Here is a 57,671-nt window from a genome sequence, read left to right on the forward strand (position 1 = left end):
CTAGCGCTGGCGGCTGTGCCGAGGTGCTGACGAAAGTGCCGAACCGAAAGGAACCGTATGGCTTCGCTTCAGTCCCTGAGCATCACCTTCGACTGCCTCGACGTCGAAACCCAGTCGCTGTTCTGGGCCGAACTCCTCGGGGCGGAACTCGACGAGGGTGCGAACGAGTTCGTCGCGAGCATCGGCGGAGTCCACTCGGGGGAGTCGCCGACTCCGGGCATGCTCTTCCTCAAGGTCGATGACCACGTCGAGACGAAGAACCCGCTCCACATCGATCTCGACGACCCGAACTACCCGGCCGACGTCGACCGGGCGATCGCACTCGGGGCCACGAAGGTCGGATCCTTCGACGAGTACGGCATCGAATGGACGACGCTCAAAGACCCCGAAGGCTATGTCTTCGACATAGGACGCCGCAAGCAGAACTGAGACGCCGACGGAATTGATCTGTCGTCGGAGCAATGCACGAGAGAGTCGGAACCAATGACGAGATTGCCGACGCAACATGAGAGAACAGAGGAGTTCCGATGAGCCTGCCGCTCGATGATCCGCGCCCGAGACCGAACGAACGCGAGGGTCTCGTCGACTTCCTCGAGTACCAACGGCAGGTGCTGCGCCGCAAGGTCGACGGTATGAGCGCCGAGGACCTCGGGCGCACGACTGCGGCGTCGAGCCTCACGCTCGGCGGGCTCATCAGACATCTCACCTTCGTGGAGAACTTCTGGTTCCTCGACCGCGTCGCCGGGGAGGCGATGCCTGCCCCGTGGACGGACGTCGACTGGAAGGCTGATCCCGATTGGGATTTCACCAGTGCCGCAGACGTTGAGCCCGCCGACCTCATCGCTGGATTCGAGGCGGCCTGTGCGACATCGCGCGCGGTGCTCGAGAACATCGACGACCTCGACGCTCCGCTGAGCCGCAAACATCATGGTCAGCGACTCAACGTCCGGTGGGTGCTCATCCACATGATCGAGGAGTACGCCCGCCACGCCGGACACGCCGACCTCCTCCGGGAGAGCATCGACGGCAGCGTCGGCGACTGATCCGAGCCCGTGCGTCGGCTCACATCGCCTGCCGTGGGGGTGGGACCTGTGAGACCCTAGAGGGGACACTTCACGCCCTGTTCCCGGACGAGAAAGCGATCCTTGACCTCTCCTGCCCCGCATGAAACCAGCACGACCGACGAGCCGACCCCGCGCTCGAAGGCGTGGATCCCCCTCGACCTCGTTCGCGGATTCCTCATCGGCTCGGCCGAACTCGTCCCCGGCGTCTCCGGCGGCACGGTGGCGCTCGTCACCGGCGTCTACGACGAACTCATCGACTCCGCCGCCCACGTCGTCAAGGCCGCGAAGACCCTCGTCACAGGTCCCGACCGGATCGCCGGCGCACTCACCGAGCTGCGCCGTACCGACTGGTTCCTCATCATCCCCGTCCTCCTCGGCATGGCCACCGCGGTGTTCAGCATCGCCGGCGTCATGGCTGCGTTCGTCACGAACAACCCGGAACTCGCCCGTGGGCTCTTCTTCGGCCTCGTCGCCGCGAGCATCATGGTGCCCCTGCGCATGCTTCCCGCACGCACTCCGCGTCAGCCCATACTGCTCGGCATACTCGCGTTCCTCGCCGCGGCAGCCCTTGCCTTCTGGATGACGGGCCTCGCCGGGGGAGCCGACGTCGAGAACCCGCCGCTCATCGCCGTCTTCCTCGTCGCCTCGATCGCGATCTGCGCTCTCGTCGTCCCCGGCGTCTCCGGATCGTTCTTCCTCCTCGCCGTGGGCATGTACACGACGACTCTGCGCGCCGTAGATGAGCGAGACCTCGTCTACATCGCCGTCTTCGGCCTCGGCGCCGTCGTCGGACTCGCGGTGTTCGTCAACATCCTCCGCTACTTCCTCCACAACCACCGCTGGTGGACGCTGCTCATCATGGCCGGACTCATGCTCGGTTCACTGCGTGCGCTGTGGCCGTGGCAGTCCGCCGCCGAGGTGGGAGCCGACGGCGAACCGCACGGTGCAGGTGGGCTGCTGGCCCCCTACGACCCGGTCCTCGCGCCGATCCTGCTCGCTCTCGCCGGTGCCGTCGTCGTCCTCATCCTCGTCATCATCGAGTCCCGCTTCGCCGGCAAGCGGACTCACGAGTGAGCACGCGGACGCACGGGTGGGGCCGCGCCGATTGACGTAGAGTGAGTGTCGACCGCATCACCCTCAGATGAAGGAATGATCGAAGCATGGCGACCACAGCACTCGAAGGCACCCCCGTCCACACCGTCGGAGATCTCCCGGCCATCGGCGACCAGGCTCCGGCCTACACGCTCGTCGGCAATGACCTCGGCGAAGTGAACTCCTCGGAGTTCGCCGACAGCCGTGTGGTGCTCAACATCTTCCCGAGCGTCGACACCGGAGTGTGCGCCGCCTCGGTGCGCCGGTTCAACGAACTCGCCTCCGGGCTCGAGAACACCACCGTCGTGTGCGTCTCGAACGACCTGCCCTTCGCACAGGCCCGCTTCTGCGGTGCCGAGGGCATCGAGAACGTCGTCACCGCGTCTGGCTTCCGCAGCGCCTTCGGCAAGGAATACGGAGTGACGATGGTCGACGGACCGCTGGCGGGTCTGCTCGCCCGCGCCGTGGTCGTCCTCGACGCCAACGGCACCGTCGTCTACGAAGAGCTCGTCAAGGAGATCACGACCGAACCCGACTACGACGCAGCGGTGGCCGCCCTCGGCGAGTGAGGACTGAGGTCCTTGGCGAGTGAGGACTACCGTTCCCGCCGAGTGAGGACTGAACTTCCGGGCGAGTGAGGAGTGCCGTCCTCAGCAGATCGGGGAATGGCGCTCAGAAGCGATGAGCCCCGCCTCGGCGGTCTCGATTGTGCGGAGGCCTCGGCAGGTCGGCACGAACATGACCGCCACAGACTTGCCCGCCACATATACGAAGGACCCAGGGGTCACCCGGCCGCTGGGTCCTTCGTCGACTCTCGGCCGTCACGGCAGCCGACGGCGTGAGCTCGCGCGAGTTCACATGTCGATGACTTCGATGGGCAGCGCGTAGGCGACCCCTGCTTCCCTGCCCGTGGTCGAGCAGATGTCGGTGATCATCTCGTTCGGGTCGGGATGGTCGGGCAGAGCCTCGAGGTAGACCGTGTGCGCTTTGAGCGATTCGACGCCCTTGGCGACGTCGTCAGCGCTGAGTTCGATCGCACTCGTCGGCTGGGCACCGGTGACGAGGAGCTTCTCGGCCTTCCATGCCGCGAGACCCGCGTTGCCGAGGTCGGTGAACAGCCACGGATTGTCGGCGTCCCTGATCGCATCGATCGCTGCGACCCCGGCGGCCCGGTGATCGACGTGATTGAGCCCCCACGGGACTTCGAGGCGCCAGTTCGTCATCATCACCGCATCGGGCCGGAACTCCCGGATCCGCTTGGCGATCGCATGCCGCACCGCCTGGTCGGGTTCGAGCAGGCCGTCGGGGAAGTCGAGGATCTCGAGGTCGGAGACGCCGACGATCCGGCACGCTGAGGCCTGCTCTTCGGCCCGCAGCGGTCCGACCTCGACCGGGGGAAGGTTCCTGATCCCGGCCTCGCCGTGGGTGAGGAGCAGGTAGGCGACGGTCTTGCCCTCACCCGTCCATTTGGCCACTGCGGCAGATGCCCCGTATTCCATGTCGTCAGGATGGGCGACGATGCAGAGGATGCGGGAGAGGTCGGAATCGTCGAAGAGCGGGAGATCAGCCATGGTCTGAGCCTATGCCTCGCCTCGGTCGCGCGCCACACCCTGAATCGGCCAGAACGTGATCCCGCCGAGGTGGCACTTAAGTTCCAGCCCTCGCGCGGAGCCATCCTTCGCGTCCGGCAATCCCTCCTGCGGAGTCGTCCCTCGCCGAGGCGGGAGCGCGGTTTCGGCCCTCGCGGCGTGCCGTACGATGAACGTGTCCCTCCGACCCGATGCGAAGGCAGGCCCATGTCCCGTCGACTGCTGCTTTCCGGGCTGCTGCTCACGAGTCTCCTGACCGCAGGATGCTCGGCGTTCACGGTGAGTACGAGTGAGGGCGACTCGGCACCGGTCAAGGTCGGTGTCGGCAGCAAGCAGGGGCAGACCCCCAGCGCAGCGACTCCCACGGTTCCACCGGGGATGGACGAGGTCGCCGTCGACATCGGCCCGACGTGTCCGACCTCGATCAGCGTGGCCATCGACGACGAGTGGAACCAGCCCATCGGCTACGACGGCTACCGCCTCTACGAACGCACGAACGGTGCGCTCATGACCGTCAACTGCTACGAGAACGACGACGTCACGCCGAGTGACATCGTCGATGAGGGCACAGGGACGATCTTCGCCTCTTCGGGTTCGACGCTGCGGTCGAGTTCCTCGGGGACCCTGCCGGGCGGCGAGTACATGACGTTCACCGGCACGATCGGCGCCGATGATGTTCGCGCGATCGAGTCCACCGAGTCGTCGATCTTCGGAGCCGTGGCAGGCGTCCAGGTCGAGGGCAGGCTGTTCAAGATCACCATGGAGATGGTCGTGAAAAGCGATGATCAGGCGACGGCTGATGTCTTCGCGCAGATGCTGCCGACCCTGCAGATCGGCGGAGCTGCGCTCACTCCACCGCCGACGCTGAGCTGAGAGGCGCCGAGGCGGGACCGGGGGTCGCCCCGACAGGACTCGCGTCCGCAGCGCCGTCCTCTCCCGCCCCTGGCTGTGGTGCCGCTCCGTCCTGTGCTGCGGCTTCGTCCCGTGGTGCTGCCGCCGTCTGCGACCCCGTGCCGTCCTGTGTTGCCGCGTCGTCACGTGCTGCCGCGTCGTCACGTGGTGCTGCCGTCTCGTCGCTGCCCGGTGACCGCGTCGCCTCGAGTCGTTTGAGGAGTTCGCGCGCGGCGAGGCGACCGGCGCGGGTGGCCCCGACCGTCGAACTCGCCGAACCGTAGCCGACGAGGAAGATGCGGTGGTCGTTCGTCACCGCCACCTCGGTGTCCATGGCGATTCCGCCTGCACGGCTGCGCAGATGCAGGGGAGCGAGGTGGTTGAGTGCGGCCCGGAAACCGGTGTTCCAGAAGATGACGTCGACCTCCTCGACGCGATCCTCGGGGTAGGGCTGCCAGGACTGCGGCAGGGCGAGGTGGTCGCTCTGGGACGGTCCGAGTCCTTCGGAGGAGGCGGCCGCCTCGGCGGGACGTGCGGGGAAGTGCACACCGTGGGGGAGGATCTCATCGAACATGCCGTGGGAGACGAGGACGCCGGATTCGACGCCGTCGAGGAATTCGCGGCGCAGCGGCAGTCCGGTCGTGCGCACGACGCTGGCCGGCGGCAGGCCGGCCAGGGTGCGGGAGCGCACGGCGCGTTCGACTTCGAGACCCCAGTTGCCGTCGAATTCGCGGGAGGTGAAGTTCGGGGGTCGGCGGGTGGCCCACAGGGTGTCGGTCACCTCGGCGATCTGGAGGAGGAACTGGGTTGCGGAGATGCCGCCGCCGACGACGAGGGTGCGCAGTCCGCGGAAGTCCTCGACCTCGCGGAACTGGGCGGTGTGCAGCTGCAGGCCCTCGAATTCGGCGATGCCGGGGACGAATGGGACGTACGGGTGGGTCCACGTGCCGGTCGCGTTGATGATGAAGTCGCTGGTCAGGTGGACTCGTTCGCCGTCGAGTCGGACGGTGATCTGCAGCGGTCCGGTGCCGGGCTCGGCCGAGGTCACGGTGGCCACCTCGGCGGGACGGACGACGCAGAGTTCGAGTTCTCTCTCGAACCGGGAGTAGTAGTCGGTGACGACTGCGGAGGCGGGAACGGACGGGTCGGGGGTGCCCAAAGGGAAGCCGGGGAGGTCGGCGATGTGGTTCGTCGATCCCAGGGTCAGTGATTCCCATCGCTGCCGCCATGCGCCTCCGGGACCGTCTCCGGCGTCGAGGACGATGAAGTCCCGACCGGGCTTGAGTCCATCGCGCCACAGGTAGTGGGCCGCTGAAAGGCCGGCCTGACCTGCGCCGATGATGACGACCGGCCAGTGGGAATCGACGAGCAGCTCGGTGAGTCGGCAAACCATGGCGACAGTCTCTCAGGGACCCTTGGGGTTTTCCTGTGTGAGTTGACGGGGAGCGTGCGTGCGTCGACAGGGCGTGCGTGTAAGTTGACGGCGAGTCGGGTGAGGTCGAGGATGAGGCGGTGAACTCTCCCTCTCAGACCACGGCGAACCCGTGGCGTGCGCTGTGGGCGCTGTGCGTCGGCTTCTTCATGATCCTCGTCGATTCGACGATCGTCTCCGTTGCGATGCCCGACATCATGGAATCGTTGGATGCCGACATCAACGCGGTCGTGTGGGTGACCTCAGCGTATCTGCTCGCCTACGTCGTGCCGCTGCTCATCACCGGCCGCCTCGGCGACAAATTCGGTCCGAAGCGGGTCTACATGGTCGGGCTCGTCGTCTTCACGCTGAGTTCGCTGTGGTGCGGGCTGACGACGAGCGTCGGGGCGCTCATTCTCGCTCGTGTCGTCCAGGGGCTGGGGGCGGCGGCGATGACGCCGCAGACGATGGCGGTGATCACTCGGGTCTTCCCGCCCGATCGCAGGGGTCCGGCGATGGGGCTGTGGGGTGCGGTGGCGGGCATCGCGACGCTCGTCGGCCCGATCCTCGGCGGGCTTCTCGTCGACGGGTTCGGCTGGGAGTGGATCTTCTTCGTCAACGTCCCCGTCGGCCTCATCGCGCTCGTGCTTGCGTGGCGGCTCGTGCCGAAGCTGGAGACGCATGCGCACAGCTTCGACTGGGTCGGCGTGGTGCTCTCGGCGTGCGGGATGTTCCTCCTCGTCTATGGGATTCAGCAGGCGCACGGGGTGGAGTGGGGTCCGCTCATCGGGCCGATCACCGTGCCGTTCGTCATCGGCGGGGGAGTGGCGTTCCTCGTGGCGTTCGTGCTGTGGCAGAGGCTCACCACCGCCGAGGTGCTCGTCCCCCTCTCGCTGTTCCGTGACCGGAACTTCACGCTCGCGTGCATCGCGATGACGACGGTCGGGTTCGGGGTGACGTCGATGGCGTTCCCGATCATGCTGTGGGCGCAGAGTGTGCTCGGGTATTCGCCGACGCAGGCGGCGCTGCTGCTGGCGCCGATGGCGATCCTCTCCGGGGTGCTCGCGCCGTTCGTCGGCCGGATGGTCGATACAGGGAATCCGCGGGTGCTCGCGGGCATCGGGCTGGCATCGTTCTCTGTGGCGCTGTTCTGGTTGGGGGCGTTGCTCGGGCCGGACACCTCGCCGTGGGCGATCATGCCGCCGGTGCTGCTGCTCGGTGTGGCCAATGGGTTCATGTGGGCGCCGATCAGTTCGACGGCGACGCGGAATCTGCCGATGCGCTTCGCCGGGGCGGGGTCAGGAGTCTACAACACGGTGCGTCAGGTCGGCGCGGTGCTCGGCAGCGCGGCGATCGCCGTGGCGATGGAGTCGCGCTTGGAGGCGAACATCGGCGATGCCAGCGGAATGGCCGGCGGTATGGGCGGCGGCGAAGCGGGCGCGGGAATGGGTGCCAGTTCAGGAGTCGCTGAGGGAAGCGCCGAGATGGGTTCCAGCATGCCGCCGGCGATCGCCGAGGGGTTCGCCCACGCGATGGGGCAGTCACTGTGGGTGCCGGCGACTCTCATCCTCGTCGGGTTCGTTGCGGTGCTCTTCTTCGAGCGGCCGAAGGCGCGTGCTGGGGCGTGATTGCGGCGCGTGCTGTCGCGATGGTGGGGCAGTTGCGGTCGGGTCGCAGGGTTGGGTCGTCAGGGTCGTAACGGGCTGAGTCGGGGCGGTCAACGGAGTCTCGGGTTGAGTCGGGGCGGTCGCAATGGTGGGGCGATGAGTCAGTTGCAGTCGGGGCCGCGGGGGTTGGTTCGGCAGTCTTCGTCGACGAGGTACCGGTGGTAGCGGTAGACGTCGATCGTGAGTTCGTTGCTCGCCACGTAGGCGTAGCCGTCGATGGGGATCCAGGGGCCACCGTCGACGGAGAACTCTCCCGAGAACGTCGTCGTCATGACGACCGTCGTCGGGCCGACTTTCTGGAAGTCGTGGCCGATGGCGGGTTTCTCGCCGGGACGAGGCTTCGAGCCTTTGACCGTGGTTGTATCGCCGGTGCCGTCGCCGAAGTCCCAGTTGTACTTCTCCGGGGTGACTTTGACCGTGACGGCGTAGGTGAGCAGGGTCATGTCGATATAGCTGACATCGGCGTCGGTCCAGAAAGCCGCGGGTTTGCCGATGACCGCCCAGTCCTTGGGCCATGCATTGATCTTCGGAGCGGGGATGTCGAATGTCTGGAACTGTGATTCCGGGATCTCAGAAGGCGGTTCGGGGCGCACTGGCGCTCCGCCTCCACCGCCGGGTCCGGGACCAGGTCCGGGCAGGTCGGCGCAGATGTAGCCGAGCTCCTCATACACACAGTCCGGCGGCCCACTGCCTCCTCCGCCGCCACCGGATCCCCCGCCCCCGCCGGAGCCCCCGGAGCCGCCGCCACCGCCCGAGCCGCCACCTCCGCCGGAGCCACCGCCGTCACCTCCGCCTCCGCCGCCGGGTCCAGGCGGTTTCGGGGGTGCAGGTGGTTGCACCACGCTGCAATTCCGTTCATTCAACGCGTCGCATCCGGGGCCCGATGCAAACGCAAGTTTTGGAATCGCAATGACAGCGACACCGATCACTAAGGCGAAGCAGAGGACACGCTGACTCAGGCGCACGTCTTGCTCCAGAGCTCTTGGTTAGCAATCTTCCACGCGCCGTCTTTCTTCTTCGCGGTATGTTTCAGTGTCAAGCTCTGCGGGCTCTGGGAAGGAAGCGGCTCGCCCACATCCACAACGGCTCGATCTGAATCGTTGGAACAAAACAGGATCACCACCGAGTTCGGCTCGGCCCCCGCCGGATCGCTTTCCACGGAACGTATCTGGACCTTGTAGTAGTTGTACTCACCCGCCATGTACTGCTGATTGTCTTTCAGATCTTTCGCACTCTTGTTCAACGCTTCTAATGAACTTCCAGTTGCATACTCATCTGCGCCCTTGAGGTCCGTTCCACCCGAGGAAAAGACTCGATTCATCGTCCCGATGTAACCCTCGAACGCCAACAGCGCGCCGTCGACGGCCTTCTTCTCTTCGTCGTTGAGGTCGAGGTCCGTCGTGTATTCGGGAACCGTCGGCGCAGCCTCGGTGGGCGAAGGTTGCTGTGCTGGAAGAGTAGATGTCGGCACGGATACGGGAGAATTGTCCCCGCACGCGGTCGACGCCGCGCTCACCGCGATTGCCACGACGATCGCCGTGCATGCTCGCACGAGATGCATGGGTCGACGAGCAGGTGTTTCGACTCCGGTTCTCATTCCACGCCTCTGTGGTCCGTGATGCCGGCACCGTCACAGTCACAGTGCCCGGAAGCTCCACATTATGCGAGTTCCCGAGGATTGAGAACAGATGAAGTTGAATCTGTGGATAACCTGCCCACGAGTCGGGCGTCCAGCCACACATGCTGGAGGAGTAATCTTGTCCGAGGACAGACCCCGACCGTGACCGCCGCAGATGTGCGCGCGCCCCTGCAAGATTGGTGCCGACTGAGCAATGACCGGCCTGACGTGGATCCCGACCGAAGCCCCATCGCTGAGTGCATTCCTCGGCTTCGACCTCCAACCCATCCCCGTCATCCCCGTCATCGCGGGAATCGTCGCCGCCGGTTACATCGCAGGCTGGATTCGCCTCACCGTCCTCGGACGCCCGTGGCCCGTCTGGCGCGGCATCCTCTTCCTCCTCGGCTGCGTCCTGCTCGCCGCAACCATGGGACTGGCCATCGAAGGCTACGGCCAGGTGATGTTCTCGGTATTCATGTTCCAGCAAATGACCCTGATGATGGCCGTACCACCGCTGCTCCTCCTCGGCGCTCCGGGAACCCTGCTTCTGCGCTCGACTCCGCGCAATCTCCCGGGACGAATGCTGCTCAAGACTGCGATCTTCGGTCTGCGCTCATGGCCGGGCAAGGTGATGGTCCACCCTCTCTTCTCGCTGCCGCTCTTCCTCGTCCTCTTCTACGGCCTCTACCTCTCCAACGCAGCCAGCTGGGTCTTCAATCAGGGCGTCGGCGTCCACATCGCCCTCGAACTCGTCCTGCTGTTCACGGGTATCGTCTTCAACGCCACTCTCATCCCCGCCGACCCGCTCCCGGTTCCCGAATCCCACGTCGTCCGCATTTTCCACTCGTTCATGGAAGCTGGACTGCACGCGTTCTTCGGCGTCATCGTCATGATGGCCGCACTGCCGCTGGTCGACAAATTCGCCCAGCTCCCGTCGGGCTGGGGGATCGATCCGATGGAAGACCAGAAGCTCGCCGGCGGCATCGCGTGGGCCTACGGCGAAGGACCCGCCGTCCTCATCCTGCTGATCATCCTCATCACGTGGTTCCGCCAGGAGTCGAAGAACAACACGATCCGCGACCGCGAAGTGGCTCTGCACGGGGACAAGGAACTCGACGCCTACAACGAGTACCTCAAACGTCTCGCCAACGGCGAAGAGAAGGTCTGAGCGACCCTGCGATCCGGGCTGTCGGCCGAACTACGGCCTGACTGCGCCGGGAGGTGATGCATAGTCACTGATCAGAGCGTCAGCGTCGGCGGTGCTCGATCGAAATAATGGCAAGTAGGCTTGATCTGGAATTCGAACAGGATCGAAACTGTGTTCATGGGTAGAACAAAAAACAAAAATAATCCTTGACGCATTCGAAATGGGTGTATAATAGGGGGATCAACACAGACGTTGATGGATGGACCTGGAGGCCATGACTCTCAACCCGGATCGCGAACCCGAGAAGGCGAATGACCACGCTTCGACTCCTCTCGAGAACGTGCCCGGCTGTGATTGGGAGTCGAACGAGCTTTTCCCTGCCGGCCGTGGTGACGACGTCGGTGGGCACGATGACAACAACAACCGAGAAGATGGCACAATCGCCGACGTCATCTCGTTGCGCGACCAGCTCGCAGCGGCCGGATTCGACCTGACCGGGCATCCTCTTGCCGACGAGTTCGGCGCCAGGTATGCCGTCGACGTGAGCGAGCCGGCTTCACCCGACGGGCCCGAAATCGACTACTTCTCCACTGTCGGCGATCCCACCGGCGTCGACGATGCTCCGCGCGCCGCGGATTGTTCCGGCGCCGAGGACTTCGCACGCGTCGAGGATCGCGCTGGCGTCGGGGAGGTCGACCCCGTTGACTACGCAAACCGCAGCGAGGAAGCAGACCGGACTGAGAACGCAGACCGCACTGTAGAAACTGGTGACCAGAATGTCGCGAGCGGTAACGGTCAGCGTCTTGGCACGGAAGAGCCCCGATTCGCTGCTGCACAACAGGCGGGGGAGCAGGGAAGTTCGGTCTCTGGCATGAGCCGTCGAACGGCGGCTGATGATGAATCTCCGCCGTGGGTGACTCGGCACCCGCTTCTCACCGATGAGGCATGGGCCGATCTGACTGCATTCGCGCCCGAGGTCACCGGCAGCATCAGCGCTCTCATGGACTTCGACTCGGAGCTGCGATCGTTCGACCGCCCCATGGGTCCGAGTGAGGCTCTGCTCCTCGTCGACGGAGCCGAGGCGCTCTCACGTATCGGCGAAGCACTCTCGACCCTCGCACTCTCCGTCTACGAGCGAGTCGGAACTCCGACCGAGACCGGGGCGAAGAACACGAAAGCTCTCATTCAGAACCGCCTCAACCTCACCCCGTCCGAAGCGCATCGGCGCACCGAACTGGCGAAGAACCTCGGCGGTCGAGTCGACACTACCGGACAGGCACTCGAACCGCTGTGCCCGGAGGTGGCAGAAGGACTGCACACCGGCAAACTCTCGGCGGGACAGGCGAAGGCCATCGACGACTGCATGAACGACCTGCCGGACTGGGTGACCGCGGAGCAGCGAGCCGATGTGGAGAAACAGCTGGTCGACTATGCCCCGACAGTGCGAGTCAAGGATCTGCGGGGAATCTTCGACCACATGCTCGCCTACATCGACCCGGACGGGGAAGAACCCCGCGAGGAGACGCCTCGAACGGACTATTCGATCACGATCCGTCCGAAGAAGAACGGCGACTGGGTGCTCGGCGGACTGCTCGACCCCGTCTCCGGAGCCACCCTCAACGGGCTGCTCACCTCGCGTATCTGCTCGGCGAGCACAGACGGCGAAGCCACTGCGCCATCGCCATCGTCGGTACCTGAACCGACTTCTGGAGAGATCGGGTCGGCTTCTGGAGAGAGCACCGCTGATCACCTCGCTGTCACGGAGCAGCAATCGCTCTTCGACGTGGTCGATCCGGTGCTTCGCGGCGATGTCTTCGACGCTCCGCTGCCGGCGATGTCTGCTCCTCCCGATTGGGCCCTCCAGGCCGCGCCTGACGCAGTTGACGGCGTTGATGAGCGATCAGGCGCAGATGGCGGCAAGCATGTTGCAGGGGAGTTCCCTGTCGGAGTGGGACTACGCGAGGACGGCTCTCCGGTCGACCTCACCGCTGAACGGCCCTCGGCCAAGGCTTGGATCTACGAGCGCTTCGTGACTCTGCTGGGACGGATCAGCATGGAACAGGCCGGAACCGGCTCACCGTATGCCCTCGTCGTCACGGCAAAGGCCGAAGACCTCGCGAATGGCACTGGAGAGGGCACCACGGGTGCCGAAACACCCATCCCGATGCACGAACTCATCGCCAATGGACTCAACGGGTCGGTGTTCTTCCATCTCATGAGCGAAAGAGCGCGAACCGTGCAGGTGCTGACAGAGAAGCGGTTTGCGAACAAGCATCAGGTCGCAGTCATCACTGCTCGGGACAAAGGATGCACATTCCCAGGGTGCGACGCCCCACCCGGATGGTGCGAAGCGAACCATGTCGTCCCGTGGGCTCGCGGCGGGAAGACGGAGATCAACAACCTCGCCCTGGCGTGCAGCGCCCACCATCATCTGTTGGATCGGTCCGACTGGGAGATGCGCATGCTCATCGACGGCAGGCCGGCATGGATACCACCGGCAACGGTGGACCCTGCCCAAAGGCCGATCCTGCATCCCAGATTCATCACCGAGGAGATCATCGAATCCCTCTTCGATGGCCGCACCGACGGGCCTTAGGGCTGTCCTACTGCTTCGCGGCCTTCGCTGCTGCCTTCGCCTGTTTCTTGAAAGCCCGGACCTCTTGCAGGGTGTCTTCGTCGACGACGTCAGCGATCGACCGGCGGCTGCCCTCGGTTCCGTAGTCGCCAGCAGCTTCGCGCCACCCGGGGGCGTCCAGCCCGAACTGCTTGCCGAGGAGAGCGAGGAAGATCTTCGCCTTCTGCTCGCCGAAACCGGGCAGCTTCTTCAGACGCTTGAGCACCTCGGCACCGGTCGGTGCGTCCCGGGTCCAAATTGCCGCGGTGTCGCCGTCGTAGTCGTCGACGATCACCTCGGCAAGCTTCTGCACGCGCCCGGCCATGGACTTCGGGAAGCGGTGCACGGCAGGCTTCTCCGCGAACTTCTCAAGGAAGTCGTCCGGGTTCATCTCGGCGATCTCGTGCACATCGAGCTTGCCCAGACGGTCGGCGAGCTTCGCAGGTCCCGCGAAGGCGACCTCCATCGGCACCTGCTGGTCGAGCAGCATCCCCGTCAGCAGAGCGAAGGGATCATCGGCCAGCAGCTCGTCGGACTTGGGATCGCCGGAGAGGAACACGGTAGTCATCCGTCCATCCTCGCACGCTCGAACACGAGGCGCCATGCTCAAGCACGGTACGCGATGCCCGTTCGCAAAGCGGCATCGATGCCTGAACGCGACGCGCCATGCCCGACGCCGTGGCGCCATGTTCGTACGCGAGGAGTCGTGCCCGAACACGAGGCGCCATGAAGGCCCCGCTCGCGGAGCGGGTCGATCGTCGAGCCATGAGACCAGTCTGCTGCGTCCACCAGCCTATGAAACATCCCGAATGGAGAACATCGTTATCGGCGGATGCGAACAGGCATAAGCTGGAGTCAGCCATCAGCGATGCCAGAAAGGGCGGCGTGACATGAGTGCAGCAGTCGACTACTTCGAGACTCCCCAGCAGGACAACCGTGTGAGCACCGGCGAATACCGGCTGAGGCTCGAAGTCCGGGAGGACGAAGACTTCGCCAAGGACGGCATGCTTGCCATGACCGAGAACGGCACCGAACTCACACCCCGCGAATTCGTCGCCCACTACGCCACCCGCGACGACGTCGACGCGGCCTACGGTCGCGTCACGGACCTCCTCGCCGAGGGCGAGATCGTCCACCTCGAAGAGCGCAACGGCACCGGACAGTTCACCGAATGGATCCAGCTCGCGCCCGAGGAGATGCACGTCGAACCCGGCTCGACGAGCTGACATTGATCTGCCCGTGCTCCGGGATGCCTCCCGGCACCGACTTTGACGACTGCTGCCGCCCAGCTCTCGACGGGGAGATGTGGCCGACGACCGCCGAGGCGCTCATGCGATCGCGCTACACCGCCTTCGCCCGGAAGCACGCCGATCACCTCTTCCGCACCTGGCACCCACGCACGCGTCCGAGCGACCTCGGCGTCGACGAACACGTCACCTGGACGGGCCTCGAGATCCTCGACACCACGGCTGGATCGGCAGCCGACGACACGGGGACCGTGCACTTCCGGGCACACTATCGCGACGACCTCGGCGATCATGTGCTCGAAGAGAACTCTGCGTTCGCCCGGAGGGCCGGTCGGTGGCTGTACCTCGCTACCGCCGAGGACTGAGCACGCTATACTGTCCGTGGCGAATCCGACGCCCAGCCGCGGTCTGACACCCCAGCTAGCAGACCACTCGGCGAAGGGGAGAGAATCCTCGGACCGCCCTGTCAGTGGAGAACTCCTGACCGGGCGTCGAGCTGGGGCGATGCGCGGTCGAGCAAGGACATCCACCGTGACCAAGAACAGCGACTTCAAGACCCTCATCCGTGCGCGCATGGCAACGACGGGGGAGAACTACACCTCTGCCCGAGCCGCGCTGCTGGCCGAAAACTCTGAGCGAACCGAAAATGCCGTGCAGAGCGGAAACACTGGCCCGAGGGACGATGCAGACCTCGAGCGGCTCAAAGCCAAGGTCCGGCGCACCTTCGTCAGCGACGGGACGCTCACAGCGATCCCGAGCAAACGCCGAGCGCTCGTCGTCCTCCTCCTCGACATCCGCGAGACACTCGACCCGCAGCGGATCTATACGGAGAAGGAACTCAACGACCACCTCGGCGGATTCCACCCGGACTTCGCCCGGCTACGACGCGAACTCATCGACTATGGCTACCTCGAACGCAACGCCCACACCGGTGAGTACTGGATGGCCGTGACACTGCCGAAGCGAGAGGGCAACCTCTACCAGGAGGCCGGGGTGTTCGAGTCCGCACTGCGCTGAGGTCGCTGGGCGAGGTCGCGCTGCGCTGAGGGTGCGGGCCCAGACCTGGTCGCGGCGACGTAGACACTCCCGCAGCGAATGCGGCCGGGACTGACTCAAGAACAGACGACAAATGTTTCGGCACCGCGGTGACGACCGCGTATCCTTGGAATCTCGACGGACAAGGACCGCAGAAGGAGCATCCATGGGCCAGGCATACCACGCCGATTCGACCGATCTCACCGACAAAGAGATCCTCACCTGGGACACCTTCGGCCAGTCGGCCAGGGACCTCGCCCAGATCATCGCCGACTCCGACTACGACCCGGAGATCGTCATCGCGATCGCCCGCGGCGGCCTCCTGCCCGCAGGCGCCCTCGCCTACGCGCTCGGCCTCAAGCTCTCCGACGCCATCAACGTCGAGTTCTACACCGACGTCGAAGAGACCCTGCCCGACCCGATCCTGCTCGCCCCGATGCTCGACATCGACGCGATCAAAGGCAAGAAGCTCCTCGTCGTCGACGACGTCGCCGACTCCGGCCGCACCCTGGCCCTCGTCCTCGAACTGCTCAAGAAGAACGGCGCCGAAGCACAGTCCGCCGTCATCTACGCCAAATCCGCATCGATCGTCGACCCCGACTTCGTGTGGAAGCGCACCGATCAGTGGATCGTCTTCCCATGGTCAGCAGAGCCCCCGGTCGAACCGTCGAAGTAGACCGCCGAGGGTTGGACGACTCGACGACGGAGATCCCCGCACCCTGCGGCCGGGTGCGTGGGATCATCGACGGCGCCGTCATCCGCGCCCGCGGCATCCGCTACGCCCGTGCCGAGCGGTTCGCCCACCCCGTCGACGAACCGCCCGTCGACCTCATCGACGCCACCCGCCCCGGGCCGGCGAGTCCCCAACATCGGGTCGACCCCAACGCTGACATCAGCTTCGACCAGATCGGCGGCCTGACCACGAGCGAAGACTGCCTGCGGCTGAGCGTGACCATGCCCCGCGACGCCGAGACCCCGCTGCCGGTTCTCGTCTGGATCCACGGCGGCGCCTACGTCACCGGGGCCGGAGACGCTGAGATCTACGACCCGCACACCCTGGTGAGCGAACAGCGCATCATCGTCGTCTCGCTCACCTACCGCCTCGGCGTGCTCGGCTACCTCGGGCGGGGCCGACCCGAGCACTCGAACCTCGGGCTCCTCGACCAGATCTCCGCCCTGCGCTGGGTGCAGCGCAACATCGCCGCCTTCGGAGGCGACCCGAACGCCGTGACCATCGCTGGGCAGAGCGCCGGCGCCGACGCCTGTGCCCACCTCATGATCGCCGAGGCGACCGACGGCCTGTTCTCGCGCGTGATCATGGCATCCGCCCCCTTGGGACTCTCCGGCGGCACCGACTCGATGAACTGGGCGATGGCGAAGGTCGCCGCCCGCATCCCCGACGGCGCGACGATCTCAGAGATCCTTGCCGCCCAGGATGAAGTGCACAAAGCCGCGCTCGTCGGCGGCCTCCACGCCGGAATGTGCTTCGGCGTCCACTACGGTGCCTACCCGCTGCCGTCCCGCGCAGACGCCGCCGCTGCCTGGGCGAGAGTCGCACCGAAGTACGACGTCCTCATGACCCGCACGGAACGCGAGATCGCCTTCTTCGCCGGCTTCGTCCCCGCCTTCCATCGCCTCCACGACCGCCGACTGACCTCGCCGATGCTCGAATCCCTCATCTCCGGGATCACCTCAGCCGTCTACACCCGCGCGGCGAAGGCCTTCTACGACCGCCACCGGATGTCCGGGGGCCAAGGCGCCCGCCTCCTCATCGTCTCCCGCGGCGACGGCAGCTTCTTCGACGCCGCCCACTCCGGTGACCTGCCGCTGCTCTTCCCCGGCCCGGTATGGGACCAGAGCTTCCTCGACTACGGCTCCACCGCCGAGGTGGCGGGCCCCGAACTGCGCAGGATCTGGGGCCGCTTCACCACCTCCGGGGCGCTGCCCCGAGTGCGGATACCAGGACTCATCGACATCCTCGGCTGAGATTCTCGGGTACTCTGGGCACTCACGGTCGAGGAGCCCTGCTGTCGGAATCCTGCCTGAGGGCGATGGTCGGGCACCGTCTGTGAACGGATGCCGACGCCCGGATGGGACTCCGACGCGAATCCCAACACTTTCCTAACACCTGACCTAGCCGTTCGGCTAGGGTCTTCCGTCTTCCCGATTTCTAAACTCGAAGAGTTGTCAGAAGCTGTTCGAGGAGATCTGTGAGACACCAGCAAGGATTCGCGCCCAGGCTCGCGCGCGTCGGCGTCGCCGTCGCCACAGCACTGGTCATGATGGTCTCCACCGTCCCCGCCGCACACGCTGACGACAGCGCTCCCACCCAGAGCGCGGCAGCCCCCTCCGAGACCCCCATCCCCGCCGAGGCTCCGGCCTCGGCCCCCGACGAAACGCCGAAGGGCTCGTCGCCTGAGGGCGATGCTCCCGCAAAGGCGCCGAAGAGCGTCGCTCCGCAGGACGATGCCTCCGCGAAGGCACCGAAGAGCGTCGCCCCGCAATCGGTGCCCCGTGCCAGCGGCGACAACGCCGTCATCACCGTCAAGGTCGGCGGCGACCGGACGAGCGAGACGAACGTCAAGGGCCTCGCAGGCGTCAAGCTGCGCCTGTACACGGGTGGTTCCGGTGGACCGGATAAGCCAGTGGGCAACAGCTGGGCTTCGTGCACATCCGATGCCGACGGTGATTGCTCTTTCACAGTTCCCGAGACCAATACCAAACGCGTGTGCACAGGGATCTGGCCACTGGAGTGGTGCCGTAACGAGAACCAGGCCAACCGCGACAAGCGCTTCTGGATCGTCCAGGAATCCGCTCCCGAAGGCTGGTCGGCCAACGACAGGTTCGTCGTCGGCACCGCCGCTGACAACTCCACCGAGCGCTACGTTTTCCGCACCGGCACTCAGCTGCGCTCCGGAAACACCTACCGCTCCGGCAAGGACTTCATGGCCGTCGGTGATCGCGGGTCCGACCTGACGAACTCGACGGGCACGTGGCAGAACACGCGCAGCAACCCCAGCCTGCAGGTCTCCTGCTCGGCCGGACTCCGTGTCGCCCTCGTCCTCGACCTCTCCGGCTCGGTGTCGAACTCCAATGCCCTCGGCACCCTCAAGGACGCCTCGAAGGGCATGGTCGACGCCCTCAAGGGCACCAACTCGTCGATGGCCCTCTACACGTTCTCCGACAACTCGCCGCGCAACGACACCGACGACGGACGCAACTGGCCCTCGATGTCGATCGACCCCGGCAACAACGCCGACACCATCAAGAAGCGCATCGACGCCTACAACACCGGCGGCGGCACGAACTGGGACAGCGCGATGTGGCAGGCCGCCAACGTCGCCGACCCCTACGACCTCGTGGTCGTCGTCACCGACGGTATGCCCACCTACTCGATGGGCAACACGAGCAACAACGGCGGCAACGGCTCGAAGACGAACTTCGACGAGATCGAATCCGCGGTATTCTCCGCCAACGCCGTCAAGGCCAAAGGCAGCCGCCTCATGGCCGTCGGCGTCGGCGACGGAGTCGCCAACGGTGCCCCCAATCTCGCAGCGATCTCCGGCAGCACCAAGCACACAACCGGCGGCTCGATCAACGACGCCGACTACTTCCAAGCCGGCTGGGAAGAGCTCGCCGACCTCATGGCCGGCGTCGCCAAGGGTGCGACCTGCCGGGCGGACATCGAGATCGACAAGAAGACGCTCGCCTACGGTGCAAGCGCACCGGCACCCGGCGGTGCGGGATGGACGTTCGGGGTGACCGCCTCGGCGCCGGGAACGCTGGGCCCCATCTCGAAGCAGACGACCGGAGAGACCTCCAAGGTCGCCTACCAGGTGAAGTTCCAGACCCCCAAGCCCGCGAGCACCTCGAAGGTGAGCATCGAAGAACTGCTCACGCAGGCCCAGACCGCCGACGGATGGGCACTCGACGCCGTCGAATGCCGCATCAACGGCCAGAAGGTCTCCGTGACCAAGGACGCGATCAACCTCAACGTCACCGTCGGCGACGCCGTCAAGTGCACGGTGACGAACAAGCAGAGCCTCGTGCCCGGTATCGACATCGAGAAGAAGGCGTGGGACACCCCGACCGCCGCCGGCCTCGACGGGGCCAAGGAGATCAAGGCCGGTGAGACCGTCACCGACGGGCGCACCGTGACCTGGACCTACCTCGTGAAGAACACCGGCAAGACCACCCTCGACGGCATCACGGTCGTCGACGACAAACTTCCCGCTTCCTCAGTGAAGTGCCCGAAGACCCGCCTGAACCCGGGCGAAACCATGACCTGCTCCGCCTCTGGCGCAGTGAAGTAGAACCGAAACACGACAACAGGAGAGAATCGTGAAGAAGCAGACCCTCGGAATCATCGCCGGAGCAGCCGGAGCAGCCCTGCTCCTCGGTGGCGGAACCTTCGCCCTCTGGACCGACAGCGCGACCGCCGACGGCGGACAGATCACCGCCGGTAACCTCGACGTCGCCGTCACCGAATCCGGTTGGCAGGACATCTCGGCCGACCGTGCCGACAGCCCGCACGCCATCGACCTCAAGACCTTCAAGATCATCCCGGGCGACACCGTCCAGGGCAAGTACGGCGTCGACGTCGGCCTCGAGGGCGACAACATGGTCGCCAAGCTCAAGCTCGCCGGCGGCGGAGCGCTCGAAGGCGCCCTCTCCCAGGGCCTCTCGCTCAAGTACTCCGTCCAGGACGCCTCGGGCAAGGAGATCGCCACCGGTGACAACGCCGGCGTCGAGCTCTCCCTCGTCTCCTCGGACAACACCAACCCCGGCAGCACCCAGGTCGCCGCCGGCAAGGCCGTCGACGGCACCGCCGACTTCAACGTCGTCGTCACCGCCGAGTTCGACAAGAGCACCCCGAACCAGGACCTCGTCAAGACCCAGGCCGCACTCGCCGGCTCGAACATCCAGCTCCAGCAGGACCGCTGAGGCTGACCCGCAGCCCGAGGAATCAGGCCGCAGCCTGAGGAATCAGGCGACCGACACACGAGGATGACAACGATGGCACGACACTCCCGGACCTCGGGATTCGCACGCGGACTGCGGTCCGGGGTGTTCGCCATCGTCCTCATCGGGTTCCTCGGCCTCACCGTCGCGATCGGCGTCGTGCCCCGGGTGATGAACGGTGCGGCACTGACCGTGCTCACCGGGTCGATGGAGCCGACCTATGAACCCGGCGACATCGTCGTCTCGGTTCCCCAGGACAGCTACAACATCGGGGATCCGGTGACGTTCCAACCGCGTTCGGGCGACCCCATGCTCATCACGCACCGGGTCGTCGCTGTCACCGACACTCCGGACGGCCGGACCTACGTCACTCGCGGCGACGCGAACGGCAACGACGACGAACCCATCGTCGACGCCCAGGTGATGGGCAAGGTCATCTACTCGATCCCGAAGCTCGGCTACGTCCAGCAGGCCGTCGGCGGGAACAAGGGACTGCTCGTGGCCGGCATCGGCTTCGTGCTCATTGCCTACGCCCTCTACGCGCTCGTCTCCGCAGGCATCGAGAAACGCCGCACGAAGAAGCACGGAGCCCACGAGGCGACCGATACCGCACCACAGACTCGCGAGATGGAGAACAGGACATGACGACGAGGAAGAACTGGCGCATGCCGATCCTCACCGCCGCAGTCCTCATCGCCGGCACTGCCGCAGGAGGCGGGACCATGGCGCTGTGGAAGACCGCAGGTCAGGCCGCCCCCGCGACGATCATCGCCGGAGACCTCGACGTCACCGCTGGTGAGACCACGTGGACCGAGACCTCGCCCGATGTGAAGAACACCGGACGCACCATCGACCCCGAGACCTTCCTCGTCCGCCAGGGCGACACCGTCGAGATGAGCCAGGACTTCACGACCCGCATCGCCGGCGACAACATGACCGCGCAGATCAACGTCGCCTGGGTCGACCCCGCCCAGCTTCCCGACGGTGTGAGCGCGAACTACGAGGTCCGCGATGCCGCCGGCAAGCGCCTCGGCGAGCCCGCCCCACTGGGCACGGCGATCACCCTCGACGAGGACCGGCTGAGCACCGACGATGCAGGACGTGAGGACGAGTTCTCCGTCGCCGTCTCCCTCGACTTCGCAGGCCTCGACGACCGATTCGGTGCCGAGAGCCCCGTCCAGGTCGCCGACCTCGGCCGCTTCTCCCTCAGCCTCGACCAGGTCCGTGACGCGGGAGGCCGACCATGAACCGGAAGCTGCGCAACACCGTGATCCTCAGCGTCGCAGCGGCACTCGGCATCCTCCTCGGCGTCGGAGGGGGAACGCTGGCCCTGTGGAGCGACACCGCCCACGGCAACGGTGAGATCTCCAGCGGTTACGAATACTTCGCCGCCGGCCGGGTCGACGACACCCAGGCCGCGAAGGACGGTTCCGTGAAGGTGGGCATCGGCCCCGCCGAGGCGGAGGTTCTGCTCAAGAACGGCGAAGTCGCCGTGCCCCTCCAGACCGATTCCCTCAGCCAGGGCAACAAAGGCCTGCGCTACGAAGTCACCCCGCCGACCTGGTCCGACGGCATCTTCGGCGCCTCAGACGTCTCGATCTTCCGGGTGAGCGCACCGAGCGAATGCACGGTGCCCAACACGCCGAGCACGCCCCAGGAACTGCGTTCGACGCCCGTGAGCGCGGACTATTCGGACACCACCGATCCGACCACCGAATACTGGTGCGTCACGGCGAAGCTGAAGAACGACGGCGTGGTCGGCGAGTACGAGAACACCGCCACCGTCACCGCGAAGGATCCCGCCGGAACCGAAGTCGAGGCGAAGGACTCGTGGAACGCGAAGGTTCGGCTCGGGCTCGACCCGAAGAAGGAACCCACGCGTGAGATCGCCTTCGACTACGAGACCTTCCGACCGGGAGGTGCCACCCCGTGAGGCTCCCACGCACACTGGCGACCCTGACGATCGCCGGCCTCCTCGCATTCGGCACCGCCACCGCCGCCGAGGCGGCCCCGACCGACACAGCCATCCAGATGTCCTGGGACGGCAGCTCCTACAGCGATACGACGACGGAGACCTTCGTCGGATTCCCCGTCACCGTCCCCGGCGACTCGACGAGCCGCACCCTCACGGTGCGCAACGACGGTCCCACCGATGGAACCCTCACAGTGAGCATCGTCGACGTCGACCTCCTCACAGCCGACATCCCCGACGAGTTCTATGACGACCTGCGCATCGACTGGAAGCGCGGCTCCTCGTCGATCAAGGACCTCGCGGCGGCCGGGACGACCCGGATCATGGAGATTCCCCTCGCCAAGGGGGAGACCACCCCGGTGACCATCGGCTACGACTTCCCGGTCGAAGCGACCTCGGGCAACAAGTCGAACGTCGGTGCACGCCAGGGCAGCTTCGACGTCCTCCTCGAACTCGGCGGCGACGCGACCGACCCCGACAGCGGCTCGGGCAGTGACGGGTCGGGCAAAGATTCCGGCAAAGACTCGGGAAGCGACGGGTCGGGCAGCGACTCCTCGTCGCAGAGTGATGCATCCTCGAACGCAGGATCGAACTCCGCATCGAACGCAGGATCGAATGCGGACGGCACCACCGCCGACGGCGGCTACCTGCCGCGCACCGGTGGTGCGATGTGGTGGATGGCGATTCTCGGCGCTGTGCTCGCCGGTGCCGGTGCCGCCATGGTCCGAGCCGTCCGCCGCCGCAGCTGAGATGACTACCGCGCCACAGTCTCACCGGCGTCGAGGAAGACCTTCGCGACCTCACTGCGCCGCTTGAGCTGCAGCTTCCGCAGAACGTTCGACACGTGATAGCGGACCGTCGCCGGGCTGACGAAGAGCTCCGCAGCGATCTCCTGATTGCTCCGGCCTCGGGCGAGCAGACGCCCGATCTCGAGCTCGCGAGCCGTCAGCGTCCCCACGAGATTCTCACCCATCTTCGCCACCGTGCCCAATGCCTCGACGATGCCCGGGGCGTAGGCTTCGGCACCGATCCTGCGCACGATCGCCAACGCGTGGTCGAGTGCCGACCGGGCTCTGTCCCGGTCGCCGAGCCCGATGAGGAAGATCCCGTAGTCGCGTAGGGTGAGCGCCCGGGGGAGCGGGAACCGATCGTCGCCGAGGGCCGCATCGAAGTGCCGTTCCGCCTCGGCGACGGCCTTCCCCTTGTCCGCCCTGCCACCTGCGGACTCGGAATCCCGGCCCCCTGCGGACACGGAATCGCGACCGATGGCACCGTCGACCTCGAACCTCGCGGCCGCGCATTCTGCGGCGACAAGCCTGGCCCGAAGCCAGTCGACCGACCCCCAGTACGGCTGCCAGCCCTGCCCCTGAGCGGCATCGATCGCCTCGATGAGCTCCCTGGCCTCGTCGAAGCGCTCGAGGTCGATGAGGGCGTGGGCGCGGTAGCTGAGGAAGCCGCGCTGGGTGCCCTGGAGGTTCCGCACCTTCTGCGGCGACGATGCGGCGACGACCCCGTCCGGATCGCCGTGGGCGCGAGCACGTTCGCACGACGCCGTGATGACCATGTCCGCGGCATACGGCTGCCACGACATCGCCGTCTGCCGGTGTGTCTGCGCTTCGAGGTCGATGAAGTCGGGAACCCCACGGGCGGCATTGAGCCACGCCTGCAGCCCGCTCAGCGGCAGCCGGGTCTCGACGTCGATCGTGCTGCCGCTCGACTCGGTGGCGGCGACGACGAGCTCAGCGGCCTCATCGAGCGATCCGGTCAGCGAGAACGCATGGGCGTGGATGAGGCGCATGGTGCCGGCCGCCCACGGTTTCCGGACCGTTTCGAGGAGGTCGACGCCGACCCCTGAGAGCCGTCGGGCACGCTCGATCTCGCCGATCGTCATGGCGACCACGGCCAGCGGGGTGAGGGCATCGATCTTGTACGAACTCGGCTCGAGACCGAGGACCCGGGGCTCGAACTCGTCGAGTCGCCCGGAGATCGTCGCCGCATCGAGTTCGAGGACGAGCTGGAGCATCCGGAAGGCCTCGAGGACGAGCGAACACAGCGTCGGGGCGACCATCCAGCGCATCGCCGGATTGTCCACCTCGTCGGGATGCGTGGGAGCACGGGCGATCATCGCCTGCGCCTGGTCGATCGCCGCGCCGAGGTCGCTGAAGTCCTGACTGCGGATGATCTCGATGACCTCGAGGAACGCCGCATACGCCTGCAGGGTGCGCTCCTCCGGGGAGTCGGTGGGAACGGCGAGGAACTCTGCGAGCCGGTGGACGGGGAACTCCTGGTCCTTGCGGTGGGCAAAGATCGTGAGGATGATGCACTCGCGGACCGCACTCGGGGGCAGGGCCTCGAACTCGTCGATGAGATCGAGCACCGAGTACACCGTCTTGTTCTGCATATTGAGCAGAGCCAGATGGATGAGCAGCGAGGTCCGCGCCTCACCGTCGGCGATGTCGAGGCTGCGGCGCATGACATCGTTGACCGCTTCGAAGTTGCGCGCCCGCACGGCATCGGTGACGAACTCTTCGACCGCCGAGGCAAGCTCGGCATTCCACTCCGTCGCCCCGCTCAGCGTGTACCACATGCGCCGAAACCCGTGCGCCGACGGCGCCAGCGCCCGATAGATCGCCTGTGCCCGCTCACGCGGAAGGGTCTGTCGCACCGCATGCGCGATGAGGGAATGTCGGGTCGCCACGGTCGAACCGAATCCCGATTCGGTGAGAACGGATGCCGTTACCGCGGGCTCGATGTCCACGACCTCATCGAGGCGCGCGGCCACCTCCCGCACGACATGGGGTGCGAGCTCGGTGTCCGCGCAGCTGACGATCTCCACCGCCAACCGGGCAGGATCGGGCAGTTCGAACACGGGGGCGAGCAGCGGATTGTGGACCGGGTCGACCCCGCGGATGGGAATGTCCCAGAGCAGATGGAGCTTGTTGCGCTCCTGCGGGGTGATGCGGCGGAAGATGCTGTCGACGCTGAGGAACGACCCGCCGGTGGCGTTGCGCAGCGTCTCGGCCGTGAACGGGGAGATCGAGGCCCCGAGCACATCGACGGCGAGTGCTTGGATCTCCTCGACGGACAGGGGCTCGAGGACGACGTTCTCACCGTGAGGAGCCGACTCGGCGAGATCGGCGAAGAACGACACGGGCGCGGCCTCGATGTCGGGCAGCCTGCCGGCGACGACGATGAAGACACCCAGACCCATGATCCGGGGGACCATGTAGCGCAGCACGAGGCGGGATTCGACGTCGATCCACTGGGCGTCGTCGACGATGATGGTCTGCAGCTCGGGCCGGTCGCGTTCGGCGAACTCGGCGACGCTCTCCCGGGCGATGTCGATGGGAGAGCGGTGGACGTCGATGACGCGGAACGGCGCGAGACCGGTGCTCATCAGCCTTTCGACGAAGCTGTACGGGGCGTCCTTCTCGAATTCGTCGGCAGTGGCGAAGGCGACGGGCGAGGTGGGGAACATCCGCTCGCCGATCTTGCGTAGCAGCCACGTCTTTCCCGTGCCGGCGAATCCGGTCACCATACACAGCATTCCGCCTTCGGTCACCGCCCTGCGGCAGATGTCGTCGACGATGCGATCGCATGCTCTGATGGGGCTCAAAGTCACAGATGATTGCTTTGTGGTGGGGAGGGCTGCACTCTCATGATCGAACATCCGTTCACGACAGGTGAAGTCAACACGCCGCGAAGAGTGCCTCGTTATCCGACCGTAATCCATGCTTGTGTGCTGGGGCTACGCTGAAGATGTGAAGATTACACAAGTCTCTGCGGCCCGGCTGCTTTCCCTCGACCTGATCGACTCGTCGTCGGATGATCCCGCCGAGGTGGTCCGCCGTCTCGCATGCGTCCAGGCCCAGGCCCTGCCCGGGGCGCTGGTGTCCGTGGCGCTGCGGCTGCGACAGCCGTCGGTGGCTGTGGTGCGGGCGGCCATCGAGGCGGGAGACATCGTGCGGTCGTGGACGCAGCGCGGCACGATCCACTTCGCCGCAGCCGAGGACATCGGCTGGATCCTCGCCCTCACCGCACCCCGCCTGATCAGGTCGCAGACAGCCAGGCGCGAGCATTTCGGGGTGAGCGAAGAGATGCTCGAGCGCGCCGCCGGCCTCGCCGAATCGGCGATCTCCACTCGTGGGCCGCTGAGCAGGGAGGACCTCCTCGCGGAGTTCGCACCCCTCATGCACGGGGTGGGCGACGGGGAGGAGTACGGTCGCGAACGCTACCTCATCACGACCCTGGCGATGCGCGGCATCATCGTCCAATCCGGTTTCGCCGCCGATCGCGACGAGCTCACTTACATCCTCCGCGATCGCTCGGGAGACACCGGCATCGACGCTGAGACCGCGCTGTCTGAGTGGATGCGACGCTATGTGCTCAGTCATGGACCGGTCACTGTCGATGATGCGGCACGCTGGACGGGCCTGCCGAAGACGCCGATCCGCGCGGCACTCCGAGCCGCCGTCGACGCTGGCGAGATCGTCGCAACCGACATCGACGACCGCGAGCACTTCCAGGCCCCCGACCTCGACGACCGCCTCGGCGAGGGTGAGGCCCAAAGCCAGGCGATGCTGCTGCTGCCGGGCTTCGACGAACTCATCCTCGGCTACAAGGACCGCAGTCAGACGCTCGCCCCCGCCCACGAGAAGGCCGTCGTGCCCGGCGGCAACGGGATGTTCAAGAACACCGTCATCGACGGCGCGCGGGCGCGCGGGACGTGGAAGCGCTCACCGAAGAAGACCGGTCCACGGGTGGTCGTCGAGCCCTTCGCCGGTGAGTCCGTCGACCTCGACCGCGCCGAGGCGATCGCCGAATCCCACCCGGCGTTCGGCTGAGGCAGACAGAGCGAGGGAAGACCATGAGGCTCGGGATCATCGTCAATCCGCTCCACGCCCGGACCCATCGTGCCCACCACCGGCTCGTCACCCTGCTCGAAGCCGTCCACGTCCGTTACCGGACGGTGTCGACGACCGCGACGCGCACGGGCGCCCGGCAGGCCGCTGACCTTGTCGAATGGGGCACCGAGGCGGTCGTCCTCCTCGGCGGCGACGGCACCCTCCGCGCGGTGGCCCCGGTGCTCGCCGGGTCGGACCTCCCGGTGCTCATCGTCCCCACCGGCACGGGCAACGTCTTCAGCCGGGCGATCGGCGTCCACACGGTCCGCGCCGGACTGCGCCTGTGCGAGGAGTTCGTCCACGGTGCGGCCCGCCGAGCGGCCGTGCCCGTGTGCGCGGCCGACTGCACCGATGCCGAGGGAGCGCGCCGTCACGAGCACTTCCTCTCCCTGTCAGGCATCGGAGGCGACGCCCACGCGGTGGCCGGGCACCGGCGCGAATGGGGTCTGCTCGGCTACGCCCGGGGTGCGATCGGGGCGCTCTTCGCCCCCGAGCACACGGTGCGCATCGACGGCGAGAGTCTGCGCGTGTGGGCGGTCATGGCGGCGAAGACCTCCCGCCCAGCCGGTCCCATCCCTGTCTTCCCCGGCGCCGAGGTGACCGATGAGGACATCGACTTCCTCGCCGTCGTCCTCGGCACCGACTCGCCCGTCGCCCGCCTGCGCGTGTGGGCGGGGATCGGCACAGCGTGCATCGGCGGCTGCCCAGAGGCTGACCCTGCGATGCGGTACTGGATCGCGCCGGCCGCGACGGTCACCGTCGACGAGCCCGCGCCCGTGCACCTCGACGGGGACCACCTCGGCGCGTTCACCGCGATCGAGGTGAGCACGGGCGAGCTGCTCCTCGACGTCGTCACTCCGGCGAACTGAGGCATAGCGGGAGGCGCTCACTGCCGAGGTGCGAGCGGCGATGAGAGCCTCACCGCCGGAGCTGAGTTCTCAGCGTCGGCGCAGAGAGAGTGGGCGTCTTACCGCCGGCGGCGCGAGGTGCCGAAGATGCCGCGGGCGATCTCACGGGCCGCGGTGCGCGTGAACTGCTTGAAGGCGGAGGAGTTGACGACCTGCGAGAAGAGGTTGTCCTCCTTCGGGGCCTGCTTCGACCGCGTCGGTGCCGGGTCCTCGGGGAACGGGACCTTCCCAGCCCCTCCCGAACCAGCCCCTGCCGGACCTGAGCTCGCGGAATCGCCCGCTTTCACCTCGGCGTCCTTCTCCGCAGCCCCTGCCTCGAGGCGGGCCGTGAGGATCTCCCGGGCCGACTCGTTGTCGATCGCGGTGCCGTACTTCTTCTGCTGCGGAGAAGCCGCGACGGCCGCACGGACCTCGTCCTCGCGCATCGGGCCGATCTTCGACTCCGGTGCCCGCATCCGCGTCGGGGCCACAGGGGTCGGGGCGCCGTCGGGGTCCATGACGGTGACGATCGCCTCGCCGATGCCGAGCGAGGTGAGCAGCTCCTCGAGGTCGTAGCCGGACTTCGGGAACGTCTGCACCGTCGCCTTGAGCGCCTTCGCATCATTGGGGGTGTGCGCCCGCAGCTGGTGCTGGATGCGCGAGCCGAGCTGGGCGAGGACATCCTCGGGGACATCTTTGGGCGTCTGCGTGACGAAGAAGACGCCGACGCCCTTGGACCGGATGAGGCGCACGGTCTGGGTGACGGATTCGAGGAACGCCTTCGAGGCGTCGGCGAAGAGCAGGTGCGCTTCGTCGAAGAAGAACACGAGGGCGGGCTTGTCCGCATCGCCGACCTCGGGCAGATCCTGGAAGAGATCGGCGAGCAGCCACATGAGGAAGGTCGAGAACAGGGCGGGGGACTGGCTGAGCTTCTGCAGTTCGAGGACGGAGACGATGCCGGCACCGGAGTCATCGACGCGCAGGAGGTCGGCGGTGTCGAACTCGGGTTCGCCGAAGAAGACGTCGCCGCCCTGGGCGGAGAGTTCGGCGATCTTGCGGAGGATGACGCCGACCGTGGCCTTCGACGCCCCGCCGATGCCCTCGAGCTCGGCCTTGCCCTCGGCGGAGGTGAGGTAGGTGAGCACGGCCTGGAGGTCGGAGAGGTCGAGGAGGGCGAGACCGGCCTTGTCCGCGTAGTGGAAGACGAGGGAGAGCACGGACTCCTGCGTGTCGTTGAGCTCGAGGACCTTGGAGAGCAGGATCGGACCGAAGGAGGTCACGGTCGCCCGGATCGGCGTGCCGAGACCCGAATCGCCGAGGGTGTAGAACTCCGTGGGGTTCGCCTTCGGGTCCCACTGCTGGCCTGCGGCCTCGAGGCGCTTCGTCAGCTTCTCCGAGGCGACTCCGGGGGCGCCGATGCCGGAGAGGTCGCCCTTGATGTCAGAGGCGAAGACCGGGACGCCGGCCCGGGAGAGCTGCTCGGCCAGGACCTGGAGGGTCACGGTCTTGCCGGTGCCTGTGGCGCCGGCGACGAGGCCGTGCCGGTTGAGCATCGAGAGTGGAATCGAGATGGGAACGTCGGGGACCGGTGTCTCCCCGTTAAGCGCCACCCCCAGTTCGAGGGTGGCGCCGTCGAAGGTGTAACCGGTCTTGAGCGTGTCGATCGCCTCAGTCGTCATGGCCCAATCTTCGCACGAACTCCGCGTGGAGTCTCGTGTCCGGACCCAACTCCGGATGGAAGCTCCCACCCCACACATTCCCCTGCCGCACGAGGACGGCGGCCCCGTCGTGACGGGCGAGCACCTCGGCGCTTCCGGTCTCGACGATCTGCGGGGCACGGATGAACGTGCCGTCGAAATCCGGGGTCATCCCCGTGATCTCCAGGGGCGCGACGAACGACTCCCGCTGCCGGCCGTAGGCGTTGCGGGCGACGGTGACGTCGAGTCCGCCGGGACGGTCGAACCCGGTGAGCGTGTCGTCGGTGAGGCGGTCGGCGAGCAGGATGAGTCCGGCACAGGTGCCGAAGGCGGGCAGACCGTCACGGATCCTCTCGCCGAGGTGGACGAAGAGTCCCGTGGGGGCGGCCAGGCGGACCATCGCGCTCGATTCCCCACCGGGGAGGATGATGCCGTCGAGACCCTCGAGGTGCTCGGGTCGGGTGACCTTGCGGGCCTCGACCCCCAGGGAGTTCAGCACCGTGAGGTGCTCGCGGAACGCTCCCTGGAGGGCGAGGACGCCGAGGGTCACCATCCGCGCTCGGCGAGGCGGTGCGGGGCGGGGACGTCGGCGACGTTGATGCCGACCATGGCCTCGCCGAGACCGCGGGAGGCGGCGGCGACGGCGGCGGGATCGTCGTAGTGGGTCGTCGCCTCGACGATCGCGCGGGCGCGGGCCTCAGGGTTGCCGGACTTGAAGATGCCGGAGCCGACGAAGACGCCGTCGGCGCCGAGCTGCATCATCATGGCCGCGTCGGCCGGGGTCGCGATGCCGCCGGCGACGAAGGTGACGACGGGCAGGCGGCCGAGGCCGGCGACCTGCTTGACCAGCGGGTACGGGGCGGCGATCTCCTTGGCGGCGACGTAGAGCTCGTCTTCGCTCTTCGCGCCCAGGGCTCGGATCTCGGAGTTGATGGTGCGCAGGTGGCGCATCGCCTCGGAGACGTCGCCGGTGCCGGCTTCGCCCTTCGAGCGGATCATCGAGGCGCCTTCGGTGATGCGGCGCAGGGCCTCGCCGAGGTTGGTCGCACCGCAGACGAAGGGCACCTTGAAGACGGACTTGTCGATGTGGTTGACGTAGTCGGCGGGGGAGAGGACCTCGGACTCGTCGATGTAGTCGACGCCGAGGGTCTCGAGGATCTGCGCCTCGACGAAGTGGCCGATGCGGGCCTTGGCCATGACGGGGATCGACACGGCGCTGATGATCGACTCGATGAGGTCGGGGTCGGACATCCGGGCGACTCCGCCCTGGGCGCGGATGTCGGCGGGAACCCGTTCGAGGGCCATGACCGCCGAGGCGCCAGCGGCCTCGGCGATGCGTGCCTGCTCCTCGTTGACGACGTCCATGATGACGCCGCCCTTGAGCATCTGGGCGAGTCCGGTGTTGAGCAGGGTCTGGGTTTCGGTCATTGCTGTGCCTTCGTTCTGATGTGCGTGGTCCAATCCAGGCTAGATGCGCGAGTGGCCTAAGAGCAGGGCCAGAGTAGAGGTGATATTTTGGGCCAGTTTGGCAGGGCCGCGATAGAATCGAGGTATGACAGCTCACGGTTCCAAGGCGTCCGTCTCTGCGGCACAGCGCCGAGTGCAGACGGCACAGGCGGGGTCGGCGAAGGACGTGTCGGCACGAGCAGGGGCGCGGGCAGCGGCGCGACCGCGGGCGGGTATGTCGCCGCCGTCAGGGCCACGGACAACGACGCTGACCCGGTCGAGCCGGGAGACGCTCAACGTCGACATCGATGAGACCTCGGCGATTCCGCTGCCCGATCAGCTCGTCACCGGAATCCGCGAGCTCGTCGCCCATGGAGAGCTGCGCCCGGGCGAAGCGGTGCCCTCGAGCCGGAATCTCGCCGGCCACCTCGGCGTCTCACGCGGCACGGTCGAGACGGCCTACGCTCAGCTCGCCGTCGAGGGCTACCTGCTCACCCGGGAACGCGCGGCCACCATCGTCGACCCCGATCTGCCGACGGCCCTGCTGCGCCGATCCGATGCGCCGGCGCCTCCGCCGGCTCCCCGCCGGCCGCCACGGCGACTCATCGACCTGCGTCCCGGCCACGGCGGGGACGATCCGCTGCGCGATCCTGCGTTCCGCAAGGCGTGGCGGGATGCGCTCGACGTCGAGCCGGGGACGACCGACCCGCTCGGGCAGCCGGGCGCCCGCTGGGCCGTCGCCGACCACCTCCGACTTCTGCGCGGCATGAGCGTCGATCCCGACGCCGTCATCCTCACGAGCGGTTCGCGTGATGGTCTGCGTCTGCTCTTCGCCGCGGGCCTCGACGGGCCGATCGGGGTCGAGAATCCCGGCTTTCCCGGCCTGCGGCTGGCCATGGTCGATCGTCAGCTCGTTCCCTTCGACGTCTCGACCGGCTTCGACATCGATCGGCTGCGGGAGCTCGAGGGTCGAGTGTCCGCGGTCGTCGTCACCCCCAACCACCAGTTCCCCCACGGGACGACGATGTCGGTGAGCACGCGCATGCAGCTGCTCGACTGGGCGGCGCACGCCGGAGTCACGGTCATCGAGGACGACTACGACAGCGAGGCCCGGTTCCAGCGCACGGCGGTGCCGACGCTCTACGATCTGGCGGGGTCGATTGATCGCGATGTCGATCTCGTCCACATCGGGACGTTCTCCACTCTGCTCACGACCGCGGTGTCGACGGGCTACGTCGTGGCCCGGGGACGGTTGGGTGAGGCCATGGCCGAGGTGCGGAGGTCGTGGGGTCCGGCGGTCGCGCCCGTACTCCAGAGCGCGGTGGCCGGGTACCTCGAATCCGGTGGGCTGCGGCGGAGGATCGCACGCGGGCGACGGCGACTGCGTGCGGCTGAAGGAGTCGTCGCCGAGGTGGGGGAGTTGCCCGGACTCGTGCACGAGGGAAGGACGCTCGTCATCGAGACCGGCGAGAGAGCTGCCCCGGGCCCGGACGCTGCAGCGGCCGGCGATCCTGGAGTGGCCGATGCCGGAGAGGCCAAACTTCTCCAGCGCGAACTGCTCGACCGCGACATCCGGGTCGCGTCGCTGGCCGACGGCTGGAGCGGTGACAGTGCGGTGCGGCACGGCATCGTCGTCGCTCACTCGAACGTCGAGGCCTCCGTGCTGCGTTCGGTGCTCGGCGTCATCCAGTCGTTGAGCGCGAGATCCGCCAGTCGTTGAGTCCGGGGCCGGTCAGTCTCTGAGCGCGAGGCCAGCCGGTCGTTGAGCGCGAGATCCGCCAGTCGTGAGCTGGGTGTCATTCAGTCACTGAGCCAGTGTTCGTCCGCCTGTATCGCGGTGATCGTCCGGCGCCGAGCCGATCGCCCGCGATGAAGCTCACCGTCTGGGGGCGCCCAGGCCCCGTAGAATTGCACCATGATCAAGCCCGTGTATGTCGTCGACGGAATCGTCAAACTTCTCCTCGCGGGTGCAATGCTCGTGTTCATCCCCGGACTCACTGACTTCTTCCTCGTCCCGACGTGGACCGTCATTACGGCGGCGGTCCTTCTCTTCCTCAGCTCGGCCACGGAGATCTCCTACGGTGTGAGCAAGGGTGCGAGGACCTATCTCAAGCACATCGTCATCGCCGACGCGGTCTTCATCGCGGGTCTCATCCTCGGCATCGCCCTGGCGGCTGCGGCGAATCCGGCCGGCGGATTCATCCTCTTCGGACTCGTCGCGCTCGGTTCGCTCGGCATCGCCATCGTCTTCACCACCGGCGCGAACGGCCCCGACTTCGGCAAGGACGACTGAGTTACGGCGCTGGTTCAAGCCGGCCGCCGCTTTTCGAACGTTGTGATGTCTACCGACTTATCGGACACTGTTCGCCCCCACTTATCTGACAGTCCTGGTACTCACTTATCTGACACTGGGGTTGAATTTCGGCGGTCTTCGACACCCGAGGGAAGGTGGAGGTTATCACCGCTGACGAACCTGCCGTCCCTGGTGATGTTCAGCGATCGTTTCGCTGGCAGGGGAAGGTCGAGAACCGCGACGAGTTCACTGTAGGGGATGAGATAGAACTCCAGATGAACACCCTTGTCGATGATCATCAGTTCGTGGCCTTCCCACACCACTCCGAAGACAATTGGATGCTTGCGGAAGAGAATGAACCCGTGCTTGTGCAAGCGCCTGGTGGAGTACTCGAAGCTCAGGTGTCCTCGAGCATCGGTCGTGACATACCGGTCGACGAGCGCATGCGGGTCGATGGGCTCTGTTCGCGGGTCGATCTTCGTCGCGGTCTGCCACGCGGCCGCTGGCGTGAGCCCGTTCTTGAGCCCTTGGTGCTGGCGGTGATGGTTGTAGTGGGTCCTGAAGTCCATCAGGACCGTCTCGATGTCCTCACGGGTGCGTGGGCGCACGGCGTTGAGGCGTTTGAGCACAGGCTGATGAGCGCGTTCGATCTTGCCCTGGTTGCGGGGGTGATAGAACGGTCCCGGAGTCATGATGATGCCTTGTGCGGCCATCGCGGTATCGATCGTGCCGACCATGCCGTAGCGCTGCAGGGTAAACGCCCGGGCGTTATCGCACAGGATCTCTCGCGGCTTGCCGTACTCATCGATAGCTGCGGTGAGGATGGCCAAGGTGGCTTCAGAAGTCTCTCCGCCAGGGGTCAGGCCCAGAGCTGTCATCACTCGGGTACAGTCATCGACGGTCTGAATAATCGTGAACACGGTGTTGGGCTCGGGCCGGTACTCGAACCCGTCGAGCTGCCAGAGTTCGTTCGCGAACTCCTTCTGGAAGCGCTTGTACGAGGTGTGGGGGCGTTTCTTGGGATTGAGTCGGGTGAGTCCCTCCTGGCGCAGGAAGACCCCGATGCGTGAGGTGCTGGGGATGAGATGGGCGGGGTGGTCGTTGCGGATCATGGTCCACTTGATCGAGCGGGGTCCGTCGTCGTAGCCGGCTTCGGCGAGTTCGCGACGGTACTGGCGCACCAGCTCCCAGGTCAGCTCAGGGAAGGTGGTATGTGGATTGACCGGTGCTGTGGAACCGGCCTGTAGGGGTGTGTCCTCGTTCTTGATGCGGTAGTAGGAGTCGCGGGACACGGAGTTCTCTCGGCAGAAAGCGGTGACTGTATCGGTTTCGGTGGGCTTGTGCGCGAGAATTTTTCGGCGCAGGTGTGTTGTGATTCGATCGGCCATGCACCCACCCTGTGTCAGGGAAGTGGGTGCCGAGGCCGGTGTCCGATAAGTCTGTACCGAGAGTGTCCGATAAGTGGCGAGGAACTCTGTCCGAAATGAAGGTGTTCAGCACACCGCTTTTCGAACGTTCCCCGCGTCGAAATGTGGCGGCCGGCTTGAGCGAACCGCGGCCCTGGCCGGGCGCGTCGAAAAGTGGCGGCCGGCTTGAACGAACCGCGGCTGATGCCGGGCGCGTCGAAAAGTGGCGGCGGGCTTGAACGAGCAGCGGCCGTGGCTGGGCGCGTCGATAACTAGCGGCCGGCTTGAGCTAACCGACTTGCCGGAGGAGTGTCAGCGGTTGAAGGCGATCGCGGCGCGGTACCCGGCGGGAACACCCTCGACGAGGTCGTGGATGTCGACATCAGGGTGCGGCGATTCGGGCACCTCACCAGCGCCGATGTAGTCCATGCCGGGATCCCGGGCGAGACCGGTGCTCAGCGCTTTGAGGAACGCCTCCTTGCGCGCCCACACGCGCACGAACGCCTCAGGCAGGGTCGACTGCGCAGCGGGTGGCTGCTGAGCGACGAGGAACTTCGCCTCGGATCGCTCCGCGCTGGACTGCTCCGCAGCGGGCCGCTGCGCACTGGGCCGATCCGCCTCGGACTGCACCGCCTCGGCGAGCGATTCGAGCTCCTCACGCTCCCGCGGATGGAGGAGCATGAGCGCTTCGGAGGCGACGGCGAGGTCGGGCACGGCTTCGAGGTCGACGCCGACGGGATCCTCGGAGACGGCGATGAGGACGAGCCGCTGAGCACGCGTGACGGAGAACTCGATGTCCTCGACGCGAGGCTTGCCCGCGGAATCGAGTCGGATCTCGATCGACGACGGATCGGCGTCGAGCACAGCACCGAGCACGTACCGCAGGACGACGCGACCGGCTGCCCAGGTCAGGGCCGCCTCGCCGTCGAACTCCTTGGCATAGTTCCGCTCCTGCTCGGTGAGCACGGTGCTGATCGTGTCATCGCTGCGCGCCCACGCGGCGGCACCGTCGGTGTCGGCGAGGACGAGAGTGGCGGGAAGGTCGGTGGGCAGAACGGTGAAGTCGGGATGCACGCTCAGCGCGCTGCCTTCTCGATCTTCTTGAGCTTGCGCCCGAGGACGAAGATCCGCACCGACCCGATGATCCCGGCCACGAGGATGCCGCCGATCGCGGCGAAGAGCATCGCCACACCGAGCGGAAGCTGGAACTGCCAGCCGAAGTACTGGAACTGCGCGGGAACGTTGTTCTGCAGGATGAAGATGAGGAGCAGGACGACGATGATCGCGCCGAGGATGAGCGAGAACCACATGCCTGCTGACATGCCGCCGCTCTGCTTCTCACCGCGTGAGGCCCCTGTCGGTGCCTGACCGGCAGGCTGCTGACCGGCAGGCTGCTGACCGGCAGGCTGCTGACCGGCAGGCGGCTGACCGGCAGGCGGCTGACCGACAGGCGTCCGGGATTCCTGCGTCGGCGCCTGGCCCTCCTGTTTGGGAGAGGCGGGCGGCTGCGACTGACTGAGCAGCGCATCGGTCTCGGCGAGCAGCTCGTCGGGTGTCTGGGAGCGTCCACGCGGGTCTTGAGAAGTCATGGGCCCATCATAGGTGCTGATGGGCCCGTGAGTCAGCGGCGCGGAACCGGGCCGGGACTCAGCCGAGCGGCGAGTCAGCGCAGCGCTGTTGCCGTAGCGTTGAGCCAGCGGCACGAGGCGACGGGGTGCGACGCGACTGAGCCCCCGGCCGGTGATCCGGCCAGGGGCTCAGGCTGCGCAGTGCTGGCACCACAGTTCAGGCAGCGCAGCTCACGCGGTGGCGTTCAGCATCGTCGGGCAGCACACGGGCGGAGATGCTCAGCGCACCTGACCCGGACAAGCCGGCACGCTTCGTCTCAGACCTTCTCGCTCAGGGTCGCGATGATCCGGTTGAGCGTCTCGGACGGGCGCATGACTGCTGCGGTCTTCACCTCATCCGGGTTGTAGTACCCGCCGAGGTCGACCGGCGACCCCTGCACGGCGAGGAGTTCGCCGGCGATGGTCTCCGCGTTCGCCTCGAGCTCCTCGGCGACCGGGGCGATCGCGGCGGCGAGCTCGGCGTCCTCGGTCTGCTGGGCCAGCTCCTGCGCCCAGTAGAGGGCGAGGTAGAAGTGGCTGCCGCGGTTGTCGATCTCGCCGACCTTGCGCGAGGGCGACTTGTTCTCCTCGAGGAAGCGACCCGTCGCGGCGTCGAGCGTGTCGGCGAGCACGCCGGCGCGGGCGTTGCCGTGGACGTTGAACTCGTGGCGGAACGACTCGGCGAGGGCGAGGAACTCACCGAGGGAGTCCCAGCGCAGGTGGTTCTCCTCGACGAGCTGCTGGACGTGCTTGGGCGCGGAACCGCCCGCACCGGTCTCGAACAGGCCGCCGCCGGCGATGAGCGGGACGACGGAGAGCATCTTCGCCGAGGTGCCGAGCTCGAGGATCGGGAAGAGGTCCGTGTTGTAGTCGCGGAGCACGTTGCCGGTCACGGAGATCGTGTCGAGTCCCTGGCGGATGCGGTCGATCGAGAACTGCGTGGCTTCGACCGGGCTCATGATCCGGATGTCGAGGCCCTCGGTGTCGTGATCGTTCAGGTACTCCTCGACCTTCGCCTTGAGGTTGCGGTCGTGGGCCCGGGAGTCGTCGAGCCAGAACACGGCGGGCGTGTTCGACAGGCGCGCCCGGGTGACGGCGAGCTTGACCCAGTCGCGGACCGGGATGTCCTTCGTCTGGCATGCGCGCCAGATGTCGCCGGGGGCCACCTCGGTGCTCATGAGCACCTCGCCTGCGGAGTTGCGGACCTCGACGACACCGGCGGTCTCGATCTCGAAGGTCTTGTCGTGGCTGCCGTACTCCTCGGCCTTCTGCGCCATGAGTCCGACGTTGGGAACGGTGCCCATGGTCGTGGGATCGTAGGCACCGTTGACGCGGCAGTCGTCGATGACGGTCTGGTAGATCCCGGCATACGAGGAGTCGGGGATGACGGCCAGGGTGTCCTGCGTCTGGTCGTCCTTGTCCCACATCTTCCCACCGACGCGGATCATCGCGGGCATCGAGGCATCGACGATGACGTCGGAGGGGACGTGGAGGTTGGTGATGCCCTTGGCGGAGTTGACCATGGCCAGGGCCGGACCCTCGGCGAAGCCCTTCTCGATGCCGGCACGCACACCCGCTGCCACCTCGGCGGGCAGGGCATCGAGGCCGTCGAGGATCGCTGCGAGGCCGTTGTCCGGGGTCAGTCCCGCCTCGGCGAGAGCGTCGCCGTACTCGGCGAAGACCTCGGGGAAGAACGCCTCGATGACGTGGCCGAAGAGGATCGGGTCGGAGACCTTCATCATCGTCGCCTTGAGGTGGACGGAGAAGAGCACGCCCTCGTCCTTGGCCCGCTGGATCTGCGCGCGGAGGAACTCGTCGAGGGCGGCGACATTCATCTTCGTCGCATCGACGACCTCGCCGGCGAGCACGGGCAGGGACTCCTTGAGGACGACCTCGTCGCCGGAGTCGGTGACGAGCACGATGCTCAGGGTGTCATCGGCGCCCAGGACGACGGACTGCTCGTTCGCGCGGAAGTCATCGGCGTCCATCGTCGCGACGTTCGTCTTCGATTCCGGCGACCATGCGCCCATCGAGTGCGGGTGCTTCTTCGCGTAGTTCTTCACGGCCTCGGGGGCACGGCGGTCGGAGTTGCCCTCGCGCAGGACCGGGTTGACGGCCGATCCCTTGACCTTGTCGTAGCGGGCTTTGACGTCCTTGTCCTCGTCCGTCTCCGGCTCCTCCGGGTAGTCGGGGAGGTCGAAGCCCTGGGACTGCAGCTCGGCGATCGTGGCCTTGAGCTGCGGGACGGAGGCGGAGATGTTGGGGAGCTTGATGATGTTGGCCTCGGGGGTCTTGGCGAGCTCCCCGAGTTCGGTCAGGGCGTCGGCGACCTGCTGGTCGGCCGGGAGACGATCGGCGAACTGTGCGAGCACACGGGCTGCCAGAGAGATGTCCCTGGTCTCGACATCGACGCCCGCCGAGGTGGCGAAGGCTTCGATGATCGGCTTGAGCGAGTAGGTCGCCAGCAGGGGCGCTTCATCGGTGCGTGTGTAGATGATTTTGGCCATGGTGATGGACTGCTCCGAATCGTCGTGGGGTTTGACCTCACCATCCTACCGTTTGGTCGCGTTGGACTCGCTCGCGTTCCATCCGCTCGCCGAGGCGGGACGCGGGTCCGGGTAGAGTGTCGTGGCGGGATCGACAGATGGGGGACCACGTGGCCAAGCTCTACTTCCGGTACGGAGCGATGAATTCCGGTAAGTCGACGGCCCTGCTGCAGGCGGCCTTCAACTATGAGGAGCGCGGCCAGCGGGTGCTGCTCGCCAAACCCGACATCGACACGAAGGGGGCCGACGAGATCGTCTCCCGCCTCGGCGTCACCCGCACCGTCGACTTCCTCATCCCCGCAGGCGCCGATGTCGAGCTCATCTACCGTGAGCATGCCGACTACGTCGACCACGACGCCCTCATCGAGTCGATCGACGCCCCCAAGGCCCCGGTCGCGTGCCTGCTCATCGACGAGGCCCAGTTCCTCGAACCCGCCCAGATCGACTCGCTCATGCGCATCGCCACCGAGGCGGGTGTGCCGGTGATGTGCTACGGCATCCGCACGGACTTCCGCACCCGTGCCTTTCCCGGCTCGGCGCGTCTGCTCGAGATCGCCCACACCCTCGAGGAGCTCAAGACGATCTGCCGGTGCGGGCGCAAGGCGATGTTCAACGGCCGCCTCATCGACGGGCGGTTCATCTTCGACGGCGACCAGGTGGCCATCGACGGCAATGCCGTGACCTACGAATCGCTGTGTCCGCGCTGTTATCTCCGATACTCCGACGGTAGGCTGTCGGGGTAGAGACCCTCCGCACCAGCCCGATCCTGTTGACCTGCGACGACTGCCGATCCTGACCTGAGAATGAGGAGCCCTCATGCGCATCGCCCTGCACGCCTTCAATGACAATCCCGGTTCGCCCGCCCTCGTCTTCGGCGGTGCCCTGGGCACTCGGATCCCGCTGTGGGCGGCCGTGGCCTCCCGCCTCGTCGACGATCACCAGATCTACCTCGCCGACCTGCCCGGGCACACCTATCCCGTCCCGGAGTCGGAGCTTGCGACCGACTTCACGATCTCCGACCTCGCGTCCGGCCTCGTCGAATCGCTCGAGGACCGCGGGGTGGAGTCCTTCACCTACTGTGGGGCCTCGATCTCCGGCGGCATCGGACTCACTCTGGCGCTCGAGCATCCGCACAAGCTCACCGGGCTCGTGGCGTGTTCGACGGCGGCGAAGTTCGGCACCGACGTCTCCTGGGCGGAACGGATCACCGAGGTGGAGAACGACGGCACCCAGTCGCTCCTGCCCGACACCGCCGACCGCTGGTTCGCCGCCGGCTTCCTCGAAGAGGACATCGCCACCGGACCCCTCGTCCTCACCGACCTCGCGACCGTCGACGATGCCGCCTATATCGCGTGCTGTCGGGCGCTCGCGCTCTACGACCTCGAGGGCAAGCTGGGCGGGATCACGACGCCGACGCTCTTCATGGCCGGCACCCAGGATCCCGGCTGCACCCCGGAGACGATGGGTCAGCTGCGCGACGCCGTCGAGGGCTCCGAACTCGCCGTCATCCCGGACTCGGCTCACCTGCCCATGGCCGAGCACCCCGAGTTCGTCGCCGACCGCATCCACTCCTTCATCGCCGGGCTCTGACGAGACCACTGAGACCCGGGCTCTGATGCCGCGGACTCTGAGACTAGGGCTCTGAGACTTCGGGTCTGACGCAGGCAGGCCGCTGACAAGGTGCCCGCGCCGATCGTCTCCGAACCGCAATCGCCGCCTCCGCCGCCGTGTCCGCTCCCGCCGATAGGATGGCACGGACACCTGTAGTCGACGGCTCGACGAGGAGCGCATCGTGAACGAGAACGTCAACCTGTCAACGGAGATCGCGGAGAAGTCACCGGGGGAGAGGGCGCCGGGCTTCCCGCTCAAGACCGTGCGGATCCGCTGGACTGGGTTCTTCCTCGGGCTCATCTTCGCCACCCTCGTCTACGCGATCATGCCCGACGAGGTCTCCCACAATGCGAAGCTCACCGCCGCCGTCGCCGTGCTCATGGCCGCGTGGTGGATGACCGAGGCGCTGCCGATCCCCGCGACCTCGCTCGTCCCGCTCGTCGCCTTCCCCGTCTTCGGCGCGGAGATCGAGATGGCCGACGTCGGGGCCTCGTACGGCAATCCGATCATCTTCCTCTTCCTCGGCGGGTTCCTCATCGCCCTGTCGATGCAGAGATGGAACCTCCACCGGCGCATCGCGCTCTTCACACTCAGCCTCATGGGCAACAAGCCCGGGCCCATGATCGCGGGCTTCATGATCGCCACGGGCTTCATGTCGATGTGGGTCTCGAACACGGCGACGGCCGTAATGATGCTGCCCATCGGCATCTCCGTGCTCATGATCGTCGCCAAGGTCGTCGGCTCGGCGATCGCCACGGGCGAGAAGGCCGAAGGCGAAGGCACAGCCGAGGCCGGCACAGCCAAGAGCAGCGCAGCCGCTGGAGGCCCAGCCGAGAACAGCCCAACCGAGAACACCACAGCCGACGAGGTCGGCCTCGGCCACGTCGTGAAGTCGAATTTCGGCACGGCGCTCATGCTCGGCATCGCCTACGCCGCCTCGATCGGGTCGCTCGGCACGATCATCGGCACCCCGCCCAACACCTTCCTCGTCGCCTACCTCAAGGACAACCACGACATCTCGATCGGCTTCGGTCAGTGGATGCTCGTCGGTGTGCCCCTGGCAGTCGTCATGATGGCCATTGCGTGGTTCCTCCTCGTCAAGGTCCTCTTCAAACCCGAGATCGACGAGATCCCCGGCGGCCGTGAGCTCATCCGCGAGGAGCTCGCGAACCTCGGCCCCATGTCGACCGGTGAGAAGCTCGTCCTCGGCATGTTCGTCCTCGCCGCCGTCAGCTGGATCGCGATCCCGCTGATCTTCGAGGACCCGCCGATCAGCGACGAGGGCATCGCCATGGTCATCGGCCTCCTCCTCTTCCTCATCCCCGGTGGGGCCAACCGCGGCGTGCGCCTGCTCGACTGGGAGACGGCGGAGAAGCTGCCGTGGGGTGTCCTCCTCCTCTTCGGCGGCGGTCTCGCGCTGTCCGCGCAGTTCTCATCCTCGGGCCTGACCGAGTGGATCGGCGAGGTCTCCGTGGGCTTGGGCGCGCTGCCGCTCATCCTCATCGTCGCCGTCTTCGCCGCGATCATCCTCTTCCTCACCGAGCTGACCTCGAACACGGCGACCGCGGCGACGTTCATCCCCGTCGTCGGCGGTGTGGCGCTCGGCCTCCAGCTCGATCCGCTCATCCTCACGATCCCCGTGGCCTTGGCCGCCACCTGCGCGTTCATGCTCCCGGTCGCCACACCGCCCAACGCCGTCGCCTACGGTTCCGGGTACGTGACGATCGGGCAGATGGTCAAGGGTGGGATCTGGCTCAACCTCATCGGGATCGTCCTCATCACCGCCACCGTGTACCTGCTCGCCGTCCCAGTGTTCAACATCATGCTGTGAGAGCGGACTCACTCAGGCAGACTTGTGCCATGGCTGAACTCTTCTCCCCGATGACGCTGCGCGGACTGACCATCGACAACCGGATCTGGCTCGCCCCGATGTGCCAGTACTCGAGCGAGGCGGGGGACGGCATGCCCGGGACCTGGCATCTCGTCCACCTCGGTGCCCGTGCGACCGGCGGCTTCGGTCTCATCCTCACCGAGGCGGCCGCCGTCGTGCCCGAAGGTCGCATCTCACCGCAGGACGCCGGGATCTGGAGCGACGAGCACGCCCAGGCGTGGGCGCCGATCGTCGACTTCGTCCACTCGCAGGGCGCGGTCATCGGCATGCAGCTCGCCCATGCCGGGCGGAAGGCGAGCACGTACCGTCCCTTCGAGGGCAATCCGCGCGGCACAGTTCCCGCGGCGGAGGGCGGCTGGCAGCCGCTCGGGGCCAGCCCCATCGCCTACCCCGGCTACACCGAGCCGACGGAGATGACGGAGGAGGACATCGCTGAGGTGGTCGCCGCTTTCGCGACGGCGGCCAAGCGGGCGATCGGGGTCGGGTTCGACCTCGTCGAACTCCATGCCGCCCACGGCTACCTCCTCCACTCGTTCCTCTCCCCGCTGTCGAACCAGCGCACCGACGGCTACGGCGGTGACCTCGCCGGCCGCTCGCGTCTGCTCATCGAGACCTATGAGGCCGTGCGGGCCGCCGTCGGTGAGGACGTGCCCGTGTTCGTCAGGCTCTCGGCGAGCGAATGGGTGGAGAACGGCTTCGACATCGCCGAGGCGGTCGAGGTCGCCCGCGAACTTCAGTCCCGCGGGGTCGACGTCATCGACGTGTCCTCGGGCGGGAACGTCCCGGTCAGAGTGCCCGTCGGTCCCGGCTACCAGGTGCCGCTGTCCGCGGCGATCAAGGACGCGGGAGCGAGAACGGCGACGGTCGGGCTCATCACCGAACCCGGTCAGGCCGAGACGATCCTGACCACAGGGCAGGCCGACGCGATCCTGCTCGCCCGAGTCGCGCTGCGCGAACCCGGTTGGCCGCAGCGGGCCGCCCATGAACTCGGCGTCGAGCCGGGACCGTATCCACCGCAGTACACAAGGGGCAGATGGTGAACACGATCGAGACAGAGCACGTCGTCATCCGTTGGATCTCCGTGTCCGAGATGGAGAACAACGTCTACCTCATCACGGCGAAGGAGACCGGCGCGCAGGTCCTCATCGACGCCGCCGATGACACCGCGGCGATCGAGGAGCTCATCGCCGCGGGCGCCGAGGACACGAGCGCCCCGCCGATCCTCGAGGCGATCATCACGACCCACCGGCACTGGGATCACATCCGCGCACTGCCGGCCGCAGCGGAGAAGCACCCTGATGCGATGACGATCGCAGGCGCCGCCGATGCCGCCGCGATCACCGAGACCGAAGGTGTGGAGATCGCCCATTCCGTCGACCACCTCGACGTCGGTGACTTCGGCGGGTTCGTCCTCCAGGCGATCGGGCTGCGCGGTCACACCCCGGGTTCGATCGCACTCCTGCTCCGGGACGGGGGAGAGACGATCCTCTTCTCCGGTGATTCGCTCTTCCCTGGCGGCCCGGGGAAGACATGGTCTCCGGAGGACTTCACCTCGCTAATGGACGACCTCGAGGAGCGGGTCTTCGACCAGCTGCCCGATGACACGCAGGTGCTGCCCGGTCATGGTGCGCCGACGACGCTCGGCGCGGAGCGGGGTCAGCTGGGGGAGTGGCGCGAACGCGGGTGGTGAGGTCCGCTACCAGGTGGGCAGCGCCATGAAGCCGATGGCCGCCCACACGATCGCCGCGGCGAGGAGGAGGATGACGCCGGTGTTCCACGACTCGGTGATCGTCCGCTCGCCGCGTGGATTGGCGAGCTCGGCGTCGGTGAGTCCGGCGTGGTGGTCGAGCACGGAGTCGACGGCCGGACTCGGCTGATCGACGAGGCGGCGCATTCCCGCGGCGTCCTTCTCCATCTTCTTGCCCCGACCGGCCAAGGGCCACGACGAGAAGCTCTTCGCATCCGTGCGCACGGCCAGACCGAAATGCGTGTCGAATCCGTCGACGAGGTTCCACGGCACCGTGATGGTCTTGAGCGGATTGACGAGGACGATCTCCTGCCGCCGCAGTTCGACGCGGGGGAAGCGGTAAAGCACCCAGACGCCCGCGAGGAGAGCGAGAGGCAGTCCTGCCACGGCGAGACCCCGCAGGGTGAAGTCGCCGACGACGATCGACCCCACTCCGAGCAGGGCGATGACTCCAATGATGACGAAGAGGACTGTCGAAGCCGTCGTTCTCACGATTCGGGTCTCACCGGGGTTCATCTCACTGTCTGCCATCCGAACATCCTATCCACTGAGACTGTCCATCGGATGAATGTGGCGTGGGTCTCGAAACGGTAACGATTCGAGATTTGGCTCAGAATGTGGACTCAGTCACAGTCGCGTGTGAATTAACTTTGAGGCAATCCATGCAGAAGCATGAACGAGGTCACATTCCCGATGGCGGGTCGAGTGACCGCATCGAGTCCCGAAACCGGGACACGAGCACGTGGGCGCGAGCCCAGAGAACAACAAGGAGAGAACGTGAACAAGCGCTTCCTCGCAGCCGGTGCCTCAGTTGCCGCAGCAGCAATGGTGCTTTCTGCCTGCACCCCTCCTGGTGGTGGCAACGACGACCAGAATTCGGAGAACTCGATTCTCAACGTCGGCTGGAACCAGGCGTTCAGCACGATGAACAACATGACGTCGTATGGCAACGCAACGGCCAACGCGAACCTGTTGTACATGATGAACGACAACTTCGGGTACTACGACGACAAGCTCGAAGAACAGCCCGGAGATCTCGGCAAGATGGAGAAGGTCTCCGACGATCCGCTCAAGGTCAAGTACACGTTCAACGACACGGCGAAGTGGTCGGACGGCACTCCGGTCGACGCGGCTGACCTCGCGCTCACGTGGGCTGCGAATTCGTCGAACTTCAACACCGTTGAAGAGAACAACAACGACGACGGCACCGTCAAGGAGAATTCGGACGGCACCGTCTACTTCGATGCCTCGTCGATCGCGTACCAGCTGATCAAGGACTACCCGGAGATCTCGCAGGACGGCAAGGAAGCGACCTTCACCTTCTCCAAGCCGTTCGCTGACTGGGCTGTGGGAATGGGCTTCGGTGCTGACGGAGTCGGACTGCCGGCACACATCGTCGCGAAGAAGGCGCTCGGCATCGACGATCCAGCCGAAGGCAAGAAGGCGATCCTCGACGCGATCAAGAACAACGACAAATCTGCCTTGTCGAAGATCTCGAACACCTGGAACAGCGGTTTCAATTTCGCCTCGATGCCCCAGGACGAGGATCTCCTCGTGCACAACGGTCCATACAAGATGACCGATTTCAAGGAAGGTCAGTATCTGACCCTCGAACTGGACCCGAACTACACCGGTCCGAAGAAGCCCAAGGTCAAGACCGTGACCATCCGCTACAACGGCGACCCCATGGCCATGGTCCAGGCAGTCGAGAACGGCGAGGTCGATCTCACGCAGCCGCAGTCGACCGCTGACGTCCTCGAAGCGGCGAAAGCCATCGACGGAGTCAAGGTCGAAACAGGCGACGACGCGACCTACGAGCACGTCGATCTGACGTTCGACAACAACGGTCCGTTCGATCCGAAGAGCTACGGCGGCGATGAGGAGAAGGCGAAGAAGGTCCGCCAGGCGATGCTCAAGACCGTTCCGCGCCAGTCCATCGTCGACAAGATCATCAAGCCACTCAATCCCGAAGCCGTCGTCCGCGACTCCTTCAACCAGGTCCCCGGTTCGCCGATGTACGACCAGATCGTCAAAGGCAGCGGCATCGACCAGTACGAAGAGGTCGACATCGAAGGTGCTAAGAAGCTCCTCGAGGAGGTCGGCGGCGACATCAAGCCCGTCCGCATCATGTACGACAACACGAATGCGCGTCGTCAGCAGGAGTTCCAGCTCATCAAGGAATCGGCTGAACAAGCCGGTTTCAAGATCGAGGATGTCGGCGACGTCAACTGGAGCACTCGCCTCGGCGACGGTTCGTACGATCTCGCTCTCTTCGGATGGCAGTCGACGAACACCGGCATCACGAATTCCGATTCGAACTACCGCACGAATTCGCAGAACAACTACGGCGGATACTCGAACTCCAACACGGACAAGATCCTCGACCAACTGCTCGTCGCTCCGGAAGCCGACGGGGCGAAGCTGTCGACCGACCTGGAGAAGCAGCTTGTCGACGACGCGTTCGGTCTGCCGATCTTCCAGTTCCCGGGTCTGACGATCTACCGTGACTCGGTTTCGGGAGTGAGCAACACGACGGTCGCTCCGACTGTGTTCTGGAACTACTGGGATTGGGAGAAGACCAACTGACCCGCACCTGATGCGGTTTGGTTCGTCTCCACTCCCTCTGCTGTGGGGATCACATCAGTGATCCCCACAGTGGCGTTTCCGCACTTACTGAATCGGACTCACCATGATCATGTTCATCCTCAGACGACTTCTGTCGACAGTGCTCGTTCTGATTGTCGTCACCTTCGTCCTCTATCTCCTACTCAACGTCGCCCTCGACTTCTTCTGGGACCTGCGCTCGAGCACGTCTCCGAACGTCGAGGCACTCTTCGAAGCTCGCCGCCGTCTGCTCGACCTGGACACCCCTGCGGTGGTCCGGTACTTCAAGTGGCTCGCCGGCGCAAGCGGCTGCCTCATCGGGCAGTGCGACCTCGGCATCGCGTGGAAGAGCGGTCAGGAAGTCACCTTCCTGCTTCAGGGCGCGATCATCAACACGATCAAACTCATCACGGCCTCGACAGTTGTCGCGATCATCCTCGGCATCGCCGTCGGCATCATCTCGGCCATTCGCCAGTACTCGGGCTTCGACTACTTCATCACCTTCGTCTCGTTCCTCCTCTACTCGCTGCCCGTCTTCTGGGTTGCGGTGCTGCTCAAGCAGTACGGAGCCATCGAGATCAACAACTTCATCAACGACCCGACGCTGACCAGCTGGTGGCCGATCATCATCGCCTGCCTCGCGATGGGCCTGTTCTGGATGGGCGCCCTCGGCGGAGGCAAGAAGAGACGGATCATCACCTTCGTCACGGCGACCCTGGTCACCTTCGGCACGATCTACTACATCCTCGCCAGCGGCTGGCTCCAGCAGCCGAGGATCGGCGTCGTCGGCGTCATCATCATCGGTGCCGGCGCGGCCGTCGTCATGACCTTCCTCTCGACGGGCCTGAAGAACAAGCGCGTGCTCTACGCGACGCTGACCTGCGCCGTCATCGGCGCGTTGCTCTACATGCCGCTCCAGTACCTCTTCTACTACCAGGAGATGAACTGGCTGTGGATGTTCGGGCTCCTCATCGTGGCACTTGCCGTCGCCACCGGAGTCGGTCTTGCCTTCCGCGGACCCGATCCGTGGGACACCGTGCGCACGACGTGCTTCACGACGCTCATCATCGCGGTGACGATCTTCGCCGATCGGGTGCTGCAGGGCTGGCGCGAGTACTCCTCACATCCGGCGATCAACAACCGTCCGATCGCGACGATCGGTGCCTCGGCGCCGAACATCAACGGGGACTTCTGGATCACGAACCTCGACTCGTTCACGCACCTGCTGCTGCCGTCGATCGCCCTCATCCTCATCTCCTTCGCTTCGTACACGCGCTACACGCGCGGGTCGATGCTCGAGGTCATGGGGCAGGACTACATCCGCACCGCGCGTGCCAAGGGCCTCAATGAGCGCACCGTCATCATGCGGCATGCACTGCGCAATGCGCTGCTGCCGCTGGCCTCGATCATTCCGGTCGACATCATCACGATGATCGGCGGTGCCGTGATCACGGAGACGATCTTCGGCTGGAACGGCATGGGCAAGCTCTTCATCGACTCGATGAACCGGTCCGAGCTCGACCCGATCATGGCCTACATCCTCATCACTGGCATCCTCGCCATTGTCGCCAACCTGGTCGCGGACTTCCTCTACGCCGTCCTCGACCCGAGAATCCGAGTGAACGCATGAGCATCGAAGACAAAGAACAGAGTCCGATCGCGACCGATTCCGTCGGCGAGAACGCGATCGAGAACAAAGAGACCGAAGGCCTGTCACAGGGCAAGATCGTCTTCCGGAAGTTCATCCGCCACAAGGGTGCAATGATCGGCCTCGTCGTCCTGGTGTTCGTGGCACTCTTCGCTTACACGTCTCAGGGCATCGGGCCGATCCCCGGCTGGTGGATCTTCAACCACACGGCATCAGGCCCAGTGGTGAATCCGGGCGGTGCGCCCACATGGACGCTGTCGAACTTCTTCTCTCCGGGGGAGCACCCGTTCGGTCAGGACGAGATCGGCCGCGACAACTTCGCCCGCGTGATGAAGGGCACCCAGATCTCGATCATGGTCATGCTCATCATCGGCCTCGTCGCCCTGGTCATCGGCACGCTCGTCGGAGCCCTGTCCGGCTACTACCGCGGCTGGGTCGACTCGGTCCTCATGCGCATCACCGACGGGTTCATCATCCTGCCCGTCATCGTCGTCGGCGCGATTCTCGGCAAGCTCGTCTCGGGCACCGGGGGCGCGATGCTCGGCCTCGTCCTCGGCGCGATCCTCTGGACCGGCCTCGCCCGCCTCGTCCGCGGTGACTTCCTGTCCCTGCGCGAACGCGAATTCGTCGATTCGGCCCGCGTTGCAGGTGCGAGCGATTTCCGGATCATGTTCAAGCACATGCTGCCGAACGCGATGGGCGTCATCATCGTCAACACGACGCTGCTCATGAGCCAGGCGATCGTCCTCGAGGCGGCGCTGAGCTTCCTCGGCTTCGGCATCTCTCCGCCCGACATCTCACTCGGTCAGCTCATCAGCGAATACCAGACGTCGTTCGCGACGCGTCCGTGGCTGTTCTGGTGGCCAGGTCTCTTCATCATCGTCATCGCCCTGTGCGTGAACTTCATCGGCGACGGTCTGCGTGACGCGTTCGACCCGCGGATGAAGACGATCCCGAGCTGGAGGAAGATGAAGAAGGCCGAGCGCATGGCGAAGAAGGGGGACAAGTGATGAATGAGCAGACAACGACAGATCAGACCTCGTCCGCGAAGTCGCCGATCCTCGAGGTCAAGGACCTGGGCGTCCAATTCTGGGTGAGCGACGAATGGTGGATGGCCGCCGAAGGGCTGACGTACACGGTCAATGCGGGCGAAGTGCTCGCGATCGTCGGCGAATCAGGTTCCGGCAAATCGCAGTCGAGCATGTCCCTGCTCGGTCTGCTCCCGAGCAACGGCCGCGCCACTGGCTCGGCGAAGCTCGGCGACAAGGAGCTCATCGGGATGCCGCAGGAGCGGATGCAGCACATCCGCGGCAACGACATCTCCGTGATCTTCCAGGAGCCGATGACCGCCCTCAACCCGGTCTACACCGCGGGCTTCCAGATCACGGAGACCCTGCGCGTCCACCTCGACATCGGACCGACCGAAGCGAAGGAACGGGCGCTCGAACTCATGCGCCTCGTCGAGATCCCCGACCCGGAGGAGCGGTACCACTCGTTCCCCCACCAGCTCTCGGGCGGTCAGCGTCAGCGCATCATGATCGCGCAGGCGCTCGCATGCCAGCCGAAGCTGCTCATCGCCGACGAGCCGACCACGGCCCTCGACGTCACGGTGCAGGCGGAGATCCTCAAGCTCATGCGCGAGCTGAAGTCGAAGCTCGACGCCGGCATCATCCTCATCACGCACGATATGGGCGTGGTCGCGGACATGGCCGATCGCATCATCGTCATGCGGGCGGGCAAGGTCGTCGAGTCGGGAACGGCGGATGAGATCTTCTACCATCCGCAGCACCCGTACACGAAGCAGCTCCTCGAAGCGGTGCCCCACCTCGGCGCCGATGTCGAGGGCGAGGCCTTCGGCACGGATCTCGCCGACGTCGAGGAGGTCATCCACGAACTCGAGGAGACCTTCGCCGACGAATCCGCAGGCGATGACCTCGGGGCAGGATCGGTCGCCGACGACGATTCCGAGGCGACCGCGGTCTCCACCGGGGAAGCGGCTCATCCGCACATCGAGATGGACTCGACGGAGACCTACTACCATCCGGGGTCGCAGGCGGACTTCTCGAAGCCCTCCGCCCTCCAGCTGCGCGATGCGGCGATCGAGTACCCCTCGATCGGACGGAAGAAGGCGTTCCGGGCGGCGCACCACATCAACCTCTCGATCGCTCCCGGTGAGGTCGTCGGCCTCGTCGGCGAATCCGGCTCGGGCAAGACGACGATCGGCCGTGCGGCCCTCGGACTCCTGCCCACGGTCGAAGGCGACATGCTCGTCAACGGCAAGAGCATCAAGGGGCTGTCGAACAAGCAGATGCGGCCGCTGCGGAAGGAGGTCGGGATCGTCTTCCAGGATCCGGGCTCCTCGCTCAACCCGCGTCTGCCCGTGGGCGAGTCGATCGGCGAACCCCTCTACCTCCATGAGGGGATGAAGGGGCCGGCGCTGAACAAGAAGGTCGAGGAGCTCCTCCACGCCGTCGAGCTGCCGACCTCGATGCGCAACCGCTACCCGCACGAGCTCTCGGGCGGTCAGCGGCAGCGCATCGGCATCGCCAGGGCGCTGAGCCTGCAGCCCAAGCTGCTCATCGCCGATGAGCCGACCTCGGCCCTCGACGTGTCGGTGCAGGCGAAGGTCCTCGACCTGTTCGAGAGCCTGCAGGCCCTCTACGGGTTCGCGTGCCTGTTCATCAGCCACGACCTCGCGGTCGTCGAACGGATCGCCTCGCGCATCGCGGTGATGCGCCACGGCTACCTCGTCGAGATCGGCAAGTCCTCGCAGGTCGTCACCGACCCCGTCCACCCGTACACGCAGCGACTGCTCTCGGCGGTTCCGGTACCGGACCCCAAGGAGCAGCGCAAGCGCCGGGAGGCCAGGGACGCCGTGCTCGAGGCGACGACGAACGCCTGAGTCGGCGGAGATCGGACCACCGCCTCGGCGGGATTCTCACCGAAGCCCCATCGCCCCTGAACGGGACGTGGGGCTTCGGTGCGTATAATCGTCTGTTGGGTCCGGTCCGGACCACCCTCCCTACCTCATGAAGGCTACCCATGACAGAAGCTCCCATGCGCCGTGACAACCGCCGCAACGTGGCCATCGTTGCGCACGTCGACCACGGCAAGACCACCCTGGTCGACGCCATGCTCCGGCAGACCGGTGTGTTCAACGAGCACGGTGACTTCGCCGATCGCGTGATGGACTCCGGCGACCTCGAGCGGGAGAAGGGGATCACGATCCTCGCGAAGAACACCTCGGTGCTCTACAACGGACCCTCCGCCGGCGACGAACCCATCGTCATCAACGTCATCGACACCCCGGGCCACGCCGACTTCGGCGGCGAGGTCGAACGCGGACTGTCCATGGTCGACGGCGTCGTCCTCCTCGTCGACGCCTCCGAGGGACCGCTGCCGCAGACGCGCTTCGTCCTCCGCAAGGCACTCGCCGCGAAGCTGCCCGTCATCCTCGTCATCAACAAGACCGACCGGGCGGATGCGCGCATCGACGGCGTCGTCGAGGACTCCCAGGACCTGCTCCTCGGCCTCGCCTCCGACCTCGCCGATGAGGTGCCCGACCTCGACGTCGACTCCGTCCTCGATGTGCCCGTCGTCTTCGCCGCCGCGAAGGTCGGCGCGGCCTCGCTCGACCAGCCCGCCGACGGGCAGGCACCGGACAACCCGGACCTCGAGCCGCTGTTCAAGACGATCATCGAGACCATTCCGGCCCCGGAGATCAACGCCGACGGCATCCTCCAGGCGCATGTGACGAACCTCGACGCCTCGCCGTTCCTCGGCCGCCTCGCCCTCCTGCGCATCTTCGGCGGCACGCTGAAGAAGGGCCAGCAGGTCGCATGGGCCCGCGGCGATTCGATCAGCTCGGTCAAGATCACCGAGCTCCTCGAGACGCAGGGCCTCGACCGGGTGCCCGCCACGGAGGCCTCGGCCGGTGACATCGTCGCCGTCGCCGGCATCCCCGACATCATGATCGGCGACACCCTCACCGACATCGACAACCCGAAGCCGATGCCGGCCATCGTCATCGACGATCCCGCGATCTCGATGACCATCGGCATCAACACCTCGCCGCTGGCCGGCCGCGAGAAGGGCACGAAGGTCACGGCCCGCATGGTCAAGGACCGTCTCGACCAGGAGCTGGTCGGCAACGTCTCGCTCAAGGTCCTGCCGACCGAACGTCCCGACGCGTGGGAGGTCCAGGGCCGCGGTGAGCTCGCCCTGGCCATCCTCGTCGAGCAGATGCGCCGTGAGGGCTTCGAGCTCACCGTCGGCAAGCCGCAGGTCGTCACGAAGCAGGTCGAAGGCCAGGTCCACGAGCCCTTCGAGGACCTGACGATCGACGTTCCGGAGGACTACCTCGGCGCCGTCACGCAGCTCATGGCCAGCCGCAAGGGCGTCATGTCGACGATGACGAACCACGGCACCGGCTGGGTGCGCATGGAGTTCACCGTCCCCGCCCGCGGTCTCATCGGCTTCCGCACCCGGTTCCTCACCGAGACCCGCGGCACGGGCATCGCGAACTCGATCTCCGCCGGCTACGGTCCGTGGGCCGGCTACATTGAGTTCCGGACCAACGGTTCGCTCGTCGCCGACCGCGCCGGTGCCGTCACCCCGTACGCGATGATCAACCTCCAGGAACGCGGGTCGTTCTTCGTCGAACCCACCTCGGAGGTCTACGAGGGCCAGATCGTCGGCGAGAACTCCCGCGCCGACGACATGGACGTCAACATCACGAAGGAGAAGAAGCTGACGAACATGCGTTCAGCCTCGGCGGACTCCTTCGAGAACCTCGTGCCCCCGCGCAAACTCACCCTTGAGGAGAGCCTCGAGTTCGCCCGTGAGGACGAATGCGTCGAGGTCACCCCCGGTGCCGTGCGCATCCGCAAGGTCGAGCTCGACCAGAAGGAACGTGCGAAGATCTACGCGAAGCTGCGCCGCCAGAACGCATGATCACGCCGCGCATCCTCTTCGTCCACGCTCATCCCGACGATGAGACGATCGCCACAGGAGGCACTATCGCAGCCCTGGTCGCCGACGGCGACCAGGTCACTGTGCTGACCGCCACCCGTGGTGAGGGCGGAGAGGTCATCCCGTCCGAGATGAAGGCCCTCGAAGGAGACCGGGCGGGACTCGCCCAGGTCCGGGAGGCCGAGATCGAGGCGGCCATGCGTGCCTTGGGCGTCACCGATCACCGGTTCCTCGGCACCCGCCGAGGTGGGGCGGCGACCCTGCCCGAACGTCGGTTCGAGGACTCCGGGATGGCCTGGGGTCCCGACGGGCATGCCGTGCCCGCCCCGTCGATGCCTGCGGCCGCGCTGTGCGCCGCCGAGGTGTCCGAGGTCGCCGACTACATCGCCGCCGTCATCGACGAGGTGCGTCCGCACGCCGTCATCACGTACTCCGCGAACGGCGGCTACGGCCACCCCGATCATGTCCGCGTCCATGACGCGACCGTCGCAGCCGTCGAGGCCGCGCGCTGGCGGACCGGGCGGCTGCTCTTCGTCGAGGTGCCCGCCGAGGTGGCTCGCGATTCCTTCGATCCCCGCCGGCCCGGTTTCGCAGAGACCGGTTTCACGGCCGCACAGACGATTCCGACGAAGGCCCCGGTCGGTGAGATCGTCGTCGCCCAGAACGTCGCAGGCGTCCGTGAGGCGCGCCGAGCGGCGCTGGCCGCCCACCGCACGCAGGTGAGCGTGAGCGGGGACTTCATGGCCCTGTCGAACGGCATCGGCACGCGGCCCGCCGACCACGAGTACTATTCCCTCGGCTCCGGCACCCCGATTCCCGCCGAGACGCTGACTGCGGGCCTGGCCCCGCATGTGCTGGCCGGCCTCGACATCGAAGCGATCGAGGACGCCAACGCGGGATCCCTGCGGCGTCGTCGCGAACCGAAGAAGCCCGGCGTCTTCGCCTTCCTCCACGCCGGAGTCCTCGGACTCCTCATCGGTGTCCTCGGGGGATTCCAGCACCTCAACGTCACGGTTCTGCGCCTCGGCGAGACCCCTGTCATCGTGCCCTGGGGTCTTGCACTGAGCCTCGTGCTCGCTCTCGTCGGGTTCTGGCACCTCAAGACGCTCTACCGCTCGACCGGTCCGATGCTCGTCGCGGCGATCATCGTCGCGGTCGTGTCGTACATCCTCGGTCAGCCGAAATGGCTGCCCGGCGCCGACGTCGTCGTCACCGGCACCCTGCGCTCCGTCGTCTGGCTGCTCGGGCCGATGGTCATCGCCGCAGTCCTCGCCTTCGTGCCCGTGCGGGCGCGCGAGCGCGCACCCGCCTAGGACGACACCTGTCCGCACTCATCGTGCTGGAGAAGACTTCCCGTATAAGACTCAGACCCCCTCGATAGACTTGGAAGAATGATGCCCACCCAGACCCTCGCAGGCGGCGCGCCTGACCCCTCGGCCGGTCGCCCGGCCGACACCTCGGCAGGCAAGCGTCGGCGACCCTGGCTCATCGCCCTCTTCGTCCTGCTCGGGCTTGCGCTCGTCTACCTCGCGCTCGGCTTCTTCAGCGGTCGGATCGTCGCTCCCGGCACGACCGTGGCCGGTGTCGACATCGGGTCGAAGAGCGCCGCGGACGCGGAGACGACCCTGCAGGACGCGCTCGGGGACAAGGCGAAGCAGGACATCGAACTCGAAGCCGCAGACGCCACGGCGACGCTCAATCCGGAGAAGTCGGGGCTGCGCCTCGACGTCGAGGGCACCGTCGCCCGCGTCACCGGGTTCACGCTCAACCCCGTCATCCTCTACGACCGGCTCTTCGGCGACAGCACCGTCGACCCCGTGCTCGCCGTCGACGACGCCGCCTTCGACAAGAGCGCCGAGGCGGCCGCGAAGGGACTGCAGGTCGAGCCGGTCAACGCCGAACTCACGTATGACAAGACGACCCCGCAGGTCAAGGACGGTACGACCGGGCAGACTGTGAGCGTGGAGAACATCCGCTCGGCCGTCGCCGCACAGTGGCTGGTCAAGGACAACCCGCTGCCCGTCGTCGTCGAGGAGGTCGAGCCGGACATCACGACCGCCGAGGCGAAGGACGTCGCCGAGGGCTTCGCCGCCGATGCCGTCAAGGGAGACGTCACGGTCAAAGCCGTGCCCGGCAAGGACGCCGACTCCGCCGTCAAAGGCGGAGACCTGACGATCTCGCCGAAGACCATCGCGAAGACCCTGAGCTTCGAGGCCAAGGACTCGGCACTCGTGCCGACGTTCGACGCGAAGGAGCTGCAGAAGCGCGCGCTCGCGGAGAACAAGGAGATCGGCCGACCCGCGAAGGACGCGACATTCACCATCAAGGACGGCAAGCCGGAGGTCGTCGCCTCGGAGCCGGGCATCGGCATCAAGGCCGACGACCTCTCGACGGCCGTGACCGATGCGATCAACGGGGACACGGCGAAGGCCGAGGTGACACTCGCCTCCGTCGACCCCGAATTCACCACCGAGGATGCGAAGAAGGTCGACGTCTCCCAGACCGTCTCGGAGTTCTCCACCCCGTACTCGTCGTCACCCAACCGCGACAACAACCTGCGGGTGGCCTCGAAGAAGGTCTCAGGCACCGTGCTCCAGCCCGGTGAGCAGTTCTCCCTCAACAAGACGCTCGGGCCCCGGACCGCCGGCAACGGCTACAAGCCCGCCGGCGTGATCTCCGAAGGTCAGATGAAGGAGGACTTCGGCGGCGGTGTCTCCCAGGTCTCGACCACCCTGTTCAACGCGGCGTTCTTCGCCGGCTTCGACCTCGACGAGCATCGTGCGCACTCGCGCTACATCTCCCGCTACCCGGAGGGCCGGGAGACGACGCTCGACTACACCTCGATCGACCTGAAGTTCACGAACAACCAGAAGACCCCGGTCGTCCTCGACATGTACCTCTCGGGCGGGAAGGTCTACGCGAAGGTCTACGGCGTGAAGTACTACGACGTCAAGGCCAGTGCCTCGGGTCGGTACGCGTTCACCTCGCCGGCCACGGTGACCGAATCCGGTCCCTCGTGCAGCGCACAGTCGCCCCGTGAGGGCTGGTCGATCAAGATCACCCGCACGATGAAGGAGATCGCCACGGGCCGCGAGACGAAGGACTCCTTCGTCACGACCTACCGCCCGGTCAACAAGGTCGAGTGCAAGTAGGCTCTGCTTGATCCCGGCGGGCGCCCGGTAGGCCTGAGGCGAGCCGGGCGGCTCGCGCCGCTCAGCCCTGCCGGGCGTACCAGCTGCGGTGGCGCACGCCCGCCCCGAGCGCGGTGAAGAGCCCGAGCGAGGCCGCGTTGTCCGCTTCGATGTCGACGAGGTAGGAGCGGACTCCGCGCTGGGCGAGCAGCGCCGCGGCAGCGCGCACGACGGAGCGTCCCGCGCCGCGCCGCCGCAGGTCGGGGCGGGTGACGAGGTTGGTGAGCACACCCCATTTGCTGCGTTCGACGACGCGGCACGTCGCGACCATGGTCCGGCTCCCATCGGGGTGGGTCGCCCACGCGGTGACGAACTGGCACGGGGAGTCGGCTTCGACGAGCTCCCGGAACGACTCGGGTGAGCCGAGCTCGCGTTCACTCGACCACGCCGCGTAGTGGAGCTCACTCGGCGCTTCCGTGACGTCGATGCTCAGGCCGGGGGCGGCCGCCTCGGCGGGGGAGTGCGCACCGGCAGCCGCCTCGGCGGTGGCACCGGTGAGGAGGAGCACCGTGTTCGACGGGGTGTACCCGCGCTCTGCCAGCAGGGGACCGAGCCCCTCGCACTCGGGGGCCAGCGTCGTGGAGTCGTCGGCAGAGAAGATCTGGACGATCGAGGGCCGCTGCCGGGCTGAGTACCAGGCTTCGACGGCATCGAGCGTCTCGGCCCAGCCGAGGCCGGAGGCGGTCACGGGAAGGGCGCTGCCGGCGCGCCTGGTCGCGGATTCGGAGCTGCGCAGCAGCCAGCCCTTCTGCAGGAGCCCGACCTCGGCGGAGTCGTCGGATTCGTTGCGCAGGTTCTCGGCGTGGAGCCAGGAGACGTCACTGGGCAGCCATGCGGCCGCGGAGATGCGGCGCAGATCGACGGCGGAGACGATCTCATGGGTGCGGCCCGTCCGCGTCGGTGCGGGCGGGAC

Annotated in this window: 50 protein-coding genes (1 of these 50 only partly in view); 35 read left to right on the forward strand and 15 right to left on the reverse strand. The window is 66.3% G+C overall.

Features of this window, described 5'->3' with window-relative positions; genetic code table 11:
• Nucleotides 1-57 precede the first annotated feature (57 nt).
• From AAHA49_RS01595 to tpx, 4 genes are all read left to right on the forward strand, one after another.
• Nucleotides 58-429 (forward strand): VOC family protein, encoded by a 372-nt coding sequence (locus tag AAHA49_RS01595; protein WP_342036951.1) that lies wholly within the window; start codon nt 58-60, stop codon nt 427-429.
• 98 nt (nt 430-527) lie between these two features.
• Entirely contained in the window at nt 528-1,043 is a 516-nt protein-coding gene (locus AAHA49_RS01600; RefSeq protein WP_342036952.1) for a DinB family protein, read from the forward strand.
• Between the two features lie 102 nt (nt 1,044-1,145).
• Nucleotides 1,146-2,138 (forward strand): DUF368 domain-containing protein, encoded by a 993-nt coding sequence (locus AAHA49_RS01605; RefSeq protein WP_342036953.1) that lies wholly within the window; start codon nt 1,146-1,148, stop codon nt 2,136-2,138.
• Between the two features lie 86 nt (nt 2,139-2,224).
• Complete coding sequence (tpx, locus tag AAHA49_RS01610) at nt 2,225-2,725, forward strand: thiol peroxidase (protein WP_339391969.1); 501 nt, start codon at nt 2,225-2,227, stop codon at nt 2,723-2,725.
• A 285-nt stretch (nt 2,726-3,010) separates the two neighbouring features.
• On the opposite strand, the gene AAHA49_RS01615 is transcribed toward tpx, so the two are convergent.
• Nucleotides 3,011-3,727, reverse strand: a complete 717-nt coding sequence (locus AAHA49_RS01615; protein WP_342036954.1) for a PIG-L deacetylase family protein — start codon at nt 3,725-3,727, stop codon at nt 3,011-3,013.
• A gap of 225 nt (nt 3,728-3,952) precedes the next feature.
• On the opposite strand from AAHA49_RS01615, the gene AAHA49_RS01620 reads away from it, so the two are divergent.
• Nucleotides 3,953-4,618, forward strand: coding sequence for a hypothetical protein (locus AAHA49_RS01620; protein ID WP_342036955.1), 666 nt, complete (start codon nt 3,953-3,955; stop codon nt 4,616-4,618).
• Here AAHA49_RS01620 and AAHA49_RS01625 read toward each other — a convergent pair.
• On the reverse strand, nt 4,593-6,029 hold the full coding sequence (locus AAHA49_RS01625) for an NAD(P)-binding domain-containing protein (RefSeq protein ID WP_342036956.1): 1,437 nt from the start codon (nt 6,027-6,029) through the stop codon (nt 4,593-4,595). The genes AAHA49_RS01620 and AAHA49_RS01625 overlap by 26 nt on opposite strands.
• A gap of 119 nt (nt 6,030-6,148) precedes the next feature.
• On the opposite strand from AAHA49_RS01625, the gene AAHA49_RS01630 reads away from it, so the two are divergent.
• Nucleotides 6,149-7,675 carry a DHA2 family efflux MFS transporter permease subunit gene (locus AAHA49_RS01630; protein WP_342036957.1) on the forward strand — a complete coding sequence of 509 codons (1,527 nt, stop codon included), beginning with the start codon at nt 6,149-6,151 and terminating at the stop codon, nt 7,673-7,675.
• Nucleotides 7,676-7,815: 140 nt separating this feature from the next.
• Here AAHA49_RS01630 and AAHA49_RS01635 read toward each other — a convergent pair whose 3' ends face one another.
• Together AAHA49_RS01635 and AAHA49_RS01640 are read right to left on the reverse strand one after the other, a co-directional pair.
• Nucleotides 7,816-8,385: a hypothetical protein gene (locus tag AAHA49_RS01635; RefSeq protein WP_342036958.1), complete on the reverse strand. Its 570-nt coding sequence runs from the start codon at nt 8,383-8,385 to the stop codon at nt 7,816-7,818.
• A 284-nt stretch (nt 8,386-8,669) separates the two neighbouring features.
• The gene (locus AAHA49_RS01640) at nt 8,670-9,275 is read right to left on the reverse strand and encodes an IMS domain-containing protein (protein ID WP_342036959.1); all 606 of its coding nucleotides are present in this window, start codon (nt 9,273-9,275) and stop codon (nt 8,670-8,672) included.
• A gap of 271 nt (nt 9,276-9,546) precedes the next feature.
• Here AAHA49_RS01640 and AAHA49_RS01645 point away from each other — a divergent pair, with 271 nt between their 5' ends.
• A complete protein-coding gene (locus tag AAHA49_RS01645) occupies nt 9,547-10,500 on the forward strand; it encodes a cytochrome c oxidase assembly protein (protein WP_342036960.1) in 954 nt (317 codons plus the stop codon).
• A 979-nt stretch (nt 10,501-11,479) separates the two neighbouring features.
• Nucleotides 11,480-13,075, forward strand: a complete 1,596-nt coding sequence (locus AAHA49_RS01650) for an HNH endonuclease signature motif containing protein (protein ID WP_342036961.1) — start codon at nt 11,480-11,482, stop codon at nt 13,073-13,075.
• 7 nt (nt 13,076-13,082) lie between these two features.
• Here the strand turns inward: AAHA49_RS01650 and AAHA49_RS01655 are convergent, their stop codons facing one another.
• Entirely contained in the window at nt 13,083-13,661 is a 579-nt protein-coding gene (locus AAHA49_RS01655; RefSeq protein ID WP_342036962.1) for an HhH-GPD-type base excision DNA repair protein, read from the reverse strand.
• Between the two features lie 322 nt (nt 13,662-13,983).
• On the opposite strand from AAHA49_RS01655, the gene AAHA49_RS01660 reads away from it, so the two are divergent.
• From AAHA49_RS01660 to AAHA49_RS01710, 11 genes are all read left to right on the forward strand, one after another.
• The gene (locus AAHA49_RS01660) at nt 13,984-14,319 is read left to right on the forward strand and encodes a hypothetical protein (protein ID WP_342036963.1); all 336 of its coding nucleotides are present in this window, start codon (nt 13,984-13,986) and stop codon (nt 14,317-14,319) included.
• A gap of 77 nt (nt 14,320-14,396) precedes the next feature.
• On the forward strand, nt 14,397-14,705 hold the full coding sequence (locus tag AAHA49_RS01665) for a YchJ family protein (protein ID WP_342036964.1): 309 nt from the start codon (nt 14,397-14,399) through the stop codon (nt 14,703-14,705).
• A gap of 166 nt (nt 14,706-14,871) precedes the next feature.
• Complete coding sequence (locus AAHA49_RS01670) at nt 14,872-15,357, forward strand: DUF2087 domain-containing protein (protein WP_342036965.1); 486 nt, start codon at nt 14,872-14,874, stop codon at nt 15,355-15,357.
• 184 nt (nt 15,358-15,541) lie between these two features.
• Nucleotides 15,542-16,051 carry a phosphoribosyltransferase gene (locus AAHA49_RS01675; protein ID WP_339391957.1) on the forward strand — a complete coding sequence of 170 codons (510 nt, stop codon included), beginning with the start codon at nt 15,542-15,544 and terminating at the stop codon, nt 16,049-16,051.
• Between the two features lie 11 nt (nt 16,052-16,062).
• A complete protein-coding gene (locus tag AAHA49_RS01680) occupies nt 16,063-17,361 on the forward strand; it encodes a carboxylesterase family protein (RefSeq protein WP_342036966.1) in 1,299 nt (432 codons plus the stop codon).
• Between the two features lie 224 nt (nt 17,362-17,585).
• Nucleotides 17,586-19,688, forward strand: a complete 2,103-nt coding sequence (locus tag AAHA49_RS01685) for a DUF7507 domain-containing protein (RefSeq protein WP_342036967.1) — start codon at nt 17,586-17,588, stop codon at nt 19,686-19,688.
• Nucleotides 19,689-19,716: 28 nt separating this feature from the next.
• Nucleotides 19,717-20,319, forward strand: coding sequence for an alternate-type signal peptide domain-containing protein (locus AAHA49_RS01690; protein ID WP_342036968.1), 603 nt, complete (start codon nt 19,717-19,719; stop codon nt 20,317-20,319).
• A 72-nt stretch (nt 20,320-20,391) separates the two neighbouring features.
• The gene (locus tag AAHA49_RS01695) at nt 20,392-20,982 is read left to right on the forward strand and encodes a signal peptidase I (protein ID WP_342036969.1); all 591 of its coding nucleotides are present in this window, start codon (nt 20,392-20,394) and stop codon (nt 20,980-20,982) included.
• Nucleotides 20,979-21,584: a hypothetical protein gene (locus AAHA49_RS01700; RefSeq protein WP_342036970.1), complete on the forward strand. Its 606-nt coding sequence runs from the start codon at nt 20,979-20,981 to the stop codon at nt 21,582-21,584. Before AAHA49_RS01695 ends, AAHA49_RS01700 begins: the two co-directional genes overlap by 4 nt.
• Nucleotides 21,581-22,270 (forward strand): SipW-dependent-type signal peptide-containing protein, encoded by a 690-nt coding sequence (locus AAHA49_RS01705; protein ID WP_342036971.1) that lies wholly within the window; start codon nt 21,581-21,583, stop codon nt 22,268-22,270. The genes AAHA49_RS01700 and AAHA49_RS01705 overlap by 4 nt, the downstream gene beginning before the upstream one ends.
• The gene (locus AAHA49_RS01710) at nt 22,267-23,058 is read left to right on the forward strand and encodes an LPXTG cell wall anchor domain-containing protein (protein WP_342036972.1); all 792 of its coding nucleotides are present in this window, start codon (nt 22,267-22,269) and stop codon (nt 23,056-23,058) included. Before AAHA49_RS01705 ends, AAHA49_RS01710 begins: the two co-directional genes overlap by 4 nt.
• 5 nt (nt 23,059-23,063) lie before the next feature.
• Here AAHA49_RS01710 and AAHA49_RS01715 read toward each other — a convergent pair whose 3' ends face one another.
• Nucleotides 23,064-25,847: a LuxR C-terminal-related transcriptional regulator gene (locus AAHA49_RS01715; RefSeq protein WP_342036973.1), complete on the reverse strand. Its 2,784-nt coding sequence runs from the start codon at nt 25,845-25,847 to the stop codon at nt 23,064-23,066.
• 223 nt (nt 25,848-26,070) lie between these two features.
• On the opposite strand from AAHA49_RS01715, the gene AAHA49_RS01720 reads away from it, so the two are divergent.
• Nucleotides 26,071-27,153 (forward strand): winged helix DNA-binding domain-containing protein, encoded by a 1,083-nt coding sequence (locus AAHA49_RS01720; protein ID WP_342036974.1) that lies wholly within the window; start codon nt 26,071-26,073, stop codon nt 27,151-27,153.
• 23 nt (nt 27,154-27,176) lie between these two features.
• Nucleotides 27,177-28,082, forward strand: coding sequence for a diacylglycerol/lipid kinase family protein (locus tag AAHA49_RS01725; protein ID WP_342036975.1), 906 nt, complete (start codon nt 27,177-27,179; stop codon nt 28,080-28,082).
• Nucleotides 28,083-28,180: 98 nt separating this feature from the next.
• Here the strand turns inward: AAHA49_RS01725 and AAHA49_RS01730 are convergent, their stop codons facing one another.
• The 3 genes from AAHA49_RS01730 to pdxS are packed head-to-tail and all read right to left on the reverse strand — an operon-like array spanning nt 28,181 to nt 31,225.
• Nucleotides 28,181-29,779 carry a helicase HerA-like domain-containing protein gene (locus AAHA49_RS01730; RefSeq protein ID WP_342036976.1) on the reverse strand — a complete coding sequence of 533 codons (1,599 nt, stop codon included), beginning with the start codon at nt 29,777-29,779 and terminating at the stop codon, nt 28,181-28,183.
• On the reverse strand, nt 29,769-30,350 hold the full coding sequence (gene pdxT / locus AAHA49_RS01735; RefSeq protein ID WP_339391945.1) for a pyridoxal 5'-phosphate synthase glutaminase subunit PdxT: 582 nt from the start codon (nt 30,348-30,350) through the stop codon (nt 29,769-29,771). Before pdxT ends, AAHA49_RS01730 begins: the two co-directional genes overlap by 11 nt.
• Entirely contained in the window at nt 30,344-31,225 is an 882-nt protein-coding gene (pdxS, locus tag AAHA49_RS01740; protein WP_342036977.1) for a pyridoxal 5'-phosphate synthase lyase subunit PdxS, read from the reverse strand. Before pdxS ends, pdxT begins: the two co-directional genes overlap by 7 nt.
• A gap of 124 nt (nt 31,226-31,349) precedes the next feature.
• Between pdxS and pdxR the strand changes: the two genes are divergently transcribed.
• The gene (gene pdxR, locus AAHA49_RS01745) at nt 31,350-32,963 is read left to right on the forward strand and encodes a MocR-like pyridoxine biosynthesis transcription factor PdxR (protein WP_342036978.1); all 1,614 of its coding nucleotides are present in this window, start codon (nt 31,350-31,352) and stop codon (nt 32,961-32,963) included.
• Between the two features lie 195 nt (nt 32,964-33,158).
• Complete coding sequence (locus AAHA49_RS01750; protein ID WP_342036979.1) at nt 33,159-33,536, forward strand: hypothetical protein; 378 nt, start codon at nt 33,159-33,161, stop codon at nt 33,534-33,536.
• Nucleotides 33,537-33,637: 101 nt separating this feature from the next.
• On the opposite strand, the gene AAHA49_RS01755 is transcribed toward AAHA49_RS01750, so the two are convergent.
• The 4 genes from AAHA49_RS01755 to AAHA49_RS01770 all read right to left on the reverse strand — a co-directional run bounded on the left by AAHA49_RS01755 (nt 33,638) and on the right by AAHA49_RS01770 (nt 39,056).
• Entirely contained in the window at nt 33,638-34,924 is a 1,287-nt protein-coding gene (locus AAHA49_RS01755; protein ID WP_342036980.1) for a DDE-type integrase/transposase/recombinase, read from the reverse strand.
• Nucleotides 34,925-35,254: 330 nt separating this feature from the next.
• Nucleotides 35,255-36,016, reverse strand: a complete 762-nt coding sequence (locus AAHA49_RS01760) for a 4'-phosphopantetheinyl transferase family protein (protein WP_342036981.1) — start codon at nt 36,014-36,016, stop codon at nt 35,255-35,257.
• 2 nt (nt 36,017-36,018) lie between these two features.
• Nucleotides 36,019-36,531, reverse strand: a complete 513-nt coding sequence (locus AAHA49_RS01765; protein WP_342036982.1) for a LapA family protein — start codon at nt 36,529-36,531, stop codon at nt 36,019-36,021.
• Between the two features lie 296 nt (nt 36,532-36,827).
• The gene (locus tag AAHA49_RS01770; RefSeq protein WP_342036983.1) at nt 36,828-39,056 is read right to left on the reverse strand and encodes an NADP-dependent isocitrate dehydrogenase; all 2,229 of its coding nucleotides are present in this window, start codon (nt 39,054-39,056) and stop codon (nt 36,828-36,830) included.
• A gap of 149 nt (nt 39,057-39,205) precedes the next feature.
• Here AAHA49_RS01770 and AAHA49_RS01775 point away from each other — a divergent pair, with 149 nt between their 5' ends.
• The 5 genes from AAHA49_RS01775 (at nt 39,206) to AAHA49_RS01795 (ending at nt 44,287) form a co-directional block, all read left to right on the forward strand.
• The gene (locus AAHA49_RS01775; protein WP_342037030.1) at nt 39,206-39,838 is read left to right on the forward strand and encodes a thymidine kinase; all 633 of its coding nucleotides are present in this window, start codon (nt 39,206-39,208) and stop codon (nt 39,836-39,838) included.
• 73 nt (nt 39,839-39,911) lie between these two features.
• Entirely contained in the window at nt 39,912-40,685 is a 774-nt protein-coding gene (locus AAHA49_RS01780; RefSeq protein ID WP_342036984.1) for an alpha/beta fold hydrolase, read from the forward strand.
• A 202-nt stretch (nt 40,686-40,887) separates the two neighbouring features.
• Nucleotides 40,888-42,537: an SLC13 family permease gene (locus AAHA49_RS01785; RefSeq protein WP_342036985.1), complete on the forward strand. Its 1,650-nt coding sequence runs from the start codon at nt 40,888-40,890 to the stop codon at nt 42,535-42,537.
• A gap of 29 nt (nt 42,538-42,566) precedes the next feature.
• Nucleotides 42,567-43,637, forward strand: a complete 1,071-nt coding sequence (locus AAHA49_RS01790; protein ID WP_342036986.1) for an NADH:flavin oxidoreductase/NADH oxidase — start codon at nt 42,567-42,569, stop codon at nt 43,635-43,637.
• A complete protein-coding gene (locus AAHA49_RS01795; protein ID WP_342036987.1) occupies nt 43,631-44,287 on the forward strand; it encodes an MBL fold metallo-hydrolase in 657 nt (218 codons plus the stop codon). Before AAHA49_RS01790 ends, AAHA49_RS01795 begins: the two co-directional genes overlap by 7 nt.
• 6 nt (nt 44,288-44,293) lie before the next feature.
• On the opposite strand, the gene AAHA49_RS01800 is transcribed toward AAHA49_RS01795, so the two are convergent.
• Nucleotides 44,294-44,875: a hypothetical protein gene (locus tag AAHA49_RS01800; protein ID WP_342036988.1), complete on the reverse strand. Its 582-nt coding sequence runs from the start codon at nt 44,873-44,875 to the stop codon at nt 44,294-44,296.
• A gap of 246 nt (nt 44,876-45,121) precedes the next feature.
• Here AAHA49_RS01800 and AAHA49_RS01805 point away from each other — a divergent pair, with 246 nt between their 5' ends.
• The 7 genes from AAHA49_RS01805 (at nt 45,122) to AAHA49_RS01835 (ending at nt 56,719) form a co-directional block, all read left to right on the forward strand.
• Nucleotides 45,122-46,930 (forward strand): ABC transporter family substrate-binding protein, encoded by a 1,809-nt coding sequence (locus AAHA49_RS01805; protein ID WP_342036989.1) that lies wholly within the window; start codon nt 45,122-45,124, stop codon nt 46,928-46,930.
• Between the two features lie 109 nt (nt 46,931-47,039).
• Nucleotides 47,040-48,578 (forward strand): ABC transporter permease, encoded by a 1,539-nt coding sequence (locus tag AAHA49_RS01810; RefSeq protein WP_342037031.1) that lies wholly within the window; start codon nt 47,040-47,042, stop codon nt 48,576-48,578.
• Nucleotides 48,575-49,606: an ABC transporter permease gene (locus AAHA49_RS01815; protein WP_342036990.1), complete on the forward strand. Its 1,032-nt coding sequence runs from the start codon at nt 48,575-48,577 to the stop codon at nt 49,604-49,606. The genes AAHA49_RS01810 and AAHA49_RS01815 overlap by 4 nt, the downstream gene beginning before the upstream one ends.
• Nucleotides 49,606-51,498, forward strand: a complete 1,893-nt coding sequence (locus tag AAHA49_RS01820; protein ID WP_342036991.1) for an ABC transporter ATP-binding protein — start codon at nt 49,606-49,608, stop codon at nt 51,496-51,498. Before AAHA49_RS01815 ends, AAHA49_RS01820 begins: the two co-directional genes overlap by 1 nt.
• 140 nt (nt 51,499-51,638) lie before the next feature.
• Nucleotides 51,639-53,549 carry a translational GTPase TypA gene (typA, locus tag AAHA49_RS01825; protein ID WP_342036992.1) on the forward strand — a complete coding sequence of 637 codons (1,911 nt, stop codon included), beginning with the start codon at nt 51,639-51,641 and terminating at the stop codon, nt 53,547-53,549.
• Complete coding sequence (locus AAHA49_RS01830) at nt 53,546-54,880, forward strand: PIG-L family deacetylase (protein WP_342036993.1); 1,335 nt, start codon at nt 53,546-53,548, stop codon at nt 54,878-54,880. Before typA ends, AAHA49_RS01830 begins: the two co-directional genes overlap by 4 nt.
• A gap of 81 nt (nt 54,881-54,961) precedes the next feature.
• Entirely contained in the window at nt 54,962-56,719 is a 1,758-nt protein-coding gene (locus AAHA49_RS01835; protein ID WP_342036994.1) for a VanW family protein, read from the forward strand.
• A gap of 61 nt (nt 56,720-56,780) precedes the next feature.
• Here AAHA49_RS01835 and AAHA49_RS01840 read toward each other — a convergent pair whose 3' ends face one another.
• A protein-coding gene (locus AAHA49_RS01840) for a GNAT family N-acetyltransferase (RefSeq protein ID WP_342036995.1) crosses the window boundary here: on the reverse strand, nt 56,781-57,671 show its 3' portion. 180 nt of this gene lie beyond the right edge of the window; the window shows 891 of its 1,071 coding nt (coding positions 181-1,071); its start codon lies beyond the right edge, outside the window; the stop codon is at nt 56,781-56,783.

Origin of the sequence: Brevibacterium ammoniilyticum (assembly GCF_038429965.1) — a bacterium.
GTDB lineage: Bacteria > Actinomycetota > Actinomycetes > Actinomycetales > Brevibacteriaceae > Brevibacterium > Brevibacterium ammoniilyticum.

Bases quoted from the DNA above. Each gene is read 5' to 3' on its own strand.
- AAHA49_RS01600 (WP_342036952.1), top strand. From the start codon at position 528: ATGAGCCTGCCGCTCGATGATCCGCGCCCGAGACCGAACGAACGCGAG.
- AAHA49_RS01800 (WP_342036988.1), bottom strand. From the start codon at position 44,875: ATGGCAGACAGTGAGATGAACCCCGGTGAGACCCGAATCGTGAGAACG.
- AAHA49_RS01770 (WP_342036983.1), bottom strand. From the start codon at position 39,056: ATGGCCAAAATCATCTACACACGCACCGATGAAGCGCCCCTGCTGGCG.
- AAHA49_RS01695 (WP_342036969.1), top strand. From the start codon at position 20,392: ATGGCACGACACTCCCGGACCTCGGGATTCGCACGCGGACTGCGGTCC.
- AAHA49_RS01780 (WP_342036984.1), top strand. From the start codon at position 39,912: ATGCGCATCGCCCTGCACGCCTTCAATGACAATCCCGGTTCGCCCGCC.
- AAHA49_RS01795 (WP_342036987.1), top strand. From the start codon at position 43,631: ATGGTGAACACGATCGAGACAGAGCACGTCGTCATCCGTTGGATCTCC.
- typA (WP_342036992.1), top strand. From the start codon at position 51,639: ATGACAGAAGCTCCCATGCGCCGTGACAACCGCCGCAACGTGGCCATC.
- AAHA49_RS01595 (WP_342036951.1), top strand. From the start codon at position 58: ATGGCTTCGCTTCAGTCCCTGAGCATCACCTTCGACTGCCTCGACGTC.
- AAHA49_RS01615 (WP_342036954.1), bottom strand. From the start codon at position 3,727: ATGGCTGATCTCCCGCTCTTCGACGATTCCGACCTCTCCCGCATCCTC.
- AAHA49_RS01815 (WP_342036990.1), top strand. From the start codon at position 48,575: ATGAGCATCGAAGACAAAGAACAGAGTCCGATCGCGACCGATTCCGTC.
- AAHA49_RS01725 (WP_342036975.1), top strand. From the start codon at position 27,177: ATGAGGCTCGGGATCATCGTCAATCCGCTCCACGCCCGGACCCATCGT.
- pdxT (WP_339391945.1), bottom strand. From the start codon at position 30,350: ATGGTGACCCTCGGCGTCCTCGCCCTCCAGGGAGCGTTCCGCGAGCAC.
- AAHA49_RS01755 (WP_342036980.1), bottom strand. From the start codon at position 34,924: ATGGCCGATCGAATCACAACACACCTGCGCCGAAAAATTCTCGCGCAC.
- pdxS (WP_342036977.1), bottom strand. From the start codon at position 31,225: ATGACCGAAACCCAGACCCTGCTCAACACCGGACTCGCCCAGATGCTC.
- AAHA49_RS01655 (WP_342036962.1), bottom strand. From the start codon at position 13,661: ATGACTACCGTGTTCCTCTCCGGCGATCCCAAGTCCGACGAGCTGCTG.
- AAHA49_RS01625 (WP_342036956.1), bottom strand. From the start codon at position 6,029: ATGGTTTGCCGACTCACCGAGCTGCTCGTCGATTCCCACTGGCCGGTC.
- AAHA49_RS01715 (WP_342036973.1), bottom strand. From the start codon at position 25,847: ATGGTGACCGGATTCGCCGGCACGGGAAAGACGTGGCTGCTACGCAAG.
- AAHA49_RS01730 (WP_342036976.1), bottom strand. From the start codon at position 29,779: ATGACGACTGAGGCGATCGACACGCTCAAGACCGGTTACACCTTCGAC.
- AAHA49_RS01765 (WP_342036982.1), bottom strand. From the start codon at position 36,531: ATGACTTCTCAAGACCCGCGTGGACGCTCCCAGACACCCGACGAGCTG.
- tpx (WP_339391969.1), top strand. From the start codon at position 2,225: ATGGCGACCACAGCACTCGAAGGCACCCCCGTCCACACCGTCGGAGAT.
- AAHA49_RS01640 (WP_342036959.1), bottom strand. From the start codon at position 9,275: ATGCATCTCGTGCGAGCATGCACGGCGATCGTCGTGGCAATCGCGGTG.
- AAHA49_RS01620 (WP_342036955.1), top strand. From the start codon at position 3,953: ATGTCCCGTCGACTGCTGCTTTCCGGGCTGCTGCTCACGAGTCTCCTG.
- AAHA49_RS01650 (WP_342036961.1), top strand. From the start codon at position 11,480: ATGGACTTCGACTCGGAGCTGCGATCGTTCGACCGCCCCATGGGTCCG.
- AAHA49_RS01700 (WP_342036970.1), top strand. From the start codon at position 20,979: ATGACGACGAGGAAGAACTGGCGCATGCCGATCCTCACCGCCGCAGTC.
- AAHA49_RS01810 (WP_342037031.1), top strand. From the start codon at position 47,040: ATGTTCATCCTCAGACGACTTCTGTCGACAGTGCTCGTTCTGATTGTC.
- AAHA49_RS01790 (WP_342036986.1), top strand. From the start codon at position 42,567: ATGGCTGAACTCTTCTCCCCGATGACGCTGCGCGGACTGACCATCGAC.
- AAHA49_RS01820 (WP_342036991.1), top strand. From the start codon at position 49,606: ATGAATGAGCAGACAACGACAGATCAGACCTCGTCCGCGAAGTCGCCG.
- AAHA49_RS01830 (WP_342036993.1), top strand. From the start codon at position 53,546: ATGATCACGCCGCGCATCCTCTTCGTCCACGCTCATCCCGACGATGAG.
- AAHA49_RS01705 (WP_342036971.1), top strand. From the start codon at position 21,581: ATGAACCGGAAGCTGCGCAACACCGTGATCCTCAGCGTCGCAGCGGCA.
- AAHA49_RS01835 (WP_342036994.1), top strand. From the start codon at position 54,962: ATGCCCACCCAGACCCTCGCAGGCGGCGCGCCTGACCCCTCGGCCGGT.
- AAHA49_RS01675 (WP_339391957.1), top strand. From the start codon at position 15,542: ATGGGCCAGGCATACCACGCCGATTCGACCGATCTCACCGACAAAGAG.
- AAHA49_RS01645 (WP_342036960.1), top strand. From the start codon at position 9,547: ATGACCGGCCTGACGTGGATCCCGACCGAAGCCCCATCGCTGAGTGCA.
- AAHA49_RS01750 (WP_342036979.1), top strand. From the start codon at position 33,159: ATGATCAAGCCCGTGTATGTCGTCGACGGAATCGTCAAACTTCTCCTC.
- AAHA49_RS01665 (WP_342036964.1), top strand. From the start codon at position 14,397: ATGTGGCCGACGACCGCCGAGGCGCTCATGCGATCGCGCTACACCGCC.
- AAHA49_RS01660 (WP_342036963.1), top strand. From the start codon at position 13,984: ATGAGTGCAGCAGTCGACTACTTCGAGACTCCCCAGCAGGACAACCGT.
- pdxR (WP_342036978.1), top strand. From the start codon at position 31,350: ATGACAGCTCACGGTTCCAAGGCGTCCGTCTCTGCGGCACAGCGCCGA.